Raw genomic sequence first — 54,308 nt, 5'->3', positions numbered from 1 at the left:
CGCGTGTTCGAGGAGCGCGTCGGTGCGCTCGGCCACTGTTTCTGGGGTGCCCGCGATGCAAAAGGCGTCTATCATCGCGTCGCTCACCTGGCCGCCCGCCTCGCGGAACGCCCCGGCTGAGATAGACTGCCCGATAGCGTCGGCCAGTTCCTGGTCGAGTCCGTGACGGGAAAGCACCGGGCCCGGCGCCCCCGCAGTGATGAACGCGACTGGCATCCGGGCGGCGTCGCGGGCCGCGGTCTCCTCCTCGGCGACCGAGACGCTGGCGTAGGCCGCCAGGTCGACGTCGCTCCGGTCGCGGTCGCCCGCGTCGACCCCTTTCCCCACCTGTTCTGCGGCCCATTCCAGGTCTTTCGGGTGGGCGCCGTTGTAGAGGACGCCGTCGGCCCGCTTGGCGCCCATCCGCGTCATGTGGGGGCCCTGGGCGCCGACGTACACCGGAATCTCGCCGACCTCGTAGTTCAGGCCGGCGTCGTGGGCCTCGAAGGTGCCGTCGTGGTCGACGCGCTCGCCCCGCCACAGTCGCCGGGCGACCTCGAACGTCTCCAGCACGCGCCGGAGCGGCCGGTCGTGGTCGAAGCCGAGGTTCCGCAGCGTCGAGGCGTCCCCCGGACCGACACCGAAGATCGCGCGGCCGTCGGACACCTCGTCCAGCGTCGCGACTCGCGAGGCCAGCGTCACCGGGTGGGTCTCGTAGGGGTTGGCGATGCCCGGCCCGACGGCGATGGAGTCGGTGGCCTGCGCCATCGAGGATAGCGCCACGAACTGGTCGCGGTTGTTGTAGTGGTGGGCGGCGAAGACCGCGTCGAAGCCGGCGGCCTCGGCGGCGACGGCGTCGGCGGTCAGCGCTGCGACTGGACGTTCGGGGGTGAGTTCGATGGCGTACATTGGTCAGGTAGTTTCTGATTCGTAGGTCCACTCGCGCAGCGCCTGGCGGACCAGGTCCTGGTCGGGGTCGCGGTAGAGGTCGTCGTGCCCGGCGTGGTCGCCGAACGCGAAGTCTCGCACGACGGCGACCGGGGTGCCGCCGTCGCCCTCGCCGGTCACGAGGTTGGCGGCGCCGGCGAGTTCGTCGACGACGGCCTGGACGGTGACGCCCATCTCCCGGCCGTCGCGGTCGTGCTCGCCGCGCCAGTCGCGAGCGGCGGGGATGCCGGCCCAGCCCAGCGCGACTGCGCGCTGGCCCTGGCGGAACGGACGACCAGAGGTGTCCGTGACGACGACGGCCGGTGCGTCGTCCCCGGGACCGCCGTCGCTCGCATCGTTCCCGCCGCTCCCGTCAGTGGCGACGCCGAGCGCGTCGGCGAGTCCCGCCCGGATTCGTTCGGCGCTCGCCGTGGGGTCCTCGGGGAGCAACAGCAGGTCGGCGTCGGGGACGTTCGAGCGGTCGATGCCGGCGTTGACCGTCGTGTGACCGAAGTGCGTGACGGCCAGCAGGAAGGGCGATTCCAGCACCAGTTCCTCGCTCTCCTCGAGGACGGCCTGGGCGAAGCGTGGGTCCTTCTCCTCGCCGGCGAGGTCGGCGATCTGGGCCGCGATCTCACGGGCGCGCTCGCCGGCCGGGAAGTCCGCCAGGTCGGCCTGGCGGCCCTCCGCCTTGGAGACGACGGTGCTGGCCACGCAGACGACGTCGTCGGGCCGCAGGTCGACCCGCTCGCCGATCAGCGCCGCCAGGTCGTCGCCAGGGCGGACCTCCGGCAATCCCTCGACCGCGAACAGCTCCATACGCCCCTTCCGGGATGCGGCGGGAAAAAGGGCCCCGGTAGGGGAAAGGGACGCCAGCGGTGGCAACGCCTGCCGACAGCGGTGACGGGGAGTCGTCGGTCCGGGCGAAAAACCGGCCGCCTACAGCTCGTGCACGGTCACGTCGATGGCGCCGTCCGCGACGTCGGCGGTCATCATCGTCGCCCTGGTCGCCGGCGACGCCCCCGTCGCGCTCCCCGGATTGAGGATCCGGACGCCGCGGTGGGTCCTGTCCGTCATCTCGTGGGTGTGCCCCGAGACGGCGATGGCGCCGTCGCTGCCGTGCTGGCGCGCCGCGTTCGCCACCCGGTCCTCGTAGCCCCGCGCCGACCCTGCGCCGTGGGTCGCGACGAACTCGACGCCACCCAGTTCGACCGACGCGACCGCAGGAAGACCCACCTGCGGGTCCGTGTTCCCCCGCACTGCGGTGAGTTCGCTCGCTAACTCCCGGACGTCGGCGATAGTGCTCTCCGCGTCGAAATCGCCGGCGTGGATGACGTGGTCCGCCTCATCGATCAGTTCGCGGAACTCCTCTGGAATGCGCTGGGCTCTGGAGGGGACGTGCGTGTCGCTGACGATGGCGACGTTCATGGGACTGTGTATCGGTCGTGTCGATAAAAGGGCCTGCACTCTTGGATGGATGTTCGGACAGCTGTCGATTACAGGAGGAGTGATCGGTACTGATCACGGACTTAGCGATCGGTGGGGTTCGAATTGCCGACGTGACTAAGGACAAAACCACCTCGAAAGCCCTCGGTACGCTCGACTCGCGCGGCTTGCTGCGTTCCTCGCTTCGCTCCGGTACTTGCTGCGCCGTGCTTCGTCGACCGCACCTCGCCCTTTCAGTCCGCCAGGAACAGCATCGCTCGCGCGATAAAACGCGCTCACGGGTCGCTTCGCTCCCCGTTCGCTCGTTCGGAGGCCCCTCCCTCCGGTCGGCGCCTCCCTGCGCTCGCGATTGGCTCCGCCACCCCTCCCCGGTCGCGCCTAGCGGCGCGACACGCGTCCTGACCGCCCCGCAACCGCGCGGCGGTCGGCCGGGAGCGCGTTTCATCGCGCGACCAGGGGAAGGGCAGGGCTGCAGTGCTGTGCTGAGCCTGGCGGACTGAAAGGGCGAGGCGGGGTGGGGGAAGCACGACCCCGCAAGCACTGCAACGCAGTGAAGCGCGCAGCGTGGGTCGCGCGACCCCAGCGCGCCGAGGGCTTTCTGGCTGTTGGCGGTCTCGTTTCTTCCACGCAAAACTCACCAAAATATCCGTTCAACTCACAGTTGTACGCACCGACAACGGGAGGACCAGACACCACTCTCGAATCACGTCCCGGAGATTCATGGACGAACGTCTCGAACCCGTCAATTATGACCGAGACGCCCGTCGTCACCGTCTTCCTCCGGAACGGCGGCGACGTCCTCCTGCTCCGGCGGAGCGACGCAGTCGGGTCCTACCCCGGGAAGTGGGGCGGCGTCGCCGGCCACGTCGCCGACGACGAGGGCCGAGACCGTTCCCCCGAGGCGGCCGCCCGCGCCGAGATAGCGGAGGAAACCGAACTCGACTCCGGGGACGTCACCCTCGTCCGCGCTGGCGACCCGTTCCCCGTCGACGACCCCGAGCGCGACGACCGCTGGCTCGTCCACCCGTTCCTGTTCGAGTGCGGCTCGCGGGCCGTCGAGCCGAACGAGGAGACGACCGAGTACGAGTGGGTCCCGCCGACGGCAATTCTCCGCCGAAAGACCGTCCCAGCGCTGTGGACATCCTACGACCGCGTCCGGCCGCGCGTCGCGACTGTGCGCGAGGACAGCGAACACGGGTCAGCCTGGCTCTCGATTCGGGCGCTCGAAGTCCTGCGCGACGAGGCGGCCCTGGCAGCGACTGCGCGATCCCCAGGCAAACACGAACGACGGGAGGCCAACGGCGACGACTGGAACGGGGTGGCCGAACTGGCCCGCCGGCTGCGCGACGCACGCCCGTCGATGGCCGTCGTCGCTAACCGCGTGAATCGTGCGATGGCCGCTGCGAGCGAGGGGGAGACGCGGTCCCCAGCAGCGGTCGAAGCCGCTGCGAGCGAAGGCATCGACCGGGCGCTGTCGGGCGACGACGCGGCCGCCGCGAACGCCGCCGAGCGACTTCCGGACCGCGTCGCGACGCTCTCTCGCTCGGGCACCGTCCTCGCGGCGATTCGGGAAGCCGAACCGGACGCCGTCCTCGTCGCCGAGTCGCGCCCGGGCCGCGAGGGCGTCGTCGTCGCCGAGGCACTGGCCGCCGACTGCGAGGTGACGCTCACGACGGACGCCGCGTTCCCCTTCGAACTCGACGCCTGGGACGCCGACGCGCTCGTCGTGGGCGCTGACCGGGTGCTCCCCGACGGTCGCGTCGTCAACAAGGTCGGCACCCGGGCGGCGGCGCTCGCCGCGCCCGACGACTGCCCCTGCTACGTCGTCGCCGCGAGCGACAAGGTGGCGACCGACGAGACGGTCGACCTGGAGGAACGGGACGCTACGGAGGTGTACGACGGCGACGCGACCGTTCGAGTGGCGAACCCCACGTTCGACGTGACGCCCGCCGGTGCGGTCGACGCGGTGATCACCGAGGACAGGGTGCTCGACGCCGAAGACGTCGCCCGGGTCGTGGAGGAACACCAGGTGCGAGCCGACTGGGACTGAGATCCCGGTCACCCCCGCGCTATTTCAGGGCGGCCGCTGAATCCCCGCGGAGACCGATGAACGGGAACGTCGACCGGGCCCGGACGATAGCGGGACTCGCGCTCGTGGGCGTGGGCATCGTCTCGACGCTGGGGATCGTCACCGCCGAAGCCCTGTATCCGGGCTACAGCACCGCCGAAGAGACCATCAGCGCGCTGGGGGCGTCGATCGGACCGGCGGGGCTCGTCCAGCCCTCCGCCACGATTTTCAACGGCGCCATGATCCTCTCGGGGCTGCTCACGCTGGTCGCCGCCTACGGGATCGACCGGGTGTACGACCACCGCTGGCTGACCGCCGTCGTGGCTCTCAGCGGGCTCGGCGTCGCCGGCGTCGGGATCTTCCCGGCGGATCAGCCGGCACCCCACTTCGTCGCCGCCTTCCTCGCCTTCGGCGCCGGCGGGCTGTCGGCCATCGCCGCCGCGGTCGTCGTTCGGCGGCCGTTCAGCTATCTCTCGGCCGGCCTGGGCGTCGTCTCGCTCGGCGGCCTCGTCCTGTTCGTCGCACTCGGCGGGTCGACCCCGCTCGGCATCGGCGGCCTCGAACGCTGGATCACCTATCCGACCCAGATCTGGGTGACCGCCTTCGGCGGGTACCTCCTGGGGACCGGCGATCACGAACCGTGACCGACCGGCGGGGTGACCGACCGGCTGGGTGACCGACCGGCCGGGTGATCGACCGGCAAGGCGAGCGACCGGCGGGGGACGATCCCGAGTATCGATCCGGTCGCGGCACAGCACTTAGGCACGCGCCGCCCCAACCGTCCACATGGACGCGCCCCACCAGCTACGGACGGCGGCCGACGAGCACGACGACGTGTCGATCACCCACCGCGAGTTCGAGGAGACGGCGGAACTCACGGTCGACTTCGGCGCCGACGCCCACGCCAGCGTCGACGTCGTCGGCGACACCGCCATCGTCGTGGCCGACGGTGAGCAGTACGAGTTCGAGGTGCCCGAGGAAGCCACGGAGGTCACGACGAACGACGGAATGCTGATCATCCGGTCCGACCGATAGGGCGAGAGTTCGGGCCGCGAGGCCCACCCCTCCTTCACAGCGCGCGTTCGCCCACGTCAGCGACGCGTCCCGACGGCACCGGTCTGACGACGCCGTAGTAGAGCCGGTAGGGGACGATGCCAGCGCCGATGCCAGCGAGCACCGCCGGTATGACGGCCGAGACGACCGCCGGCCCGGCGACGAGTCCGAGCGCGAGGACGGCGACACCGAAGGCGGCGACGACGACCACCGTCGTCCACCCGCCGACGACGCCGTGGTCGTCAGCCCACGCGAGCGCCACAGTCAGGAGCGCGGTGACGGCCGTGAGCCACCAGTACGGCAGCGCCCCTCGGCTCGCGTACAGCAGTCCCATCGCGACGCACAGCGCACCGAGACCGACGTCGACGACGACTGCCTTTCGTTCGGCGTCCATAGCCGCGTGCTCGGCCGGTCGGGCCATAATCGTGGCGTTCCACCACCAGAAAATAATTAAATGTAATTAGATTTTTCACGCACCCGCCAGTAGTGTTCGTCGAATGTCACCTCGTCGCCGCCCACCCATGGTATCGAACGGCTCCGCGACAGACCCGAACCCGCAGCGAGGTTCGAGGTGATCCCCCGTGGAGACCCATCGACGGTCGATAGTCAAGGCCGCGTCCTACCGACTGTTCGCCACCTCCGTGGTGTTCCTGATCGCCTTCGCGTACACGGGCCAGCTGGGGTCGTCCGCGAAGATCTGACTCTCCGCCGCGGTCGCGAAGACGGCGCTGTACTACGTCTGGGAGCGGGTGTGGAGCAACGTCCAGTGGGGACTGCAAGAACAGTAACGGACCGCAGTCCGTCGGAGAGACGGCGACGGCGACGGCGACGATCAAATCGCCAGTCTAGTCGTCGGCGTGGATCTCGTGGCCGCACTCGGGACAGGTGACCTCGTCGTGGCGCAACGCGGCGGAGTGTTCGCGGACGTCGCGCATGACCTCGGAGATGTGGTCCTCGGCGGCGAGTTCTTCCTCAACGCTCAGTTCGACGCCCTCGACCTCCAGCAGGAACTTCGCGACCTCCGTGGCCTCGTACATCACGTCGTCGAGTTCCTCGGCGGTGAAGAAGTCGCACATCGCGCCGTAGAGGAAGGTCGCGCCCGCTTTCCTGACTTTCTCCTCGAAGGCGGCCCGGGCCTGGTTGACCGCCTGGGGCGTGTAGGTGTCCGTCATGAACGGCACCAGTTCCGGGAGGTTCTCGCCGATCTTCGTCATCTCGACGCCCGTCTCGGTGCGGAAGTCCGCACAGAGCCGGGCCATCGCCCACTCGCGGGCGGTGATGTACGTGCGGTCCCGCAGGAACTCGTTGGCCCGGTCGTAGGTCCCGCCGTCGATCTTCTTGAACCGGTCGTACTTGCGGACGTCGTCAGGGACGTCCGCGGCGGGCTCCTCGACGCCGTCGGCGTCGCCCGGTTCCTGGCCCGCCTCGGCTTCGCTCGAATCGGCGTCCCCGGCCTCGTCGGTGGCGTCCGCCGTTTCCTGACCGTCGGCCGTCTCGCCGGCCCGCTCGCTCTCGACGAGTTCCTGGGCGGCCTGGACGGCGGCCGACTCGTCGACCCCGTCGTCCTCGGCCTGGTCGTCGTCGACCGGTAGCGGTTCGTCGCGACGGAAGCTGTCGCCGTCGCCGGGCGCCGGACCTGCGTCGTCGGTCTCGCCACCGGACGCGAGGTCTTCCGCGTCCTCGTCGCCAGACGCGCCGATGTCGTCCGCATCAGCGTCGTCCGCATCGGGAGTATCGTCGTGCGCGTCGGCGGTATCACCGTCCACGTCGGCGGCATCACCGTTCACGTCGGCACCGCCGTCCACGTCGTCGACGTCGCCATCGGTTTCAGCGACGTCGCCAGCGCCGTCAGCGTCGTCGAGCGACGCGCCTGTAGGCTCAGTTTCCACGTCCCCGTCCTCGGCCTCGCTCACGTCGCCGTCACTGGAGCGGGGCTCGCCTCCATCCACGTCCCCGTCGGCCTCGTTCACTCCGGCCTCGTCCACTCCGGCCTCGTCCACCTCGCTGTCGGCCGTCTCGGCCTCGTCGGTCGCGGTCTCCGCACTCTCGTCTTCGTCCACTCCGACCCCTTCCAGCTCGGTCTCGTCATCGTCGGTCGCGCTCTCGGAAATCTCGTCCTCGTCCACCTCGCTCTCGACGCTCTCTCCCTCGTCCATCTCGCTCTCGACGCTCTCGTCGCCGTCCGAGGCGCCGTCGTCGAGGACGCCAGGGCCCATCACGTCCTCGACGGCGGCCTCGACCTCCTGTGCCGGGTCGAGTTCGTCGGCGGCGTCGTCGGTTCCCTCGTCGGCGTCACCCGCCGGCGGGTCGCCGCCGGTTCCGTCGCTCGTGGTGTCACCGCTCGGGTCTGTCGAACGGTCCTCGACGTCGCCTTCGCCGTCGCCGTCCTCGTCCGGCGGTTCGCCTGCGTTCATGGGCGAACCTGGGGTACCAGGGGTGAAAAAGGCCTCGCCGCGGCAGGTGGCTTTTTTGCAGGTGCCCGCTAACAGCGGCGCATGCAAGTCCTACTCGGCGTCGGGGGCACCCCTCTCTCCTACCAGGCCCTCGACGAGACGATCGCGCGAGCGCAGGAGGCCGGCGACGAACTCACCGTGGCGGTGTTCGCGAGCGACGCGGCCGACGCGAGCCGAGACGAGATCGAAGAGCGCGTCCGCGAGACGCTGGCGGAGACGGACGTCCCGTCGACGGTTCGCCACGTCGAGGGCGACCCCGGCTCGGACCTGGTGACCATCGCCAACCGGGAGTCCTTCGACCGTATCGTCCTCGGGAGCGGGGAGCGCAGCCCGCTCGGCAAGATCCAGCTCGGCTCCGTCGCGGAGTTCGTCCTCCTGAACGCCCAGACACCGGTGACTCTCGTCCGATGAGCCCGGCATTCCCCGACGAGCCGGCCGACTCGTTCCCGCGACCACCCCGGTCGTTCGCGGACGGCGCCGGCCGGACGATCGACGTCGAGCGCGCGTCGGACGCCGACGCGGCGGACCTGCTCGCGATGTACCGCGAGTTCGACCCCGCCGACCGCGCCCAGGGCATCCCGCCGGTACAGGACGAGGCCATCGAGCAGTGGCTCGACACCATCCTCGCCGAGGACTGCGTCAACGTCGTCGCCCGCTACGACGGCGCCGCCGTCGGCCACGCGACGCTCGTCCCCGACGGCGACATCGGCTACGAACTCGCCATCTTCGTCCTCTCGGAGTACCAGGGCGCCGGTATCGGCACCGAGCTCGTCGAGACGTTGCTCGGCCTGGGCCAGGCCGAAGGCATCGAGAAGGTGTGGCTCACCGTCGAGCGCTGGAACGACCCCGCCATCGCGCTGTACAAGACCGTCGGCTTCGAGACGAGCGACGCCGAACGGTTCGAACTCGAGATGGGCATTCGGATCTGAATCTTTTCTGTAAGGTAAACCACGTGTGTGATCAGAACAAGCGAGGGGAGGGAGTCCTGTTCAGTCTCTCCGGGAGTTTACATTCGGCCCTCGAACTCGCGTTCGAGTAACTCGCCAGTGTCCTGATCGATCCGATAGCAGTAGCAGATCCAGTTCCCCGCCCACAGTTCGCCATCCTGGAGGTAAATGTCCATATAGGGTTTGTCTCCGCTACTTCCATCAGGAGCTTCCGGGATCCGCCAGCGTATCGTTCCGTCATTATTGATGGCGATCACGTTCCGGTTGCAGGTCTTTTCTGGAGGAATCTCTAACCGGACCACCGCACCTGATTCTATCTGGACGACACCGCCGATTTCGTCGTCGAAGACTAAACGAGTGCCATCGATCGTGAGTTCGTTTCCATCAGCAGAAACGGCATTCATACGTGGATTTCGAGGTCCTCACGAACCGTTCTGCGCCAGATTCCATAGTACTTGGTGTGTTGGGGCGTTTCACAGCAGGACCGTACCGTACACGGAGAGCACGGGCTGGCTTGTGTGCTCGACGACGTACAGCGCGACCCGCCCGGTGACCTCGTGCCCGGTTGGATCTAAACCATCTTTATCACCGGTCGGTATCCACGGAAAATATGGCTGGTCCCCAATCGCGGCTCCAGAAAGTCCGTTCGCGCTGGAAGTACATGGATAGTAACTACAAGACCGTCCTCGTCGTGTTCTGTGGGGCAGTTCTCCTCATGCTGCTCGCGATCGGGGCCAGTAGCACCCTCTATGGCTCCGAACCCAGCGAGCTAGCGGCGCCGAGCCTGACCACGCAGATGGACTGCACGGGCGACGGACCGTGCGTGTTCGACGTCGCCGTGAGTTCGACCGGCGATGCCGACGAGATCGTCGTCGCGTACGAGCCCGTGGGTGAAAACTCGTCGACGACGACTGTCCTCGGCAAGGGGGAGTCGACGACGGTCGAGTCCCGGTCGACGGTCGTCGTGTACACGCGCCACGACGACACCTCGCGGATCCATTCGACCTACCAGCCCACGGCGTCTCCAGCGAACGCCACGAACGACTCCGATCAGGACGTTCCACAGGCGAACGTCGTCTACGACCAGTCGGGGAACGACGCGGGTGACGGGACGAACGTGAGCGTGACGCTCGATGCCGTCGAAAACGGTGATACGGTCACCGTCACCGAGGATGGGAACGCAGAGACGCTCTCCACGGGAGAGACCCTGGACTTCACCGGTCTGCGAAGTCAAAGTGAAGTGACGGTCGGCGTAGAACACGACGGAGCGGTGGTCGTCGTCCAGAAGTACACTGTGCTGGTGTCGAATACGACGGATTGGTCGGGATAACCTGTCTGAGCGTCAGTACGCTCCTGAAACCAGACCAACCGGATGATAGGAGAGAGGATACGTCCGGAAACCGTGGTTAGCCGCCGCCCAGAACCAGCGTCGACAAAACGCTACACCGACAGCACGGGCTGGCTGGCGTACTCGATGACGTACAGCGCGGCCCGGCCGATGGCCTCGTCGGTCTCGTTGCTGCCCGGTTCGCGGGGCACCACGAGGAAGTCGGCCTCGATGGCCTCGGCGACGTCGAGGATAACGCTGCCGGGGGACTGGCGCAGGCTGGTCGGCGAGAACCCAGCGGCGGTGGAGGTGTCGAGGTTCCCGCCGACGCCGTCGGAGTCGAGGCGCCCCCGGACCATCTCGGTGAACTCGCGGTGGTCCTCGGCGACGGTGTCGGCGTCGACGGCGCCCTCGTCGATGGCCTTCACGAGGCGCTCGTCGAGGACGAACAGGAGGTGGACGTCGGCGTCGTAGGCGTCCGCGACGGTGATCGCGTACTCGATGGCGCGCTCGGACTGGTCGCTGCCGTCGACCGGCGCGAGTACGAGATCCACGTCCATTGGCAGTTGATCTGACGGGCGGGCCCAAATATCCATCCATTCCGTGCTGACACGAGCCGGGGGAGCGCCGGGGGAGTCGATGGGGAGAGCACATGGGAAAGTGCGCGGGGAGAGCGCGAGGAGAGCACACGGGAAAGTGCGCGGGGAGAGCGCGAGGAGAGCACACGGGGAGAGCACGGGGCTTTAACCCGCGAGCGGAGAAGCGTTGGCTATGCGAGAGTACGACGTCGCGCGGGTCTGGGGCATCCCGATCCGCGTCCACATCTCCCTGCTGGTCATCCTCCCGATCCTCGCGTACCTGATCGGGAGCGGCGAGCAGATCGGGCTGTACGCGGGGCTCATCGAATCGCTCACGGGCACGTCACTCGACGTGGCGGTCCTCCGGCAGGGGAACACGCCGTGGGTCATCGGCAGCGTCGCCGCCGTCGCCCTGTTCGTCAGCGTCCTGCTGCACGAACTGGGCCACGCGTGGGCGGCGATGCGCTACGACCTCGACGTCGAGTCGATCACGCTGTGGATCCTCGGCGGCCTGGCCAACCTCGGCTCGATCCCCAGGGAGTGGAAGAAGGAGTTCTGGATCGCCGTCGCGGGCCCGATAGTCAGCGTAGCCACCGGCGTCGTCTGCTACCTGGCGCTGTTCGCGGTGCCCGCCTCGGCCGACGTGACCACGTTCATCGTCGGCTGGCTGGCGGTGACGAACCTCACCCTCGCGGTGTTCAACATGCTCCCGGCGTTCCCGATGGACGGCGGGCGCGTCCTCCGCGCGCTGCTGGCGCGGAACCGACCCTACGTCGCGGCGACCAGGACGGCCGCTCGCGTCGGCTCCGCGTTCGCCATCCTCTTCGCGGTCTTCGGCATCCTCCCGCCGATCCAGCCGATGTTCCTCCTGCTGGCGCTGTTCATCTACGGCGCGGCCAACAGCGAGTCCCGGATGGTCGCGCTGTCGGACCTGCTCGATGGGCTCACCGTCGGCGAACTCGCCAGCGGGACCGAGGCCAGCATCGACGCCGGCGCGACCGTCGACGAACTCGTCTCGCGGATGTTCGCCGACCGGCGGACCCAGTTCGTCGTCACCGAGGACGGGACCCCCATCGGCGTGGTGTCGGCGGTCGACTTCAAGGCGCTCTCACCGGAGGAGCGGGCCACGACGACCATCGACGCGCTCGTCGAGCGCGACCTGCCGCGCTTCGACGCGGGGATGGCCGCCTTCGACGCGCTGGTCGAACTCGACGGGAACCGGACGACCGAGGCGCTCGTCGAGGACGCCGCTGGAACCCGGGTCATCACCCGTGCCGACTTCGCCGCCGCCATGGAGATGCGCCGGCTGGTCGGCACCCACGAGCCGTTCTGAGCCGGAGCATCTGCTGCGACGGTCCCTTCCAGCCCGCTTTCCAGACAGGACCACAGCCCCCTTCAGGCCGAGCCGCGTATTCGACCCCATGCCGGATCGAAACAGGAAGTTCCTGCTGGCGCAGCGTCCCGAAGGCAAGCCCGACGACGACACCTTCGAACTGGTCGAGGGCGACGTCCCCGAGCCGGGTCCCGGCGAAGTGCTCGTGCGAACCGTCTACCTCTCGGTCGACCCGTACATGCGCGGGCGGATGCGCGACGCCGAGTCCTACGCGGAGCCCTGGGATGTGGACGAACCGCTGAAGGGAGCCGTGGTCGGCGAAGTCGTCGAGTCCAACGGCGGCGGTTTCGAGGCGGGCGACGTCGTCACCGGCGACCTAGAGTGGGCCGACTACGCCACCGCGCCGGGGAGCGAACTCACGGCGGTCGACCCGGATCTGGCGCCCATCTCGACGGCGACGAGCGTCCTCGGGATGACGGGCCGGACGGCCTTCTTCGGCACACGGGAAGTGGCCCAGCCGACAGCCGGCGACACGTTCGTCGTCTCCGGGGCGGCAGGGGCCGTCGGCTCCGTGGCAGGCCAGATCGCGAAGATGGCCGGCGCCCGCGTCGTCGGCTTCACCGGCTCCGACGAGAAGGTCGAATTTCTGGAGGACGAACTCGGCTTCGACGCGGCGATCAATTACAAGGAGGCCGACGACTACGTGGCCGCGCTGGCGGAGGCCGCGCCCGACGGCGTCGACGCCTACTTCGACAACGTCGGCGGCCCGATCACCGACGCCGTCTTCCAGCACCTGAACCTGGACGCACGCGTCGCCGTCTGCGGCCAGATATCCCAGTACAACGCCGAAGAGATGCCGACCGGCCCGCGAAAACTCGGGCAGCTGATCGGCAAGCGCGCGACGGTCGAGGGCTTTCTCGTCTGGGACTTCCACGCGCGCTTCGAGCAGGCGAACCAGCAGCTCGCCGAGTGGGTCCAGTCCGGTGACCTCCAGTACCGTGAGACGGTCATCGAGGGCCTGGCAAACGCGCCCGACGCCTTCGTCGGGCTGTTCGAGGGCGAGAACGTCGGCAAACAGCTCGTGAAGGTCGGCGAGGAACCGGACGCGGCGTAGGAACGCTTCGTCGCGGACGGGGGCGCGGATGGGAGCGAGTTACTCGGGCTTCCGGACGATGTTTTCGAGGTCGGCGGGGTCCGCGTCGTCGTCGAGTTTGCGGACGTTGCCGGCGACGATGTCGGCGAGGCGCTCCCAGTGTTCCGGGCTGTGGCCCGCGTTGTGGGGCGTGATGGTGACGTTGCCGAAGCTCCACAGCGGGTGGTCCGCCGGGAGCGGTTCCGGGTCGGTGACGTCGAGGCCGGCACCGGCGATGGCGTTCGTGCGAATCGCCGAGACGAGCGCGTCGGTGTCGACGATGGCGCCGCGGCCGACGTTGACGAGGTAGGAGTGGGGCGGGAGCGTCTCGAACTCCGCCTCGCCGATCAGGCCCTCGGTCTCGTCGGTCAGCGGCGCGGCGACGACGAGGTGGTCCGTCCGGGACAGTGCCTCGTGGATGGCGTCCTCGTCGAAGCCGACCACCTCGTCGGTCGGGCCGCCCTTCTCGGGGGAGTAGCGGACGCCGATGGTGTTCACGTCGAACCCCTCGAGTCGCTGGACGACGGCCTGGCCGATGGCGCCGAGGCCGACGACCGTGACGACGCTGTCCTTCAGTTCGCCCGCCTGGAAGTGGCGCCACTCGCGCCGTTCCTGGCGCTCGGCGGCGACATGCATGTTGCGGGTGAATCCGAGGATGTAGGCCAGCACCTGCTCGGCGATGTTCGGCGCGTGGATGCCGGAGGCGTTCGTGACGGCGACGCCCCGCGAGGCGAGTTCGTCGAGCGGGAGGTGGTCGTAGCCGGCGGCGACGCCGGCGAACAGCTCCAGGCGCTCGGCCCGGTCGACCAGGGCGGGGTCGACGTCCGTCGACGAGATGACCCTGGCGCCGGCGGCGAACTCCCGCTCCTCTCTGGGGGTCCGGGCGACGTGGACGGTGTGGTCCGGCAGGCGTTCCCTGAGCGCGTCGGCGTAGTCGACGGCGGGCATGCCGTGCGTCCCTCTCCGGAGGACGAGGACGTCTGTGTCACTCATAGTATGGGAAGTACTCACGTACACAGAGCGGAGGGCGATACAAGACCGTTTGGCACGGGGAAAAGTGCGAGGGAGCGCCCCGTGAAACGCCGGTCGAACTCGGCTCAGGTGCGACGGCGGACGACCAGCCCGGCGACGGTCAGGCCGAGCCCGAGCAGGACGAGTCCGAGGTGCGTCTCGGCGAACCAGTACGGCGTTCCCGGGAACACCGAACGGAGGCCCACCATCGCCAGCGAGAGCCCGGGCACGTCGCCGCCCGGGTCGGTGACCGTGCCGCGTTCGTACCGGTCGGCACCCGCGCGTTCACCTTCGGGTAATCGCTCGGCCTCGTACGGGATGCCGCCGGTCTGGTGGCTCCAGACGACGGTGCCGTTGGGCGTCACTTCGAGGAGGCGAGCGTTCCGGGTGTCGGTGACCAGCGTGTTCCCGTTGTCCAGCCGGTCGGCGTCGCGGGGCCAGTTCAGCTCGACGCCCTCGGCCTCGGTGAGCGTCCACGCCGGTTCCCACTCCCCTGTCGACTCGTTCCGGTGGAGTTCGACGACGCGGTCGTTCTCGCTGTCGGCGACGAGGACCGCGCCGTCGTCCAGCCACTGCGGGTTGTGCTGGTCGTAGAGGACGCTCGGGTCGCCACAGCGGACGTCCCCGTCGCCGTCCGCGTCGACGAGCCTCGTCGGTCCCAGGCACGTGTCGTCGCTCCCGCCGTCGTCCTCGTTGATCACCTCGACGACCCCCTCGTCGCGCTCGATCAGGAGGACCTGGTTCGCGTTGCGGACCGAGACGAGGTAGTGACTCTCGTTAACGACGTCGACGTCGTTGACGTGGAGCCAGTCGCGTTGCGTGGGGTCCTCGGGCGCCTCGTAGAACGAACTCGCGTTCCACTGCCAGGTGACCTCGTCGCCGTCGACGGTGAAGATCCGCTCTCTGTCCATGTCGGTCAGGAGGAACTCGCCCGAATCCAGTTCCTCGACGTCGTGGATCTCGCTGTTGGTCTTCGTGCGCACGGGGAAGGCGTACTCCTCGACGACCGCGGGGCCTCCCGCCGCGTCGGGGTCGATGATCCGGAAGCCGGTCTTGGTACAGGGCGCGTCGTAGGGGCCACAGCCGTCCTGGTAGCCCGAGTGCATGAACCCGGCCAGGACGGTGCCGTCCTCGCGCATGGTCACGTCGAAGTAGCTGTCGGCGGTCTCTTCGGTCCAGGCCCGGTCGTCCCCTTCGAGGAGGGAGACGGATCCGCCGGCGTGGTAGCTGTCGTCGCCCTGCGATCCGACCAGCGTCTGGGGCGAGTCGACGCGTTGCGTCCCGATGTCCGGCGCGGTCGCGGCACCGACGGCGACCGTTCCGACGAGCAACACGGCGCCGAGAACGAGGAGAGCGGTGCCGCGCGCTTGGCGGTCCATACCGAAATCTTCCAGTCAGCGTGCGCAAATAGCTTTCGCGCCCGATCACGCCGCCGTCTGTTAATTTAAGGGGTCGCTATCGGCCACAAACAGCACCCCGTTCCGGCAGTGGGGACAGTTACAAGGGGTGGGGGGCCACACCAGTGACCAATGCAAGCCGGGCTGGCGGAGCTGTTCGTCCGGATCGTGGGCACCGATCCGGTGGTCCAGGGGCTGGCGGGCGGCGTCGTCATCGCGACGATGAACCTCGTCGGCGCGTCGCTCGTACTGGTCTGGCGCAACCCCTCCGAGCGGGCACTGGACGGGGCGCTGGGCTTCGCCGCCGGCGTGATGCTGGCCGCGGCGTTCACGAGCCTCATCATCCCCGGCATCGAGCAGTACTCCGGCGGCGACCCGCTCCCGACGCTGTTCGGCGTCGTCCTCGGGGTGCTCTTCCTCGACCGGGCCGACGGCCTCGTGCCCCACGCCCACTACCTGCTCACCGGAGAGCGACGGACCGACGCCGCGGACCCGAGCGAGACGGTCCCCGGGATCAACCCGGACAAGCTCGCCCCCGTGGTCCTGTTCGTCCTCGCGATCACGCTCCACAACATGCCCGAGGGACTGGCGGTCGGCGTCGGCTTCGGCGCCGCCGACGGGATGGAGGGGCTCGGCACCGCACTGGCGCTGATGGTCGCCATCGGTATCCAGAACATACCGGAGGGGCTGGCCGTCTCCGTCGCGGCGGTCAACGCCGGCCTCGACCGGAAGTCGTACGCACTGTTCGCGGGCGCTCGCGCGGGTGCAGTCGAGATTCCGCTGGCCGTGCTCGGCGCCGTCGCCGTCCAGCTAGTCCGACCCTTGCTTCCCTACGCGATGGGCTTTGCCGCCGGCGCGATGCTGTTCGTCATCAGCGACGAAATCGTCCCCGAGACCCACACCAGCGGCAACGAGCGGGTCGCCACACTCGGGACGATGGCCGGCGTCGTCGTCATGCTGTACCTGGACGTGTCGCTGGGGTAATCCGCGCTTCGTCCGTCGGTTCGTCCCGGCGAATTAATCACACCCTATGCCGACGACCCGTGGTGTTTTTCCGCGCGGCCGACATAGACTCCCCTATGGGCTTTGGTAGCTACGACGAATCCGAACAGAAGGACCAGAACGCGGACATCGACGAGGACGAGGCGGTCACCGTCCACGAGAACGACCACGACGGGGAGGTCACCTTCGAATCGGAGGCCAGCCAGGAGGAACTCATCGGCCGGCTGGACGAGATGAAGGACGACGGCGAAGACGAGGAGTAAGCTGCCTGGCTCTTTTCGACGCCCGAATCCCTGATAGCGATAGCGGCGGCCGCGCTGACCGCTCACGTCGCGCGAACGAGGAGTCCTGACGAACCGTCAGGGGTAGATCAGTATCGTCGCGGTCTCGCCCTCGAGGACGTCGACCTCCTCGCCGGATTCGGCGCGGTGTTCCTCGTGGACGGTGACGGCGTCGCCCGGGATGACCGCCACTTCGTCACCCAGGTCGACTTCTATCTCGCCGTCGAACTCCTGCTGGCGCTGGACCGTCTCCGGGTCCATCGCCTCCAGCGCGGCGACGACCTGGCCGGCCTGATCGCGGAACTCCGGCCCGATGACGGCGTGGTCGGGGTCGACCGCGACGGGGACCAGTTCGACCGTCGGCTCGCCAGCCTCGACGCGGACCGGCGCGTTGACGGCCTCGCTCAGGTCGTACGTGTCGACTGGCGACTCCGGCATCTCCTCAGGGTACACCTCGACGCGCTCGAGGTCCTCGTTCAGTGCGAGGCCCTCGTCGGACTTCCAGCCCCGGACCGTCGAGGCGACGTCGGCGATGATTGCCCCGACCGCCTCGGCCTCCTCGTCGAAGCCGGTGGTATCGATCTCCGGCCACGAACTCGCGTGGACGCTCCCCTCGGTGCCGGGCAGCGCGTCCCAGGCCTCCTCGGTGAGGAAGGGGGCGAACGGCGAGAGCATGGTGAGCGACGAGGTGAGCGCCGTGAACAGCGCCTGGCGCGCGGCGTCGCGCTCGCCGGGACGGCCCTCGTAGAGGCGGCCCTTGATCAGTTCCAGGTAGTCGTCGGCCAGGTCGTGCCAGACGAACTCCCGGAGTTCGCGCAGGGCGGCGTCGTAGCGGTACTCGTCCATGTGCTCCTCGACGTCCGCGGCGACGCGGGCACAGCGGGCGAGGATCCACTCGTCGACGTCGCGGTAGGCCGGGTCTTCCATCGGCTCGCGGTCGTCCTCGAAGTGGCCCGCCGCGAAGCGGGTGATGTTCCACACCTTGGTCTGGAACCGGGAGGCCGAGGTGGCCTCCTTGGGCTGGTACTGGACGTCGCTGCCGGGCTGGCCACCCAGTGCGAGGGCCTGCCGGATGGCGTCGGCGCCGTACTCGTCGATGGCGTCGTCCGGGTTGACGACGTTGCCCCGTGACTTGGACATCTTGTTCCCGTCCGGGCCGAACACCATCCCGTTGACGAGGATGTCGTCCCACGGGCGCTCGTCGGTGAGCGCCCCGGTCCGGAGTAGCGTGTAGAACGCCCACGTCCGGATGATGTCGTGGCCCTGCGGGCGGAGCGCGGTCGGTTCGAACTCGTCGAGGTCAATCTCCTCCGGCCAGCCGGAGACGTGCAGCGGCGTGATGGACGAATCCATCCACGTGTCCATCACGTCGGTCTCGCCGTGCCAGTCGCTGGCTCCACAGTCGGGACACTCGCCGATGGCGGGGTCCTCGTCGGTCGGGTCGACGGGCAGGTCCTCCTGCGTGGCGATGTGCCAGTGGTCGCACTCGCCGCAGCGCCAGGCCGGAATGGGCGTCGCGAAGACGCGCTGGCGGGAGATGACCCAGTCCCAGTCCATCCCCTCGGTCCACTCCTCCAGCCGGGCGTACATGTGCTCGGGGATCCACTCGACCTCCTGGGCTTTCTCGAGGATGAGGTCCTGGTCGACCTCGACGAACCACTGCTCCTTCGAGAGGATCTCGATGGGCGTGTCACAGCGCCAGCACTGGCCGACGTTCTGGGTCGTCGGCTCGCTGTCGTTCAGGTACCCCTCCTCGTCGAGGGCCTCGGCGACCTCGGTCTTGGCCTCCGAAATCGTGAGCCCCTCGAACTCGCCGGCCAGCTCGCCGAGGTGACCGTCCTCGGTGAAGACCGGGCGCAGATCCAGGTCGTGTTCGGCCCACCAGTCGACGTCCTGTTTGTCCCCGAAGGTACAGATCATCACCGCGCCGGTCCCGAAGTCGCCGTCGACGTCGTCGTCGGCGATGAGTTCGACCTCCTGGCCGAACAGTGGGACCTCGAAGGTGTCGCCCACGCGGTCCGCGTACCGCTCGTCGTCGGGGTCGACGGCCATCGAGACGCAGGCGGCCAGCAGTTCCGGTCGCGTCGTCGCGATCTCGATGTCGTCGTTGTCGACACCGGGGAAGGTGACGTAGTACAGCGTCCCGTCGACGCCCTCCTCGGTCTCGACCTCGGCGTCGGCGATGGCCGTCTCACACCGCGGGCACCAGTTGACCGGGTGCTCGTCGCGGTACACCATGTCGTCGTCGGCCATCTCGACGAACGAGCGCTGGGTCTTCCCCCAGTACTCCTCGTCCATCGTCCGGTACTCCGCCGACCAGTCGATGCCGAAGCCGAGATCCAGCATCGTCTCCTTCATCGAGTCGATCTGGTCCTCGGTGTGCTCGACGCAGAGCTGGCGGAACTCGTCGCGGGGGACGTCCGTCCGGTGGATGTCGTGGTTCTCCTCGACCTTGACCTCGGTCGGCAGGCCGTGACAGTCCCACCCCTGCGGGAAGAGGACGTCCTCGCCCTGCAGGCGGTGATAGCGCGCGGCGAAGTCGATGTACGCCCACCCCAGGGCGTGGCCGATGTGGAGGTTGCCGGTCGGGTACGGCGGCGGCGTGTCGATGACGTAGTCCGTCGCACCGGTGTCGACGTACTCGTAGACGTCCATCTCCTGCCACTCCTCGCGCCACTTCGACTCGACGCTGTCGGGCTCGTAGTTGTCTGCTAGATCGCTCATATGTAGGTGTGTCTGCTCGTTGTGGAATCGCGCCTGACTGGGTTACGGGGGATGGCAGTGAAAATACGCGCGGCTGCCAGCCTCGCTATCGTACTACCGACGTCATCAGGCCCATACCCGAACCTTGGCGGTCGTTCGTATAAATTTTCGCTTCCCGACCGCGTTCGGAGAACTGTGACGGCCACACCGGTCTTCGATACGCTGTCTCATTGGCGCTCACGAGCCGGTGCACGGACGGCGCTTGATTGCTCGTCGTTCGTCGCGCTGCGGCGACGTTCGGTCCACGCCAGCGTCGCCGCCGCAACGAGAACTGGCCCGCTCAGCGCCGTGAGGAAGAACCCGAGGTCCGGGACAAAATGGACACCGGACGCGTTGACCGCCTGAAGGAGTCGGAGCGGCGGAACGACGACGCTCGCGACGCCGATTCCCGCCACAAGGATCAGCCGGAACCGTGCCAGTCGCCCGCTCGCACGAAGCACGAATACCGCGAGCAGCGGCACCAGGAGAACCGCGCGGGCCGGCTGAAACCCGGCGAGTTCCCACGGACCGACCTGTTCGAGTGTCCCCCCGGCCTGCGTCAGCCACGGGAGATAGACGCCGGCGGCGAGCAACACGCACCCGAGGAGACCGATCTGTGTCGACCGAGATGTTCTCGGGACGTCCATTCGTCGACTCCACGACGGGGACGACCGATATACGCACCGGTCCTCGGGAACCGGTCCCTTCCGACGGCCGTCGAGGTCGTCGTCGATTCTGCCGGTCGCGATTACCCGGTTACTACGTCGCCCCCCGGGCCCATTTTTGCACAGTTAATAAGATAGTATTTAACCAGGCAGTGTGCAAACCTCCCCCACGCGGTGGACGAACCGGTAGGGGAGGTCGTCCACCAGACATCGAGACACCAGACCCATGACACAGCGATCTGATCACGAGAGGGGAGCATCGAACGACAGGGGGCCGTCGCGCCGGACGTTTCTCAAGACGGCGACGGCGGGTGCGGTAGCGACCGCGATAGGAACCGCCTCGCTGGCTGGCCAGGCGAGTGCCGCACACGGCGGCGGCGGATTCCACGTCGAGGACGGGTTCGCCGACACGTCGTGGCTCGACGACGGCGCGGAGGTGATCGTCGTCGAAGAGGCCACGAGGGAGGCCGTCGAGGCGGCGTTCCAGGCCTCGGGCCCGCGCGTCGTCGCCTTCGCGACCAGCGGCACGATCGACCTGGGCGGGGAGCCCCTGGAGATATCGAACGACCAGTGCTGGGTCGCCGGCCAGACCGCGCCGTCACCCGGTATCACGTTCGTCAACGGCCAGCTACAGGTCGCCGCGAACGACTGCGTGGTACAGCACATACGGACGCGCATCGGGCCCGGCGACGGCGGCATCCAGAGCAACGACTCGCTGAACACCGCCGACGGGAGTTCGAACAACGTCGTCGACCACGTGACGGCGACGTGGGGCACCGACGAGTGCATGTCAGTCGGCTACGACTCCGACCGGACGACCTTCTCGAACAACCTGATCGCCGAAGGGCTGTGGAACCCCTACGGCGACGAATCGGACCACAATTACGGGACGCTTGTGGGCGACGGCGCCGACCGCGTCGCGCTCCTCGGGAACGTCTGGGCGAAGGTCCGGGGGCGAGTCCCCAGACTCAAGAGCGATACGCGCAGCGTCGTCGTCAACAACCTCGCGTACTTCTTCGACGAGGCGGCCAACGCCGACGACTCGGCCGAGACCAGCTTCGTCGGGAACGTCTACGCGGGCACGGCCGACACGGGGGATCCGGTGCTGGACGGCGGGTCGGCGTTCGTCTCGGACAACGTCGCCACCGACCCGTCGCTCGATTCGGACCAGCCGTTCGCGGAGACGGACGAACTCGGCTCGCGGCCGCTGTGGCCGAGCGGACTCTCCGCGATGTCCTCGGGCGAGGTCGAGTCACACAACCTCGCCAACGCCGGCGCGCGACCGGCCGACCGCACCGAACACGACAGGCGGATTTTCGAGGAGATCAGCAATCGCGCCGGCAACGACTCGCTGGACTCGCCGTACGACTTCTGGGTCGCCACGCCGGACGATCTCGGTGGGTACCCACAGCTTCCGGAGAACACCCACTCTCTGAACCCGCCCAGTAACGGGCTGCGGGAGTGGCTGGCCGAGTGGGCGGCGGCAGTCGAGACCGGCAGCGGGAACCCAGGGAGCGGTGGCGACGGGAGCGGCGACGGCGGTGGAGACGACGGCAGCAGTGATGACGGGAGCGGCGACGGCGGTGGAGACGACGACGGCGGAACCGGCGGCACTGGCGACACACCCATCGGCGAGGGAACCTACCGGATCACGAGCGCCAACAGCGGGAAGTTCCTGGAGGTCGCGAACGCCGACACCAGCGACGGCGCCAACGTCCGACAGTACGGCAACACCGACCACCCCTGCCAGGAGTGGGACGTGACCGACAACGGGGACGGAACCTGCACGCTCACCAACGCCCACAGCGGGAAACTGCTGGAAGTCGCCAACGCCGACACCAGCGACGGCGCCAACGTCCGACAGTACGCCGACACAGGTCACGCCTGCCAGCACTGGGCGATCGTGGACAACGGCGACGGCACCTACCACCTGGAGAACGCCCACAGCGGGAACGTCGCAGACGTCGAGGGCGCCTCGACCGCCGACGGTGCCAACGTCTTCCAGTGGCCCTACCACGGCGGCGACAACCAGCGCTGGTCGTTCGAGGAGGTCTGAACGAGAGGAGAGGGTCGGATTCGAGTCGCCCCGAACCACAACCCCTACCTCCCCGCTCCGAGAGCCCCCTCGTATGCAACTGGGCGTCATCGGACTCGGGCGGATGGGTCGCATCGTCGTGGACCGAACGCTGGATGCGGGCCACGACGTGGTGGCCTTCGACATCTCTGAGGAGGCCGTCGCGGACGCGGCCGACGCCGGCGCGGAACCGGCCGACTCGATTTCGGACCTCGCGAGCAAGCTCGGCGAGGAGAAGCGCATCTGGCTGATGGTCCCCGCCGGGGACCCCATCGACGCGGCGCTGGACGAACTGGACGGCATCGTCGACGAGGACGACGTCGTCGTCGACGGCGGCAACTCCAACTTCCACGACACGCTGCGGCGGGCCGAGCGCACCGACGCGGCCTACGTCGACTGCGGGACGTCGGGCGGGCCCGCCAGCGCCGAGGAGGGCTTTTCACTGATGGTCGGCGGCCCGGAGTGGGCCTACGAGGCGATGGTCCCCGTCTTCGACGCCGTCGCCACCGGCCCGGCGGGCCACGACCGCATGGGCCCCACCGGGTCGGGCCACTACGTCAAGATGGTCCACAACGGCGTCGAGTACGCGCTGATGCAGGCCTACGGCGAGGGGTTCGAACTGCTCGCCAACGGCCGCTTCGACCTCGATCTGGAGTCCGTCGCGCGCACCTGGAACAACGGCGCCGTCATCCGCTCGTGGCTGCTCGAACTCTGCGAGGAGGCGTTCCGCGAGGAGGGCTCGGATCTCGGCGACGTCGCCGACCGGATCGAGGGCGGGTCGACCGGCACCTGGACCGTCCAGGAAGCGCTGGAACAGGAGGTGCCGGTCCCTCTGATCTACCAGGCGCTTTCCGAGCGATTTAGCTCTCGGTCGACCGACGGCGACGATCCGGGGCGGTTCTCGCGACGGCTCGCTAACAGACTTCGCTACGGGTTCGGCCGGCACGAGGTCCCGCGGCGCGAGTAGCAGACGGCGAGCGGCGCGAGCCGTTTCTTCACCCGAGCGGAGCGAGGGCGCCTTTTTCACCCATGTTTTTGCCGCGAGCGGTGCGCGGAGCGCACCCGAGCGGGAAAAAGATGGGGAAGAGTGAGAGAGCAGACGGCGGGCGGGTCGGTCAGCCGATGCCGATCATCGTCACGCCGGCGATGGCCAGTGCCGCCGCGCCGAGGCGGACGCCCAGCGCGTCCTCGCCGAGGAAGACGCCGCCGAGCACGACGGCGAAGACGGCCGACGAGTTGATCACTGGCGAGGCGAGACTCGCCGGCAGCGTCGTGAACGCGAGTATCACCAGGTGTTCCGCGACGGCGAGCAGGAGCCCGAGTGCGAGGAACTTCGCCGCGTCGTCCCGGGCGCCGTCGGGGACGTGACGGACCGCCAGGGGTGCGAGCGCGAGGGCGACGCCCACGAACAGCGCGAGATTCACGCTCGCCGGCGGGACGCCGAGTTCCTGGGTCAGTGCGCGCTTGCCGACGTCGGTGACCCCGAACGCTGCCGCGCTCAGGAGTGCGAGCTGGGCGGGCCGCGAGTGGGCGGCGCGGACCAGCGGCTCGACGAGCGCGCCGCGCTCGTAGTTGGCGACGTAGACGGCGGCAGTCGCGACGACGATGCCGGCCGTCTGGAGCGGGGTCAGGTGCTGTCCGAAGACGGCGACCTCGATGGGGACGACGAAGACGGGCACCAGTTTGCTGATCGGGGCGACGTAGGAGACGTCGCCCAGCGCGATGGCCCTGAACGACGCCAGGACGGCAATCGCGGACCCCACCACGACGAACGCGAGGACCGCGGCTCCCGTCCAGCCGTCGTCAGCCGGCAGGTAGCTGCCGTCGACCGACAGGATGGCTATCGGGACGTACCAGAGGAGCGAGCACCCGTACGTGAGCGAGACGTACACCGGCGCGGGGTACGACGAGAAGTAGCGCTTGATGGCGAACAGGTAGAATCCCAGCATGATCGCCGACGCCCCGGCGTACACCAGTCCGACGTCCCCTTCGTACACGAGTTGTGAACGGATGATTCTCGCCGCCTCGCATGAGCGTTGCGGCCGGGGTGCCGGTCGTCGGGATGCGGACCGGGCGCCGCGTCGCTGCGAGAGCGGCACTGCTTGAAAACAGTTTTAACCGCATGCTCCAAACGCTCGGGTATGGTAGATCCAGTGAGTGTCGCCGTCGCGGCCGCCCTCACGTTCCTCGTCGTCGTCGTCCACTACTCGTCGGGGACGGGCTGGGAGCCCACCGAGGACATCTCCCAGGACGTGCTCGAAAAGCGGGCTGCCACCGTTCCGGAGACCGACTTCCCGGAGCCGTACAACCGCTCGATCGGCGGCGGTGCGCCCGCAGGGGCCATCCCCGCCGGCGGCGCGGAAGGGGAACTCGCAGAGGGTGAGGAGGCGGAGGAAGAAGAAGACGAGGGCTTCGACCCCGAGTCCATCCCGGAAGACGAGGTCGAGTACTACGACATCGAGTTCGCCAAGGAGGGCGAGACGATCGAGGTCGCCAACAACGAGACCATCCTCGACGCCGGCGAGGACGAGGGCTGGGACCTCCCCTACGCCTGCCGCGAGGGCCAGTGCGTCTCCTGTGCGGGCCAGATCCAGGACGGGAACGCCAGCGACTACATCCGCCACATCAACAACGAGGCGCTGTTCGACGACGACATGGAAGACGGCTACTGCCTGACCTGCGTCGCCTGTCCGACCGACGAGTTCACGATCGAGACGGGCGAGCAGCCCTAGGGCGGCGATTCGACTCGTTTCTCACGGTTCGCTCGGTACTCGTAAGCCGGCCTGGCTTCGCTGACGGCGTTCTCACCGCACGATCAGGCTGGGAGCATCGCTTCACGCGCCCAACGGAGCGGCAGCGGTCGCTCGCCGGCGAAGAACCGACCTCGATCGCCCAGGGGGGTCAGTCGTGGGTGATCGAGGGGGGGCGCAGTCTCGTGCCAGTCACCAGCGGAGCGGACCGGCATCTAAAGGCTAGACGAACGGGATATAATTCCTCCCCCGTCAGTATCAACATTGAACACGGCTGACGGATGAAGTGGGCTCGAAGAGAATGTCCCGGCTCGATACCAGGGGGGCCAGGGGGATGGGGTATCGATGCGGGAGTCCCATGCCAGTACCGGACTCGTACTGGCGAATCGAGTGAAGGACGCGGCGGTCAAAACGGTTTGGTAACCCCTGTGACAGTCACTGGTCCTGGCGTTGTCAGATGAGAGAACGCACTGGTCGTCTCCGTCGCTCGGGACCTCCCCGGGTCGGGGGACGACCGCGGCCAGGCAGGGGAGCGACTGGCCGGTTCCGCGGTCTCGCAGCGTGCGAACAGTGTTCCGAAGGCATTTCGGTGCCGCTGCCAATCCACAGACAGACCAGCATCTACGAACGAAGGCATCCCGGTAGACGTACGGCAGCGCTTCGATCGGACGGTGGCGTTCGTCGCCGTTCTCGACCTGGTACGGCGGCGCAAGGACGGGGACCAGCTCCCGGAGACCGTGGAACTGCTCGAGTTGAACCAGGCCAAGCTTCGGGCGGCACTCGAACAGTTCCCGTCGCTCGAACCGACGACGGCGGGCATCGATCCGGTCGACATCGTCGAGGAGGAGCTCAACGAACAGGAGGTACTGCGGTCGAACAACGGCCTCGCGGAGGAGCTGTCGCTGGTCCGAGACTACCTCGAAGAGCGGAACGAACCGATCACGCTGGAAGCGCGACCGGACGACATCTGAGTGACCGCGGCTGGGCCATCTGCCAGACGATATCCGACCTTCTCTCGGAAACTTCGGCCGCTACCCTCGAGTAGACGCCGTATACCGGCGAGTAGCCGCTGCGCTTCGCTGCCGCACTCGCCGCATAACAAACGCCGGGTCGGCCAATCTACCCGCCAGGCGCCCACACTGGCGCACTTCGAGGTGGTCACAACGCATGTCCAGACTGTTCACACGCGATATCCGCGACCGGCCGACGGTGGGAACTACGGACGGACAGACCCGGGGTGAGGCCCCGTGAGCCATCGAACAGGGGTGGTCGGTCTGGTGCTGACTGCGGTACTGGTGCTGTCGCTCCCGGCGAGCGCCGTCGGCACCGTCGGTGCGCAGACCGCCGGCAACGACGCGCCGATGCCGGTGCTCGACGCGCCCGAGACCATCGAACGCGGTCAGCTCTACGAACTCGACGGGGGCGGCTCGACCGGCGAGATCGCGGCGTACCGCTGGGACTACAACCCGAACGCGCCCACCGAGTACCAGCGCTCCTCGACCGAATCGACCATCTACGCGCGCGACCGGACCGGCGACGGACAGGACCAGTTCACCGTCAGGCTCGGCGTCGTCGACGACGAGGGGAACGTCGCGTGGGACGAGGAGACGATCACCGTCACCGAGTCGGAGCCGCCAAACGCGTCCATCGCCTCGAGCGACGACTTCACCGTCGAGCGCGAGCAGTGGGAGCGAACGGACGGGGGCTCCTGGTTCAACTCGACGAGTACGGACAACCAGGGGATCCGCAGTTGCAAGTGGACGTTCGAGTACGGGCCGACGGTCGAACGGCACTCCGGCGACGGCCTGGGCTGGGGCGCCGGGAGCACCGAGTGCCGGAAGAACTTCTCCTACGCCGTCCCCGGGACGTACGACGTCACGCTCACCGTCGAGGACTGGGCGGGCAACAGCGACGAGACGACGCGCACGGTCGAGGTCGTCCCGAAGGAACCGGTCACCGACGACCCGCAGCCGAACGCGGAGCTCTCGGGTCCCGACCAGGTCGAGTGGGGTGCGACGTACTGGCTGAACGCCTCGAACTCCACCTCCGAGGCCGACGTCCGCTACTACATCGCCGAGACCAACCCGGACGTCTGGAAGGACGACGAACGCAACCTCGGCCACCAGACCTACTACGGGTCGGTCTACGACGGCCAGTTCGACACCATCGACGTCGCGGTGGGCGTCCTGACCGTCGATGACCAGGTCGACTGGGCCTGGAAGACAATCGATATCATCGAACCCGAGAAGCCCGACGCCGCCATCTCGGGGCCCGACGCCGTGGCGACCGGCGACTGGGGCACCTTCGACGCCTCGAACAGCACCGACAACGACCGCATCCGGGCGTACAACTGGACGATCAGGAACGAGAGCGGTGCGGTCGTCGACCGGGGAGTCCGCGCCGGGAGCGAGTACAGCTACCACTTCGAGGAACCCGGCGAGTACACCGTCACCGTGAGCGTCGGCGACTGGGTGAACATCGACCGCGACGAACCCGCCCACTACGGCGTCGCCTCGCAGACCGTGACCGTCAGCGAGGACGGTACCGTCGACGGCGGGGACTCCGGCGACGAAGCGGAGACCGAGGTACCCGACGAAACCGAGTCGCCGGAAGAGACAGACGCTCCAGACGACGCTGATCCGCCGGAAAACCCCGATCCACCAGAGAACTCGGATCCGCCCGAAGAGGACGACGGTTCGTCCGGCGACGACGACGCGTCGGACGACACCAGTAGCAGTCCATCGGCGCCCTCCGGCGACGGTGGCGGCGATGGTGGCAGCGGCGGGGGTGCGCCGCCCAGTGACGCCGACGAATCGGACGCGACGGTCGACGTCGAGCGAATCAACGCGAGCACGAGCGTCGTGGACGTCAGCGGGGCGCCCGACGGCGCCGCGGTGGACGTCGACCTCGACGCGAACGCCAGCGGCGACGCGGTCGCCTACGAGGGACTCGTCGTCCACACCGACGGGAACGACTCGGTCTCGCTGACGGTGCGGGCCCACGCCGACGAGCCAGACAGCGTCACGGCCGACGACGTCGCCGGGTTCGACGCGCTCTCGTCCCTCACCGTCGACGGGACCGAGTCCCTCGACGGGGACGAGGCGGCGGTGCGGTTCCGCGTCGCGAAGGACCGCCTCGACGCCGCGGACGCCGACCCCGAGCACGTGACGCTGTGGCGCGACGTCGACGGCGGGTCGGACGCCGTCGAGACGACGGTGGTGAACGAGACGGACGACACCTACGTCTATCGCGCCGAAGCCAGCGCCGCCCCGGTGTACACCGTCGGCGTCGAGCGCCCGGTGGTGACCGTCACCGACCTCGCCGTCACGGACGACGAACCCATGGCGGGTGACACCGTCGACGTGACGGCGACGGTCGCAAACACCGGCGAAGTCGCCGGGACGACGAACGTCTCGCTCGCGGTGGACGGGGAGACGGTCGACGGCGAGTCACGGACCGTCGAGGTAGGTCCCCGAAGCTCGGAGACGGTGACGTTCTCGGTGCCGGTCGAGGCGGCCGGTGAACAGACCCTGACCGCCGGCGACGCCAGCACGACGCTCTCCGTCGCGGCCCAGGCGCCGGCCACGGAGACAGCCGAATCGACCACTGGGGCGACGAGTGAGACCGACGACGGCGAGACGCCCGGGACCAGCTTCGGGGGCGTGACCGGCGCGGGGGCCGTCCTCGTCCTCGTCGGAATCGCCGGGGCCGCGCTGCTGGCGTACCGACAGTAAAGGCGCCGGGGCGTCAGGTTCCGCGCCGTCCACCGACTTCGCGACCACAGAGCGCGCGAAGTACGTCCACTACTGATCGCTTAATAGCACTTTGCTTCTGACATACCTATCGACAGTTCACCCATCGCGTACGTGGATCTCATATAAACGTTAAATTCCGTCTCAGGGGGGCATTTGTCCGTATGCAAGACACGACGCGGAGACGGTTGCTCGGCGCGACGGGCGCCGCGATGACCTGCGGACTGGCGGGCTGTACCGGCATCCTGGGCGGCGCCGGCGGGTCCGGCGGTGAGGAGTACGAAGTCGGCTACAGCGACTCGCAGACGACGGTCGATTCGGGGACGTTCCCCACGGAAGAGAAGCTGTATATCTACTGCGTCCAGTCGGGGTGGATGAACTGGCCCTCCGTGATGTCGGCGTTCCAGGAGAAGTACGGCGTCCAGCTCAACGACGACGACCGGTCCTCCGGCGAGGCCCTCCAGGACGCCCGGTCGCACGCCCAGAAGCCGACGCATTCGGCGTTCAACGGCGGCTACAGCTACAACGTCCAGGCCATGAACGACGGGCTCACCCAGGCGTACAAGCCCGCGAACTGGGACGAGGTGCCGGAGGGCGCCAAGACCGCGAACGGCCACGTCACCGGGACGCGGAAGGTGACGACCGCGCTGACCTACCGCACGGACGTCTACGAGGAGCGCGGCCTCGACGAGCCAGAGACCTGGGAGGACCTGCTCCACCCCGACATCATGCAGGACCTGGCGCTCCAGACGCCCCAGGCCGCCGTCGGCCTCGCCGCGGCGCTCTCTATCAACAACGCCCGTGGCGGGAGCCTCGACGACGTCCAGCCGGTGATCGACTACTACAACGAGATCCTGGACGGCGGCGCGGAGTTCACCGACAACTTCCTGGCCCAGTTCACGCGCGGCGAGTACGCCTCGTTCATCCGGTACGACTACTCCGGGCTGGACCTGAAGTACAACAACGAGGACGTCGCCGAGGAGAACGTCGGCGTCGCGCTCCTAGGCGGCGAGAACGGTAACGAGGGGGCGTTCAACGCGCTGTACGGCTACGCCCTGTTGAAGAATGCGCCGAACCCGGAGGCGGCGAAGCTGTTCATGGACTACGTGCTCTCCATCGAGGGCCAGCAGCACTTCCTCGACGCCTACGCCCGCCCCATCCGGGCCCCGGAGATGGACATGCCGGACGAGTTCCCCGACCAGAGCCGCTACGACGAGACGGAGTTCACGGTCGACCAGGCGGAACTCAACGAGAAGCAGTCGGCCATCATCGAGGAGATCACGCGCGGTGCCAGCCTGTAACCGATGGCGACGGGTGCAGACTCTGTGGAGGGCGGCGCCTCTGGCGCCGGGCGGGCGACGCTCCCCTCGCTCGTGTCGCCCCTGACCGAGCGACAGCGCGAGCGGCGCCGGATCGTCGCGCTCTGTCTGCCGTTCCTGGCGCTGTTGCTGTTTTCGGGCGTCGTCCCGCTGACGGAGATGGCCCGGATCAGCGTCTCGGAGAAACGCCTCGTCACCGAGGGGTTCACACCGGAGTACTACCGCCGACTGGTGACCGACCCGTACTACCGGACCATCGCCGTCAACACGCTCTGGTTCGCGCTGGCGACGACGGTCGCGTCCATCGCCGTCGCCGTGCCGGTCGCCCACGCACTGGAAAAGTACGACCTGCCGGCGAAGTCGGCCATCCTCACCGTCCTCTCGTTCCCGAACAGCCTGCCGGGCATCGTCGCGGCGTTCATGATCATCGTCCTCTTCGGCAACACGGGGCTGATCACGAACGTCCTCGCGGCGTTCTCGGGGCGGTCCCCGATCGATCTGGCGACGGCGACCAGCGTCGTCGGCCTGTTCTTCGCGTACCTCTACTCAATGATCCCGCGCGCACTGCTCCTCTTGCGGGGCACGTACGCGGAGGTGAACACCGACGCCGAGGAAGCCGCCCGGAGCCTCGGCGCGTCGCCGCTCGCGACGTTCCGGTACGTGACGCTCCCGCAGATCAAGCCTGGGCTGGTCGGCGCGTTCGTCCTCGTGTTCCGGACGGCGCTGGCCATCTTCGGCACCATCCTGATCCTGAAGAGCCTCCTCGTCTGGACCCTCCAGATCGACCGCGAGATCGCACAGGGATTCAATATCGCCCAGGCCTCGGCGATGGCGACGGTGTGGTTCGCGTTCGTCCTCGCGTTCACGTTCCTGACGCTGCGGTACACGAGCGCGGAGGTGAGCATCTGATGGGCGCCAGCGCGGAGCGACCGAGTCTCTCGGCGCGCTACGGTCGCCAGTTCGTGACGCTCGTGCTGGCCGCGACAGTGACCTTCCTCGCGCTCCCGGTCGTCCTCACGTTCGTCAGTTCCTTCGCGGCGGAGTGGGTCGGCCCGCTCCCGAGCGGGTTCCTCACCCTGGACCACTGGAACGACGTCGTTGTCGGCACCGGGGTGGGTGCCGACGTCTCCGTCGGGTCGTCGCTGGCCTACAGCGCGGGCCTCGCGCTGGCCGGCGTCCTCATCAACCTGATCGTCGGCGTCCCCATCGCCTACGCCGTCGCCCGGTACGAGTTCCTCGGCCGCGACTGGGTGAACGTCCTCGCCATCCTCCCGCTCGCGCCCGGCATCATCCTCGGCATCGCCTTCCTCCGGACCTACCCCGACCTGTCGACGTCCGGCGTCGCGCTCGTCGTCGGCTACTCGCTGCTGAAGGCGCCCTACATGGTGATGGCCGTCCAGTCGAGTTTCCAGTCGATGGACCTCCAGCGGCTGGAGGAGAGCGCGCGCTCGCTGGGTGCCTCCTGGCCCCGAACGTTCCTCACCGTCATCGTCCCGAACGCGAAGGCCGGCATCGTCGCCGGGTCGATCATCTCGTGGACGCTGGCCGCGGCGGAGTTCAACTTCTCCTACATCGTCTACTCGCGGGGGACCCCGCCGCTCTCTATCTTCCTGTTCAACAACATCACGAACGCGTCGTTCCTGAACGCCGCCGCCGCAGTGTCGGTGTTCTTCCTGCTCGTCGCGCTCGTGACCATCGCCCTGCAGATCGTCGGCAACCGCGGCGCCATACGGAGGATCTGACACATGTCCGAAGTCGCACTCGACCACGTCACGAAACGCTTCGACTCGACCACCGCTGTCGACGACGTCTCGCTCACCATCGCGGACGGCGAAGTGCTCGGCGTCGTCGGCCCATCGGGGTGTGGCAAGACGACCACGCTGCGACTCGTCGCCGGATTCGAGACGGCGACCGACGGCGCGATACGATACGACGGCGACGACGTCACGCACGCCCCGCCCGAGAACCGCAACGTCGGCCTGGTCTTCCAGTCCTACGCCCTGTTCGACAACATGAGCGTCCTCGGCAACGTCACGTTCGGGCCGAAGATGCACGGCGTCGGGAAGACGGAACGCCGTGAGCGCGCGTTCGAACTGCTCGAACTGCTCGACATCGCGGAACTGGCCGACCGCGACCCGCGGACCCTCTCCGGGGGCCAGCAACAGCGGGTCGGCCTCGCTCGCGCGCTCGCCATCGAGCCGCGGATCCTCCTGCTCGACGAGCCGATGACCGGCCTCGACGCGAAGCTGAAACAGAGCCTCCGGACCGAACTGGGGGAACTGCTCGACGACCTCGGGGTGACGACGCTGTACGTGACCCACGACCAGGAGCAGGCCATGGCGATGTGCGACCGCATCGCCGTGATGAACGACGGCGTCGTCGAGCAGGTCGGCTCCCCCGCCGACGTCTACGAGTCGCCCGCCAACGAGTTCGTCGCCAACTTCGTGGGGACGTCGAACGTCCTCTCCGGGTCGGTCCGGGGCGGCCGCGTGGACTTCGGCTTCGCCGCGATCGAGGCGCCCGACCTCCCGGCGCGGGAGGACGCGAACCTCGCGGTCCGCCCGGCGGACTTCACGGTTGGGTCGGGCCCGATATCCGGCGAGGTGCGGAACGTGTTCTACCTCGGCGGGACGGTCCAGGCCGTCGCGGCGCTCGACGGCGGTCCCGAGGTCACGGTTGCGCTCGACGGGGACGGGAGCGGTATCTCGAAGGGCGACCGCCTCGATCTGGGCCTCGACGCCAGCGACCTCCACCTGGTGAACGAATAGCGGCTGATCAGCGGCCGACCGCGCGGTCCGGTCCAGAGACCGCCCGCGCTCCACTTTCGCTCCGCGGCGGTCCCTCTTGTCGGTCGATGCCGTAGCCGGGACCGACATGGCTCGCCGCAGCAGCGCCGACCTGCCGCTCCACAGCGGGTCGGCCCCGTCGTGGCTCTTCGACCGGATGGTCGACCTGGCCGAGGTCGTCGCAGAGGCCGTCGTCGATGAGTACGGCCAGGACGAACTCGTCCGGCGACTCTCGGACCCCTACTGGTTCCAGGCGCTGGGGTGCGTCCTCGGGTTCGACTGGCACTCCTCCGGCGTCACGACCACGACGATGGGTGCGCTGAAGGAAGCGCTGGACGGCCACGAACACGGCGTCACCGTCGTCGGCGGGAAGGGCGCGACCTCGCTGAAGACCCCCGACGAAATCGACGCCAGTTCGGTCGACCTCTCGACGGGCACGCGCGAGGAGCTGAAGCGGACCTCCCGGCTGAGCGCCGCCGTGGACAACGGCTGCGTGCAGGATTCCTACGACATCTACCACCACACGATGGCCGTCTCGGAGTTGGGCGCCTGGTGCGTCGTCCAGCAGGGGATGGGCGAGGACATGGCCCGGCGTTACCACTGGCGCTCCGACGACGTCGACAGCTTCGTCGAGGAGCCCCAGGCGGCCATCTGCTCCGACGAGAAACGGGCCGACCCGCTGGACCTGACGGCCGACGCGTCCGACGAGATCCGCGAGATCTCCGTCGACCTCGTGCAGGACGACCCGGCGCATCTCAAGCGCGAACTCCAGGGCCAGCGCTCGTTAGGTGATTTCACGGGCGACGGTGGAACGGCGGGACCAGCCAGTGACGCGACCGGCGACGACGGCGGCCTGCGCGAGAAACTGGCCGCCGACCCCGACCTGACGATGCCGAGCCACCACGAACTCAGCAAGGCCGACCTCTCGATGGACGCCGTCGACCAGCTCCAGCGCGCCTACGAGGTCCAGCCCAGCGACTACGAGGAGCTCGTCGACCTGGAGGGCGTCGGTCCCGGATCGCTCCGGGCGCTGGCGCTCATCGGCGAACTCGTCTACGACGCCGAGAGCTCCCGGGAGGACCCGGCGAAGTACGCCTACGCCCACGGCGGCAAGGACGCGACGCCCCATCCCGTCGAGCGCGAGCGCTACGACCAGTCCGTGGAGTTCATGCGCTCGATGCTCGAAGGCTCGGAACTCGACCGCGAGACGAAACAGAGTTCGCTAGAGCGACTGGCCGAGTTGCAGCGCGGATAGGACCGGAAGCGGTACGATTACTTTCACGGCGGAAAAGCGTCGAACATGGTCCCCGGTAGTGACGTCGACGTCCCGGCCGAGGCCGCGAGCGTCGCACGGCGATACGAACGCATCGAGCGACCGATCAGCTGGACCGTCGCGCTCCTAGTCGGCACAGTCGCCGCGGTCGCCCTGCTCACGCTCCCACTAGTCCGGGGATTGCTCGTCGCGGCTGCCGTTCTCGTCGCCGTGCGGGTGCCGCTGTTCCGGAGCGATGGGACCGCCCGCCTGGTCACGGACACCGATGCCGCAGCCGTCCGGGCTGACTTCGAGAGCCCCTGTCCACCGCTGCTCGCGTTCCAGTGGGGTATCGCTGACGCCGTTCGCCCGACGGCGGACGGTGCGGAATACGAGCTGACGTACCTGTTCGGAACGCGTTCGGTGACGATGGAAACCACCGTCCACACACCGTCGTCCGACGGCGGGCTGACCGACCACGCCGACGAGAGGGACGGCGGGGAAGTGACCGACGAACTCGAACTGGTCGTCACTGCCGCCGGGCAACCGTGGGCCACGTACGCCGTGTCGATGGAGGACCGGGGCGACGAGACCGTCGTCGACGTGTCCTGGCAGTCGGAGCGCCGATTCGACCTCCGGCACCTCCCGCCGTGGCTCGTCGGGAACCGCTACCGACCGGCGGCGCTGGCGGCCCAGGGGTACACCGTCGTCGAACGGGACGCGACGCTGTCGCTGTGACCCCCGAGGCCGGCCCCGTGCGGGAAGCCAACGCTTTTCGCCGCCGTGGCCCACTCCGCCCACATGGACGCCGACGACATCGAGACGCTCATCGAGGAGGAGATCCCCGACGCCGAGGCCACCGTGACCACGCCGCGTGACCCTGACGACGACAAGCACTTCGCCGTCGACGTCGTCTCGCCGGCCTTCGCAGGCGAGACGCTGGTCGACCAGCACCAGCTCGTCCACGACGCGCTGGGCGAGCACCTCACCAGGGACATCCACGCCATCGAGCTGACGACGCGGACGCCGGACGAGGCGTGACTGCCGAGACCCACGACTCGGTCGTTGCTCGCTAAACTATCCACACGGGGTGGGGCTGAAAGGGGCCGAGCGGTCGTGGAGTGAGAACCCGTAAGCACTGAGCGGAGCGAAGCGCGCAGCGGGTTCGCAGCCCACGAGCGCGAGGGGGCTTTCGAGGTGTTCTCGGCTGCGCTCGCAGTCTCCTCTACTGAAGGAGGCCTTTTCGATCGCCGGTACCCATTTACCGCAGCCCGCACTACACGACGCCATGACCTTCGAACCCGAGCAGGAGCGCTCGCCCGAGGAAGTCGCGGAGACAGTCGAGGACACCATCGCGAACGAGGACGTCGCGCTGTTCATGAAGGGCACCGAGTTGATGCCCCAGTGCGGCTACTCGCGCAAGGCACTCGGCCTGATCAAGCAACACCACGAAGACGTCGCGACGGTGAACGTGCTGGAGGCGACCGACGCCTATCGGGAGGCGCTCTCGGAGTACAGCGGCCGGGAGACCATTCCGCAGACGTTCGTCGACGGCGAGTTCGTCGGCGGGAGCGACATCCTCGAACAGCTCGACGAGCAGGGCGACCTCGAAGAGACGCTGGAGGCGTAGGTTTCGAAACGGACGCGGACCGCTCTCTCACTCACCCGACTGCCGGGACGCTGCCCCGCACACTTATCCGCCGCCACAGACGAGGGTCCGGCATGCCTCTCGGGAACCGTCTCAAGAACAGCTTCGTCGCGGGATTGCTGCTCGTCGCGCCGCTCGTCGTCACGCTGCTGGTCGGGCGCATCGTCGTGGGATGGACGCTGGGAATCGTCGATCCGCTCGTCCAGTGGACCGGGCTCGCGGCGTACGTCGCCAACGACCAGTTGCTCGCCCAGATCCTCGCCGTCGTCCTCGTCCTCGTGACGATCACCGTCCTCGGCGCGCTGGCGCAGTGGACGGTCGGCCAGCGAGTCTTCGGTGGCGTCGGCCGGGTGGTGAACTTCATCCCGCTGGTCGACACCGTCTACTCCAGCGTTCGCCAGGTCGCCTCGTCGCTGGTCGACCGGGACAGCCGGTACGAGAGCGTCGTCCTGGTGGAGTACCCGCGCGAGGGGGTGTACTCCATCGGCCTGGTGACCGCCGAGAGCCCGCGGGCCGTCGAGGCCGTCGCCGGCGAGGAGGCGTACAACGTCTTCCTGCCAAACAGCCCGAACCCGACCGGCGGGCGCCTGCTCGTGGTACCCGCCGACCAGATCCACGAGATAGAGATGAGCGTCCAGCAGGGGATGCGACAGATCGTCACGACGGGGATGGGTTCGAACGGCGACTCCGCCAGCCAGCAGCCCTCCGGGGAGTTCGTGGCCGAGGCCCGAGGGGACTAACTGGGAGAAGACGGCGAGAGGCTACGGATCCAGGTCGAAGTCGGCGTCGAGCGCGAGGCCGTCGAGCAGGTACTCCGCGCCGGTCCGGGTCGTCGCCAGCGGGACGTCGTGGACGTCACAGATCCGCAGCAGGGCAGAGATGTCCGGTTCGTGGGGCTGGGCGGTCAGGGGGTCGCGCAGGAAGACGATGCCGTCGAGGGCGTCGTCGGCCACTTCGGCGCCGATCTGGGTGTCGCCGCCGAGCGGCCCCGACTGCTTGCGCTCGACGTCGAGGTCGGTCTCTTCGGTGATTCGTTTGCCCGTCGTCCCGGTGCCGACGAGGTCGAACGTCGCCAGCAGGTCCTCGTACTCCCGGACGAGGTCGATGATGTCGGGCTTCTTCTCGTCGTGGGCGATGAGCGCGACGCGCGTCATAGCAGAGAGTGGATCCGCGAAGTGGTTAGGTGTACTGGGCCGGTGAGACCGGAATGAAGGCTACTGGACAGCGCGTTACTCCACGGTCACGTCGATCGATCCGTCGCTGGCGACGACGACCTCGTGGTCCTCGACGGAGAAGGTGATCTGCTCGTCCTCGCCGTCGAGAACCGCTGCCAGGGCCGACACGTCGACGTAGGTAGACAGGTCGTCGACGTCGTCGGCGTCGACGGCACCCGTGGCGACCACGGCGTCGGTGATTACGTCGTCCGCGGGTTCCGGCGAGATCCACTCGTCGTCCCCGAGGTCGGACTCGTGGCGGATCATGTACGGGGTCCCATCGTTCGAACTCATATCCTCTCATAGTCGGCTACAGTACATAACTGGGAGAGACGTGTTTCAGGATCTGAAACGACCCTCCGGGACGGTGACTGACCCCGACGGACCCGACCCGGGCGCTGTGGAGTGGCGTGGCTGTCGCTGGCCAGAGAGCGTGGAAAGTGGGGCCGGTCGCGAACGGCGCGTCCGGCCCGCAGGTGACCAGACTGACGAATCCGGACAGTCGACCGCGCTCACGACGGAAACTGTCCCGGGATGGCATCACCTCCGAGAGTGATGCATCTTCGTGGTACTCGTTCGCATACATTAGTTCTTTCGCCGACAGGCTTCCCGGTGCCGTGCCGTCGGTGCCACGGGGATGGCAGTGGGGAGTCGGCCGCGGTCGTCAGTCCAGGTTCTCGCCCTGGTAGGAACCGTCGTACGTACCGTCGTGGGCGGCGTCGGCGAGGACGAACTGCGCGATGCGGGCGCCCCGTTCCAGTTCTATCGTGTGGTGGACCTCCAGGAGCCCCTCGCCACGGCCCTCGTAGCCCGCGTCCCAGACGGCGGTGTCGAGCGTACAGGAGTTGCGCAGCAGCGACGACCGCGGGAGGACGAAGCCGACGTGGTCGTCGGGAACGACGACGCGTTCCCCGTACTCGACGACGTAACCGCCCGGGTCGAGCGTGTAGACGCCGTCCTCGTTCGGTTCCAGTTCCGCCCGGTCACCGACGCGTTTCCCGTCGCGGCCGATGCGTCCCGGCGATACCTGTTCGTAGACGGCACCGAGCGTGAGATCGACGCCGTTTGGCTGTGGCTGGTCGTCGTGCAGGTCGCCGAGGACGTCGGCGACGAACGCGCCGCTCCTGAACATACCTCCCCTGAACGCGGGGCCCCAATAGGCGTTGTCCACTTCGTCCGGCGACTCGATCTACCCACCAGAATTCACCATTACTGAACAGAGTGCCGGGCGTGACCGGATCGCACGACCCGTCGGCCGTCGGGGGGTTCCCCTTCGTGTTTCGACGACGGCGAAATCGGGGATAGACGAACGTCAGGGCAGAACTCGCGCGAATACGCGGGATTTATACCCGCGGGTACTCCAATTATGAACGTTATGGGACAGACGCTCACGGAAAAAATTCTTGACGATCACCTCGTCGAAGGCGAGCTGACGCCTGGTGAGGAGATCGGAATCGAGATCGATCAGGTCCTGACGCAGGACACCACCGGCACGCTCGTCTGGCTCCAGTTCGAGGCGCTCGACCTGGACGAAGTGCAGACGGAACTGGCCGCCCAGTACTGTGACCACCAGACGTTCCAGTTCGACTTCAAGAACACGGACGACCACCGGTTCCTCCGGTCGGCCGCCGGCACGTTCGGCGCACACTTCTCCCGGCCCGGCAACGGTATCTGCCACAACGTCCACAAGGAGAACTTCGCCGCCCCCGGCAAGACGATGCTCGGCTCGGACTCACATACCCCCACCCCCGGTGGCCTGGGCGAACTCGCCATCGGCGCGGGCGGCCTCGACATCGCCGTCGCGATGGGCGGTGGCGCCTACTACGTCGAGATGCCCGAGGTCGTCAACGTCCGACTCGAGGGCGAGCTGCCCGCGTGGGCGACCGCCAAGGACGTCATCCTCGAACTGCTCCGTCGCCTCTCCGTCAAGGGCGGCGTCGGCAAGGTGCTCGAGTACACCGGCCCGGGCGTCGAGAGCCTGACCGTCCCGGAGCGGACGACGATCACCAACATGGGGACGGAACTCGGTGCGACCTCCTCGATCTTCCCGACTGACGATCAGACGAGAGACTACCTCTCGCGACTCGGCCGCGAGGACGAGTACGTCGACGTCCAGCCCGACGAGGACGCCGACTACGCCGACGAGATCGTCGTCGACCTGTCCGACCTCGAACCGCTCATCGCCCAGCCGTCGATGCCCGACAACGTCGTCCCCGTCCGCGAGGTCGAGGGCGTCGACGTCGACCAGGTCATCATCGGCTCCTGTACCAACGGCGCCTACGAGGACATGCTGCCCGCGGCCAAGATGCTCGAAGGGCGCAACACGGACAAGACGACGGACATGATCGTCCAGCCCGGTTCCAAGCAGGCCTCCGAGATGCTGGCCCGCGAGGGCTGGACGGCCGAACTGATGGCCGCCGGCGTCAACTTCTCCGAGGCGACCTGCGGTGCGTGTATCGGTATCGGTCACGTGCCCGCCTCCGATTCGGTCTCGCTGCGGACCTTCAACCGCAACTTCGAGGGCCGTTCCGGCATCGAGGACGACAACGTCTACCTCTGCTCGCCGGAGGTGGCCACCGCGGCCGCCATCAAGGGCGAGATCGTCGACCCCCGCGACCTCGCGGAGGAACTCGGCGACCTCGAGGACCCGGGCATCGAGCTCCCCGACGAGTACATCGGCAGCTCCGAGTCCGACCTCATTCCGCCGGAGGAGGCCGTCGACGACGACCTCATCAAGGGCCCCAACATCGGCGACGTGCCGCTGAAAGAGCCGCTGGGAAGCGAGATCGACGGTGAGGCCCTCCTCAAGATGGAGGACAACATCACCACCGACCACATCATCCCGGCGACGGCGGACATCCTCAAGTTCCGCTCGAACATCGACAAGCTGAGTGACTTCACGCTCAGCCGCGTCGACGACACGTTCGCCCAGCGCGCCCGGAACAACGACGGCGGTCTGCTGGTCGCCGGCGAGAACTACGGCCAGGGCTCCTCGCGCGAACACGCGGCCCTGTGCCCGATGTACCTGGGCATCGACGCCGTCCTCGCCCAGTCCTTCGCCCGCATCCACAAGGCGAACCTGTTCAACTTCGGTATCGTCCCCCTCGAAATCGACGAGGAGACCTACGAGCAGATCGAGCAGGGCGACGACATCGAGATCGTCACCGACGTCGCCGAGGCCATCGCCTCCGGCCAGGAGGAGTTCACCATCCGCGTGAACGACGACTGGGAGGCGACCGCGATCCTCGACGCCTCCGAGCGGGAACGCCGCTTCCTCGCCGACGGTGGCAAGCTGACCCACACGAAGCAACAGCACGACAGCGGGAGTGGTGCGACGCCTGCTGACGACTAGGCTGGTACGAGCGGAGCGAGTACCAGCTTAAAGCCGAGCGGGGAGGCAACGACCCGCGAGGCTCGCAGTCTCGGAAATTTCGGTTCCGTCTTTTTCGCCCACGACGTACGAGAGTCACAGCGCCGTCGCCCAGTATACCACTAACCAATCGGCGAAAACTAGATGCCGCAAAACGGAGTCTTAAGCCCCCTCGTGGCAGTTTCTCGGTCATCGATGTCGACGAGAACGGTGCGCGGGACAGTTTCGGGAATGGCAAAGCGAGCGAATCCAGCGTTCGCGGGGGCGATCGTCCTCGTTCCGCTGGCGGCGCTGGGATACGCGCTGACCGTGGCGACGGTGCAGCAACACACCTACGTCCACGTGATGGCGGGGTTGCTCTGGACGGGCATCGACGTCTTCATGGGGGCGGTGCTGGGGCCAGTTGTCGGCGGGCTGGACGACGAACAGAGTTCGGCCGTGTTCCAGCGATTGACGCCCAAGATGGCGTTCCTGCTCCCGATGCTGGCGCTGGTCACCATCGCGGCGGGGATCGCGCTCGCTCAGCGGCTGGGACTCTTCCCCGACGCAGCGCCGTGGTTGGCGCTCTTTACTTTCTTCAACCTCGTCCCGGCGCTGCTCCTGATCGCCTACAGATTGAACGCCTGGCGGGACTGGCGCTGGCAGGTCCCCTTCGCCGTCGCGACGGTGGGAAGTCTGGCGTGGGTCGGGCTGACGTTCGATCTGATCCTCTCGGGCAGCGTCGGGTTCCCGATGCCGGCCATCTCCGTCGCGCTGATCCTCGTGACGCTCCTCTCGGTGCAGGGCTTCGGGTTCCTGCTCCCCGGCGAGGTTCGGATGTACGTGGAGATGACCTCGGAATCGCCGGACCACTCAATCATCGCCGCCATCGGGAAGCAGAACGCGATGCTCGGCGGGGTGCAGGGGTTCCTCCAGCTGCTGCTCATCGCCGATATGGTCTACCTCCGCTTCGGTGGCTTCTGACCGGCAGCAGAGGGACGAAAGCGGCCACATCGCGAACGCCGTCGCTCACCGGTGTGAAAAACGGGGAAAGGGTGGGTGGGGATGGTGGGGGGATGTGGGGTGGCACCCGAAACGGGTGCACCTAAGAGTTGGGTCCTGAGATAAAAGAGCCTTGTGACCACCTGTCTGCGGACTAATACGCCCAGACCGCCGTCACTGACGACGCTGGGCGCCATCCCTTTGTAGGAGCGACGCCTATCCCACTTCGTGACAACCGTCGCCCCGGACGACCGCGACCCGGCCGCTGTCCGAGCGGTCGACCGCGACGACCTGCTGACGATCCACCGGATCGAGAAAGCCGCCTTCCCCCAGCCGTGGCCCTTCTCGGCGTTCGAGCGCTACCTCGACGAACCCGGTTTCCTGGTGGCCGAGCGCGAGGATCCGGACGCCGGCGGTGACCGGGCCGTCGTCGGCTACGTCGTCGCCGACACCGTCCCCAACCACGGGTCACCGCTGGGCCACGTCAAGGACATCGCCGTCGACCCCGACCACCGCGACGAGGGCGTCGGGTCGACGCTCCTCCAGCGGGCCATCGACGTCCTCGACGAGGCCGACGCCGGGTCGATCAAGCTGGAGGTCCGGGCGACCAACGACCGCGCCATCTCGCTGTACCGCGAGTTCGACTTCCACCACCGGCGGACGATTCCGAACTACTACGGCAACGGCGAGGACGCCCTCGTGATGGTTCGGTCGGAGTAACTGTTCGATCCGGGTAACGTTTCGATTCTGCGTTCACCGGAGCGACGGATTCGTGAAGTGACCGACCGTCTCCAGTTCCTCCCACTCGCCAGCAAGCGTCTCCCGCAGGACCTCGTGGTGTTCCTCGTCGATGTCGTACTCCTCCGCATCACCGGCATCGTCCGCCGCTTCGAGGTCCTCGGCCTCCATGTACAGGTAGAGGTACGTTGACTCATCCAGCGTCTGGATGAACGCCGTCTCCGTGTAGACCCCCTCGTGCTGGAGCGTCTCGACGACCTCGGACTCGCGGTCGGCGAGTTCCGTGAACCAGTCTCGAAGCCGGTCTTCCTGGCCGGGCCCGACGCGGGCCCGGGCGAGGATCACTTCTGGCATAGCCGTGATTCTGCTGACTGACTGATAAGCGTAACTCGGGTGGTGTGGTCGCTGATTGCAGTGATGACGGAAACGAGCAGGAGTAAACTTCTCTCTTGCACGCCAATGGCCGACGGAACGACCGCAAACAGGAGAAAGCCCTCGGCGCGCTCGTGGTTCCGCGACTCGCTGCGCGCCTCACTTCGTTCGGTGCTTGCGTCGTCGGGGAACCGACGACCACGCCTCGCCCTTTCATTCCACCAGGTGACCGCGCCGCAGCCCTGCCCTTCCCCTGGTCACGAGGGTCTCGCCGTCGCTCGACCACTCGCTCCCGGCCGGGCGGTCCCGGAGCGGTCAGGAAGCGTGTCGCTCGCCGGACGGCGAGCGACCGGGGAGGTGTGGGAAGTCAACCGGGAGCGCGGGCCGAACAGCGGGCGAGCCGAGCGCAGCGAGCGTCGCCGGACGAGCGAGCGGGGAACGGCGTGACCCGCGAGCAGTGAGGCCGCGCGAGCAACGCTGTCCTGGCGGATAAAAGGGCGAGGCGCGGTCGGGCGTTCTCCGTGGGCCCTATCCGAGCGAGCGAGGATATCCTACAGAGAACGCCCGAGCGGGCCGAGGGCTTTCTACCGGCTTTGGCCCCTGCAACCGGAACGGCCCGCCGTAGAGGCCCCCATGCGGACGGAGTTGTTGTTACGCTGTCCTCACAGTGTTTATCACCAGTGCACGTGGCCGTCGAACCATGGACGAGGACGGAACCGTCGCTGCTGCCGACGCTGGCCTCCGCGTTCTTCTCGGCTATCCGGGTGCGAACGCCACAGACCTCACCGTCGACGGCGATACAGTCAACCTCGCACCGGACCTGCGCGACGCGGGCGACGACTGGCTCTTTTACTGGAACGTCTCTATCGAGAGCGACGAGAACCGCATAGTGACCGTGTCGTTCCCGGAGAAAGTCGTTGGCCCATGGGGCCCCGCCGTAAGTCAGGATTGCGCGCAGTGGTCGTGGCTCGGTGCCGACGCGACGGTCGACCGAACTGCCTTTCGCTACGAATTCGGTCCGGGAGAGCGGACGTTCTTCGCGTTTTCGCTTCCCTACGTCCGGCAGGACTTCGAACGGTTCTGGAGCGCCGTCGATAGTCAAGGCCAGATCGAGCGGTCTACGTTGACGACGACGGAACGGGGCAGGACTGTTCCAGTCCTTCGGATCGGTGATCCGGGGTCGGATACTCACGCAGTAATAACCTGTCGCCACCACGCCTGTGAGTCGCCGGCGTCGCTCGTACTCGAAGGGATCCTGTCGAAACTAGCTGACCGCCCGCCGAAGTCGTGGTGTGCCCACGTCGTCCCGTTCGTCGACCTCGACGGCGTCCAGCGCGGCGACCAGGGGAAGCAGCGGTTGCCCCACGACCACAACCGGGACTACGCGGAGTCCAACGGCGTCACCGACGAAATTGACCCACTCTACTCGACGACGAGCGCCATCAAACGATACGTGCGCAGTCTCGGCGGGACGATTCCACTCGGACTGGATCTCCATTCGCCGTTCAAGTGGGGGTCTCCTCACGATCGGGTGTTCTTTGCTGGCGCCCCCGCTGGGGCCACCGATGCGGACCGGCGTTTCGCACGCGTTCTGGACGATGAGTCCGACGACCGAGCGAATTCGCTGTGCTTTCGCGTGGCGGGGGGATTCGCGGAACCCGGTGGTCGAGGTGGCGGTACGACCTTCACCGGGTTTCTCGACCGGCAGGGCGCGACTGTCTCGCGTGCGCTCGAAGTTCCGTACTTCGGGACCCAGGAGAATCAGACCACGCCCGAGCGCTGTTGGGGACTGGGTAGTGCGGTTGGGCAGGCAGTTGAGAGATTCATAGACGACGAAACCAACGATTGAAACGCATATCAGGCACGACACACACGATACGATCATGGGCTATGCCTGTCCCGTGTGCGAGGACCCACAGTCCGACGCGGGTCACCTCGCCAACCACCTGGCGTTCACGGCAATCACCACCGGCGGCGACCACGAGGAGTGGCTCGACGAGCACGTCCCCGGGTGGGGACAGCTCGGGGAGGCGGAACTGGCCGAGGAAGTCGCCGACCACGCCGAAGAGACGGAGTTCCCGCAGGTGTTCGAGGAGAGCGGGCTGGAGGATTCACACGACCACCCGCACGGTCACGGCGGACACCAGCACGGCGGCGGTGCACAGGGCCTCGACGACCACGGCCTCGACCCGTCGGCGGCCCGGTCGCGGGGCGCCGGCGACCTGGACGAGGAGGCACAGAAGATCATGGCGGAGGCCCGCGAACTCACCGAGGAGATACGGGACGGGGACGAGGACGCGGTGGACGAAGGGACGTCGGACGATGGCGGTTCGAGCGACGACGAGAGCGACGAGGCCGACGAGAGCGGTGAGAACGCCGAAGCGGACGCCGAGGGCGAATCCGAAGGCGAAACCGAGTAGTTCCGCGACGGCCAACCCCGCGGTATGCACACAGTCGGGTGGTTTCTGCCGGAGAGCGAGCAGGAAGCGAGCGAGCGCTACGAGGCACTGGCGTCGACCGCACAGCTGGTGGTCCGCGAGTCGACGCGGGCGATGGAGTTCGGTCGCGAGGAGTACGACGAGCGCGTGACCGGCGACGTCGTCGGGACCGCCCGTGACGTCCTGTTCGCGGAGCAACTCCAGGTCACGGTCGGCACCAGAGAGGAGTTCGAGGAGCACCGGGCGGACAGCGACGGCGAGTACCAGGTGTTCGGCTCCGAGAACGTCGACAACGTCGCCTGGCACGCGCCCGGCTTCGCCGACGGCGTCGCCGCGACGTTCCACGGCGAGGAGGAGGCGGCCGTCGGGACGCTCCGCCGGCAGGCGATGGGGCACGTCTACGAGGACGTGGTGTAGGTGCGCCGCGTCACCCGCAACCTGGTCCTCGCCATCCTCGCCGTGCTCGTCGTCCTGCTGGCGCTCGGCGCGCTCCCCGGCCTGCTCAAGAGCGGTGACCCGTACTACCTCACCGCGACGCCGGTGGGGGAGGCGGCCAGCGGGACGAACGGGAGCAGTGCGAACGGAACCGTGACGAACGCGAGCATCGCCAACGGGAGTGCCGTCGACGGGGCGAATCTCTCCGAACGGGCCTACCCATACACGACGGCGGCGCTGGACAACGCCACCGACGGCGAGCCGGGGCAGTCGCAACCGTACTGGCGCGGCCCGGTCGGGTTCAAGGAGGCCTTCACCCACTCGCCGTTCGACGAGGTGAACGCCCTCCGGGGCCAGCACCCGAACGCGACGGTGGGGGAAGGTGTCAGAGTGGCCCGGAACGGCACGCTTTACCGCGTCGCGGTGACACAGTGAGGTGATGACCGACCGCGCCTCGACCCACGAGTGGCCCGTCCTCGAGAGCGAAACCGAGTACGAGACCGGGTGGTACGACGGGGGGTACGACCTGGTCGGCCAGCCCGACGGCTCGGAGAAGAAGTACTACTGGGCCGAACTCCCCGACGCCGTCGTGGTCGTGGCTCGCACCGGCGACGACCTCGTTTTCGTCGACCAGTACCGCCCGGCCATCCGCGAGCAGTGCCTCGAACTACCCGCCGGCATCGTCGAGGACGGCGAGTCCTACAGCGAGGCCGGCGCTCGCGAGTTGCGCGAGGAGACCGGCTTCGACCCCGCCGGCGTCTCCCTGCTGGAGGAGTTCTGGTGTGCCACGGGCGTCCTGCGCCATCGCCGCGGCATCGTCTTCGCCGAGGGACTGGAACCCGTCGAGCGCGAACTCGACGACAACGAGTTCCTCACCGTCCGGACCGTCCCCGTCGAAGAAGCCCTCGACGTCGCCCGCCGCGAACCCGCCAACGACGCCACTATCGAGGGCATCCTGCTGGCGCAGGCGGAGGGGCTGCTGTGACGGAGGAGCCGACGGCGGAACCGCCGGACGAAACGCCGACGGCGGCCTCCAGGGAACCCGCCGAGGGCACGTGGAACAGATCCGACCCCGAGTGGCCGGTCCGCGAGTCTGTTATCGCCTGGGAGACGCCGTTCTTCGAAGCGGGCTACGACGTGGTCGAGCGACCCGACGGGGAGGAAGCCAACTACTACTGGCTGAACCCCAGCAACGCCGTCATTATCATCGCCCGCACGGACGACGACGAACTCGTCCTCGTCGACCAGTACCGACCACGGTTCCGCATGCAGACGATAGGGCTTCCGGCCGGCGGCATCGACGAGGGCGAGGACCCGGCCGACGCGGCCCGTCGAGAGTTACGCGAGGAGACGGGCTACCGCGCCGGCGAGCTCTCCTTCGTCGAGTCGTACGTCCCCTCGGGGTGGACGCGCTACGTCCGCCACGTGTTCCTCGCCACGGACCTGACGGAGGGCGAGCCAGACCCGGACGAGGGCGAGGTCATCGAGACGCTGACCGCGCCCGTCGACGAGGTGCTCGACGTCGTGCGCTCGCGCGAGGGACCGGTCAACGGCCTGGCGCTGACGCCGCTGTTGCTCGCCAGGGAGGACGAGCTGCTGTAATCCGGTGACAGCTATCCGGTGGCACCCCCACTAGTCCGGCACTCGGGTTAACCCCGTTCTCGGACAAGGGACGGTAATGAGAAAACCGAGTGACGGCGAGGCGACGAGCCCGGCTATCGAGCGGCACAGAGCGGTGTTCGCTCATCCCCGCCGCCTGTCGGCGGTTCGGTGTCTCGCGAGAACGGACGACGAACTTCACCTCGCCGACCTGGCCCGTGACGTCGCCAGGCGCGAGGCGGAGACGGATAGAGGACCGGCGGACGAGGACGAGGACGAGGACGAGGACGCGGACGCGATCGACCGGATCTACGTCGACCTCTACCACGTCCACCTCCCGAAGCTGGCGGAGGTGGGGGTCGTCTCGTTCGACCCCGAGTCGAGAGTCGTCTCGGCGGCGGTCGACGCGAGGAGCGTCCAGGACTGGGTCGCGACGGACGACCCCCGGGCCGTGCTGGACGCCGTGGCGGAGACGGCCGAGTAGAGCCGGCACGAGGGGGCAGCGCGGACGGACTGCCTCTCGTAGCCCGGAAGCGGCGGCGATTCTCGCCCCCGGGCACCGGAAAACAGATACCGCCACCGCAGGGACCTCAGTTCGTGGAAGCTCGACCACTCCTCGCGGTGATACTCGTCGTCGCCGCAGGCGTCGGCGTCTCCGTCCTGTTGTTTCCCGCGCTCTCCGGGCCCCCTGACCCACCCACAGTATCGACTGCCGACACACCGGCCATCGACCAGTCCGTACCGGATCCGTACAGAGGCACGAAGGCCGAACCTGCCGTCGTGTTCCAGGTGAGCGGTGGGGGTGACGGATTGCCGATCCGGATCTGGAACGACGGCCCGACGAACCGGACCGTGTCGCTGGAACTCCATCACAACGAGAGCGGCTCGGCCGTCGTCTCTCACAGGGAGACACTCCGACCGAACGGAACCGTCCTGCTGGAGTTCCACTCGCCCGGATTTCTCCTCGAAGTCACGGACGAAGCGACGGGCACGGTCGGGACGTACGCGGTGACGGCCGACCAGTTCGACTGTAACGAGCGGTTCGCGACGGTCCGGGTCGCCGGAAACGGGAGCGTCGACGCCAGGAGTATCGCGAAGACGATGGGGTGTCCGGAGTGGGGAGCGGTCGTCCCGGCCAGCCACGATGCCCGGCCAGTTCCGCTAGGCGTTTAGGGCTCGACGGCCCACTATCGCCAACGATGGACGGCGAAATCGGCACCGAGGAGTTGCGGGCGATACTGGACGACGTCGAGGAGAACGGCGAGCAGGGCAACGGCGATGGCGGCGACGAGAGCGTCCGCGTCGTCGACATCCGCTCGCCGGGCGCGTACTCCCGTGGCCACATCCCCGGGAGCGAGAACGTCCCGCTCCAGCGACTCGTCGACGACATCGAGCAGTTCGAGGGCGACGACCGGGTCGTGACTGTCTGTCCCCAGGGGAAATCCAGCGTCCAGGCGGCGCGGCTGATCACCTCCTACGAGGGGTTCGACGGGCGGGCCGAGAGCTTCGCACCGGGGCTGTCGAACTGGGACGGCCCCATCGAGAAGGGTGGCGACTCGGTCGAACAGGGCGAGGACGACGAAGGGCCGCAGGCGCCGTTCTAGAATCGCGGTGCGACCGGGCGTGGGTGCGAAACGCCAGAAACGCGAGGCTACGGCGCGTGGCGCTACGTTAATCGGTCGTTCAGAGAGCGAACGGGCGGATTATCGTCGTTCAGACCGCACTAGCGGCACATAACTCGGTCGTTACAATGTCGGGTCGGTGACCTACACGTCCAAACGGGACGGAAACGATGGGAGCTGACACCGACGACTCACTCGAGATAGGCGTACTGTGTAGCGACGCGATCCCAAGGTGGCAACGTCGGGCGCTCGACCGGGCGATCGCAGAGACGAGTGCCGAGATAACCCACCTCGTGATGAAGGAACCGGAGGTCCGCGGGTGTCGAACGGTCCCCTACTACCGACGGGCGCTACGTCGCGTCCGCAACTACCCCCTGTGGTCGCTCGTCGGGGTCGGCCGCTCGCTCACCCCGACGCCGGAGCACGAGCGATTCGATCCGATCAGCGACGTCGAGGGCGTGTCGACGGCCGAGCGGGTCTACTGCCGGCCGGAACCCGCCGACGACTTCGGGGTCGAACTCCCCGCGCCCGTCGTGGACGAACTGGCCGCGGCAGTCGACGTCGTCGTTCGCTGTCACGGGTTCGGGATCCTGAAAGGGGATATCCTCCAGGCCCCCCGACACGGCGTCCTCAGCTACCACTTCGGCGACATCAACGAGTACCGGGGTCGGATGGGGCGGGGGTTCTGGGAGTTCATCCACGGGGACGACGCGACGGGCGTCACGCTCCAGCAGATCACCGAGACGATCGACGGTGGCGGGGTCGTCGTTCTCGAACACGTGGACATCGACGACCTGTACACCTGGCAGGCGATCAAGCGGCGCGGATACGTCGTCGCGGAGGGGATGCTCGTGACGGCGGTCAAGAGGCTCACCGACCCGACGTTCACCCCCAGTCAGCCCGACGAAGGGGACTACTACACCCTCCCGACAGGCACGGCTGTCGGCAGGTATCTCGTCACTAACACCGCCGGTCGGATCCAGCGGTGGGTGCGAGAACAGTCCTCTCCCGGCGAGAGCAGGGCCTAACCCGCGGCCTCATCCGGAGCGGACGCTCGGGGAGTAAGTGAGTGGTGGCTCGGTGAAAGTCCATCGTCACACGGGGCTCGGTGGGGGTAACTGCTCGTCATCGCCACCGCCTGAGTCTTCGACGGTGAGTGCCAAAAGGGCAGCCATTTCGGGGGCGTCCGGCAGAACGAGTTCGACGGGGCCGGGATCCGAACGGTCTTTTACGCGGTAGGCGCAACGAAACGTACGGTTTCGACACTCCACCGACGCGACACGGCGCCACGCGGCGCCCCCGTCGGCACGAAGTTCCACCACTGCCAATGAGTTCTCAGCACGGCGACGAGAGCGGACTGGCGGCGATTCCCTGGCGGTCCAGCGCGCTGTACGTCGTCCTCGCCAGTTCACTGATGGGCGTCATGGGCGTGTCGCTGATCACACCCGTCCTGCCCGACCTGCGGGCGGTGTTCACCATCACCGACGCGCAGGTCGGCCTGGTCATCACGGCGTACACGCTGCCGGGCGTCGTCCTGACCCCCTTCATCGGCCTGGTCGCCGACCGGGTCGGCCGACGGCGGGTCATCATCCCGCTCCTGGTCCTGTTCGGTGTCGCCGGCGCCGGCATCTCGTTCGCGGGGAGTTTTACGGAGGTACTCGTCCTGCGCTTCGTCCAGGGCATCGGGGCGAGCGCGCTGGTGACGCTGGCCGTCACGCTCATCGGCGATTTCTACGACGGTGCCCAGCGCGACGCCGTCATGGGGTTCAACGGGAGCATGCTGGGTACCGGCGCGGCCCTCTACCCGCTGATCGGCGGGGCGCTGGCCGGAATCCGCTGGAACGCGCCGTTCCTCTTCTTCGGCGTCGGCGTCCTCGTCGGCGTCTTCGCCGCGCTCACGCTGGACGAACCCGAGGGCCAGCAGTCGACCGGCACGGCGGAGTACCTCTCCCGGATGCGCCAGGCCATTCTCCTCCCGGAGGCGCTGGCCATCTTCGCCGCCATCTTCGTCATCTTCTTCGTCTTCTACGGCGCCGTCCAGACCGCGCTTCCGCTGTTGCTGAGCGACGAGTTCGGCCTCGGCGCCGGCCGCATCGGCGTCGTCCTGGCGATGGTCGCCGCGGCGAGCGCCGGGGTCTCCTCGCAGTACGGCCGGATCTCCCAGTGGCGGAGCGCGCCCGAACTGGTCGCGCTCGGCTTCGTCGCCTACGGGACGAGCCTCTTCGGCATCTGGCTCGCACCCTCGCCGCTGTTCATCGGCGCCGCACTCCTGCTGTTCGGCGTCGGTTTCGGCATCGTCATGCCCTCCATCGACACGGCCATCGTGACGCTGGTCTCGGGGCGCCTCCGGGCGGGCATGATGGGCATGCGAACCAGCATGCTCCGACTCGGCCAGACGCTCGGCCCGGTGTCGTTCACGTTCCTCGCCGAGGCCGGGTTCGCGACGACGACGGCGGGCTACCGGGTCCTCCTGGTCGCCTCGGGTGCAGTGGTCCTGGCCGCCGGCGTCGCCGGGTACCTGCTCCTCCGGCACTGAATCACCGGATCGGCAGTGTATTTGGCGGGCAGTCCCTAGGCGAGGCAGATGACAGTCCGCCACGACGGACTCACCGTCGACTGGCTCGGGTACGCGACGCTCCGCCTCGAAGGTGAGGAGACGGTCGTCTACGTCGACCCGGGCCGGTACGGCGTCCTCACGGGCGAGTGGGAGCCCGACACCGACGGCATCGGCCACCCGCCGAGTCAGGACTACCGCGCAGAGGACGGCGACGTCGTCTGTGTCACCCACGTCCACCACTACGACCCCGACGGCATCGAGCGCGTCGCCGGCGACGACGCCACCGTGGTGGCGTTCGAGGACATCGACGGCCAGGCCGCCGACCGCGACCTGCCGCCCCTCGACGAGTTGCCCTACGAGATTCGCCGCGTCGGGACGAAGGATAGCCTGGAGACCGACGCCGGCGTCCGCGTCTGGTCCGTCCCGGCGTACAACGAGCCCGACGGCCCCAATACGCGCCCCGATGGCACTCCCTACCACCCCGAGGGCTTCGGCTGCGGCTTCGTCCTCGACGTGGAGGGAACGCGCGTCCTCTACCCCGGCGACACCGACGTGTTGCCGGGCCACCGATCGATCGACGTCTCGCTATTCTGCCCACCCATCGGCCAGCGCTTCACGATGGACCGCCACGAGGCCGCCCAGCTGGCCGCCACCATCGACCCCGACCTCGTACTCCCCATCCACTACAACACGTTCTCGACCCAGGAGATCGACTCGCGCGCGTTCGCCGCCGACGTCGCCGAAGCTGGCGTCCCCGTCGTGCTCGACGAGCACTGAGAGTCACGGAACAGAACCGACGAGACCCGGTCACTCGCGCGTCAGGACCAGGACGCCGAGGCCGACCAGCAACAGGCTCGCGCCGACCCAGTGGGGGTTGAACGCCTGCGTGCCGTGGACCACGTCGTGGACGCCGAGGATGAAGTGGTCGACGACGCCGTCGAAGACGTTGAACGCGCCCGCACCGACCAGCAGGGCGCCAGTGGCACGCACCGGCGAGTGCGGCTCGGCAGAGTGGTTGAGCGCGCGCCACGCCAGCGCCGCACCGACGCCCATCACGCCGACCATCGCGAGCGAGAACAGGCCGTCGTACACCAGGTTGGTCCGGAGGCCGGCCAGCGTCTCGGGGGTAACCAGCGAGGAGACCAGGTGGTGCCACTGGAGGACCAGATGGAAGAGGAGCACGTCGACGAGGGCGCCGAGGCCGAAGCCGAGGACGCCGGCGCCGACCAGCAGCGAGCGCGAGCGGGTGGAAGCGGCGGACACGTCCCTTCGTTAGGCCGCGAGCGCGAAAAGCGTCAGGTCCGGCGCTTTACCCCTCCAGGGCGGCCTCGCCGGCCCGGAGTGCGTCCGCGAAGGCCGACGTCTCGCGAACCGCCGCCACCGGCGCCGGCGGATCCGGATCCGCGGGTCGCTCGCGCAACTGGCGGTGCCACCACGCGACGTCGTGCCAGTCGTCGAGTTTGTACCCCGCGGCGGGGAACCGTCCGACGCGGTCGAACCCCATCGACTCGTGGAGCCCCACGCTGGCCGGGTTCGGCAGCGTCGTCACGGCGTAGGCGTCGCAGTAGCCCTGGCGGGCGAGCACGTCCAGGAGCGCGGTGTACAGGCCCCGACCGACACCCGAGCGGTGGGCGTCCTCGGCCACGTATATCGTCAGTTCGACCGCCCAGTCGTAGGCCGGCCGCGACCGCAGCGACGAGGCCGTCGCGTACCCGACCACGACGTCACCCTCCTCGTAGACGAGCCACGGGTATCGGTCTGCCTCGCCGATATCGGCGGCCAGTTCCGCCTCGTCGGGTGGATCCGTCGCGAACGTGATCGCGGCCCCGGTCACGTACGGGGCGTAGATGTCCCGGATCGTTCCGGCGTCGTCCGCCGTCGCGACGCGGATTCCGTCCGTCATCGACTCACCCGACGGTGCGAGGGCCCAAAACGGTCGCGGCTCCGGATTCGACGACGCGAGGGGTGTCTTAGCAACCGCCTAACGGGGGCAGGCCCTCCCGTTCAATCGACCCTTTCGGCGGAGTCGGCGGCCCATACCTTTGGCGGAACTGGGCGTGGTTCCCGTATGCTCGAACGAAGCGAGCGCGATGCCCTCCACCCGTTCGTCGACGAGACGGTCCTCCGCCGCATCGACGACGCGTCGGCAACCGTCGATTCACCCTACGCCGACCTCGAGACGCTCGCGCGGAAGGTCGAATCGGTGTCCGAGTTCCTCGTCGACGTCGCTCTCGAGCGGGAGCTGACCGACTACGGGACCGTCGCCAGGGAGTGCGGCGTCCACTCCTCTCGCCTGGAGCGAGTGCTGGTCGTGCTCGGCGTCCACGAAGCCGCCAGCGACCGGCCGCTACTCCCCGCGGTCGTCACGCGGGCCGACCGGGAGATACCGGGCGAGGCGTACTTCCGACTGGTCGAACTGGTGCCGGACCACGCCGACGACGTCCCTGCGGACCCGGAGACCAGGGAGTGGATCTGGGGAACGCACCGCGCGGCGGTGTACCGGCGATGGGCCGGACAGTCGCGACGGGACGCCGGCCCCGTCGCGAACGGGCGGCGCGGACACGCGAGCGACTGACCGCCGGGTTACCCGTCGTTGCGAATTGCAGTCACACGTCCACGCCGTAGAGCCACTTCGTGCCGAAGAAGACGAACCAGAACATCCAGATACAGAACACCGTCAGCCAGGCGCCGTACTGGACGATGGGCCCGGGAGCGACCACGTAGGCGACGAGGAGGACGGCGACCGCACTGACGACGGCGGCGACGTCCCAGCGATCGATAGCGGGCCGGTCGGCCATGGTGAGCGCGTATGGCGCACGACCAGTTTACTCTTCCCGTCCCAGCGCGGGGACGAGCGACTCCTCGACGAGGTCTACGGGGTCGACGCGGCGGTACCGGACGCGGGCTTCGACGGCGAACCAGCCGACCACCAGGAACGCGCCGGCGGCGTTTGCCACCATGTCGGCGACACTGAACTGCCGGTAGGGGACCGCCGCCTGGGCGAACTCGATCAGGACGCCGAAGGCGACGGTGGCCACGAGGACGGCGACGGCTCTCCGG

Annotated in this window: 61 protein-coding genes (2 of these 61 only partly in view); 41 read left to right on the top strand and 20 right to left on the bottom strand. The window is 68.0% G+C overall.

All coding sequences use genetic code 11. The annotated features are described in order from the left end of the window. The 3 genes from BM337_RS20215 to BM337_RS20205 all read right to left on the bottom strand — a co-directional run. Positions 1-888, bottom strand: partial view of a 5,10-methylenetetrahydromethanopterin reductase gene (locus BM337_RS20215; protein ID WP_089819423.1) — the 5' portion only. It extends 81 nt beyond the left edge of the window; only the first 888 of its 969 coding nucleotides appear in the window; the start codon lies at positions 886-888; its stop codon lies beyond the left edge, outside the window. Between the two features lie 3 nt (positions 889-891). Then, positions 892-1,725 (bottom strand): coenzyme F420-0:L-glutamate ligase, encoded by an 834-nt coding sequence (locus BM337_RS20210; protein ID WP_089819421.1) that lies wholly within the window; start codon positions 1,723-1,725, stop codon positions 892-894. Between the two features lie 120 nt (positions 1,726-1,845). Next, a complete protein-coding gene (locus BM337_RS20205; protein ID WP_089819419.1) occupies positions 1,846-2,334 on the bottom strand; it encodes a metallophosphoesterase family protein in 489 nt (162 codons plus the stop codon). A gap of 766 nt (positions 2,335-3,100) precedes the next feature. Here BM337_RS20205 and BM337_RS20200 point away from each other — a divergent pair. The 3 genes from BM337_RS20200 to BM337_RS20190 all read left to right on the top strand — a co-directional run bounded on the left by BM337_RS20200 (position 3,101) and on the right by BM337_RS20190 (position 5,455). Beyond that, positions 3,101-4,402: an eIF2B alpha/beta/delta subunit family protein gene (locus tag BM337_RS20200; RefSeq protein ID WP_089819417.1), complete on the top strand. Its 1,302-nt coding sequence runs from the start codon at positions 3,101-3,103 to the stop codon at positions 4,400-4,402. Between the two features lie 56 nt (positions 4,403-4,458). Beyond that, complete coding sequence (locus tag BM337_RS20195; protein WP_089819415.1) at positions 4,459-5,064, top strand: DUF998 domain-containing protein; 606 nt, start codon at positions 4,459-4,461, stop codon at positions 5,062-5,064. 142 nt (positions 5,065-5,206) lie between these two features. Further along, on the top strand, positions 5,207-5,455 hold the full coding sequence (locus tag BM337_RS20190) for a DUF7127 family protein (RefSeq protein WP_089819413.1): 249 nt from the start codon (positions 5,207-5,209) through the stop codon (positions 5,453-5,455). A gap of 34 nt (positions 5,456-5,489) precedes the next feature. Here the strand turns inward: BM337_RS20190 and BM337_RS20185 are convergent, their stop codons facing one another. Further along, positions 5,490-5,867 carry a hypothetical protein gene (locus BM337_RS20185; RefSeq protein ID WP_089819411.1) on the bottom strand — a complete coding sequence of 126 codons (378 nt, stop codon included), beginning with the start codon at positions 5,865-5,867 and terminating at the stop codon, positions 5,490-5,492. Between the two features lie 187 nt (positions 5,868-6,054). Here BM337_RS20185 and BM337_RS21685 point away from each other — a divergent pair, with 187 nt between their 5' ends. Further along, a complete protein-coding gene (locus BM337_RS21685; RefSeq protein WP_245778716.1) occupies positions 6,055-6,174 on the top strand; it encodes a DUF2061 domain-containing protein in 120 nt (39 codons plus the stop codon). Positions 6,175-6,318: 144 nt separating this feature from the next. On the opposite strand, the gene BM337_RS20175 is transcribed toward BM337_RS21685, so the two are convergent. After that, positions 6,319-7,239 (bottom strand): DUF5806 family protein, encoded by a 921-nt coding sequence (locus tag BM337_RS20175; RefSeq protein WP_449271699.1) that lies wholly within the window; start codon positions 7,237-7,239, stop codon positions 6,319-6,321. A 729-nt stretch (positions 7,240-7,968) separates the two neighbouring features. On the opposite strand from BM337_RS20175, the gene BM337_RS20170 reads away from it, so the two are divergent. Both BM337_RS20170 and BM337_RS20165 read left to right on the top strand, forming a co-directional pair. Further along, positions 7,969-8,337 carry a universal stress protein gene (locus tag BM337_RS20170; RefSeq protein WP_089819409.1) on the top strand — a complete coding sequence of 123 codons (369 nt, stop codon included), beginning with the start codon at positions 7,969-7,971 and terminating at the stop codon, positions 8,335-8,337. Next, positions 8,334-8,855: a GNAT family N-acetyltransferase gene (locus BM337_RS20165; protein ID WP_089819407.1), complete on the top strand. Its 522-nt coding sequence runs from the start codon at positions 8,334-8,336 to the stop codon at positions 8,853-8,855. Before BM337_RS20170 ends, BM337_RS20165 begins: the two co-directional genes overlap by 4 nt. A gap of 77 nt (positions 8,856-8,932) precedes the next feature. On the opposite strand, the gene BM337_RS20835 is transcribed toward BM337_RS20165, so the two are convergent. Next, the gene (locus BM337_RS20835; protein WP_143117772.1) at positions 8,933-9,277 is read right to left on the bottom strand and encodes a DUF7957 family protein; all 345 of its coding nucleotides are present in this window, start codon (positions 9,275-9,277) and stop codon (positions 8,933-8,935) included. 206 nt (positions 9,278-9,483) lie between these two features. Here BM337_RS20835 and BM337_RS20160 point away from each other — a divergent pair, with 206 nt between their 5' ends. Continuing rightward, a complete protein-coding gene (locus BM337_RS20160) occupies positions 9,484-10,203 on the top strand; it encodes a hypothetical protein (RefSeq protein ID WP_089819405.1) in 720 nt (239 codons plus the stop codon). A gap of 110 nt (positions 10,204-10,313) precedes the next feature. Here the strand turns inward: BM337_RS20160 and BM337_RS20155 are convergent, their stop codons facing one another. Then, a complete protein-coding gene (locus BM337_RS20155; RefSeq protein WP_089819403.1) occupies positions 10,314-10,760 on the bottom strand; it encodes a universal stress protein in 447 nt (148 codons plus the stop codon). 211 nt (positions 10,761-10,971) lie between these two features. On the opposite strand from BM337_RS20155, the gene BM337_RS20150 reads away from it, so the two are divergent. After that, on the top strand, positions 10,972-12,111 hold the full coding sequence (locus tag BM337_RS20150; protein WP_089819401.1) for a site-2 protease family protein: 1,140 nt from the start codon (positions 10,972-10,974) through the stop codon (positions 12,109-12,111). 88 nt (positions 12,112-12,199) lie between these two features. Continuing rightward, positions 12,200-13,225, top strand: a complete 1,026-nt coding sequence (locus BM337_RS20145) for an NADP-dependent oxidoreductase (RefSeq protein ID WP_089819400.1) — start codon at positions 12,200-12,202, stop codon at positions 13,223-13,225. 39 nt (positions 13,226-13,264) lie between these two features. Here the strand turns inward: BM337_RS20145 and BM337_RS20140 are convergent, their stop codons facing one another. Next, positions 13,265-14,236 (bottom strand): D-2-hydroxyacid dehydrogenase, encoded by a 972-nt coding sequence (locus BM337_RS20140; protein WP_089819398.1) that lies wholly within the window; start codon positions 14,234-14,236, stop codon positions 13,265-13,267. 104 nt (positions 14,237-14,340) lie between these two features. Continuing rightward, on the bottom strand, positions 14,341-15,633 hold the full coding sequence (locus BM337_RS20135) for an arylsulfotransferase family protein (RefSeq protein WP_089819397.1): 1,293 nt from the start codon (positions 15,631-15,633) through the stop codon (positions 14,341-14,343). A 150-nt stretch (positions 15,634-15,783) separates the two neighbouring features. On the opposite strand from BM337_RS20135, the gene BM337_RS20130 reads away from it, so the two are divergent. Further along, on the top strand, positions 15,784-16,635 hold the full coding sequence (locus BM337_RS20130) for a ZIP family metal transporter (protein ID WP_089819395.1): 852 nt from the start codon (positions 15,784-15,786) through the stop codon (positions 16,633-16,635). A 95-nt stretch (positions 16,636-16,730) separates the two neighbouring features. Then, positions 16,731-16,916: a DUF5786 family protein gene (locus BM337_RS20125; RefSeq protein ID WP_089819393.1), complete on the top strand. Its 186-nt coding sequence runs from the start codon at positions 16,731-16,733 to the stop codon at positions 16,914-16,916. A 96-nt stretch (positions 16,917-17,012) separates the two neighbouring features. Here the strand turns inward: BM337_RS20125 and BM337_RS20120 are convergent, their stop codons facing one another. Beyond that, on the bottom strand, positions 17,013-19,658 hold the full coding sequence (locus tag BM337_RS20120) for a valine--tRNA ligase (protein WP_089819391.1): 2,646 nt from the start codon (positions 19,656-19,658) through the stop codon (positions 17,013-17,015). Positions 19,659-19,864: 206 nt separating this feature from the next. After that, the gene (locus BM337_RS20115; protein ID WP_089819389.1) at positions 19,865-20,323 is read right to left on the bottom strand and encodes a hypothetical protein; all 459 of its coding nucleotides are present in this window, start codon (positions 20,321-20,323) and stop codon (positions 19,865-19,867) included. A gap of 244 nt (positions 20,324-20,567) precedes the next feature. Between BM337_RS20115 and BM337_RS20110 the strand changes: the two genes are divergently transcribed. Both BM337_RS20110 and BM337_RS20105 read left to right on the top strand, forming a co-directional pair. After that, positions 20,568-22,397 carry an RICIN domain-containing protein gene (locus BM337_RS20110; protein WP_089819387.1) on the top strand — a complete coding sequence of 610 codons (1,830 nt, stop codon included), beginning with the start codon at positions 20,568-20,570 and terminating at the stop codon, positions 22,395-22,397. 73 nt (positions 22,398-22,470) lie between these two features. Beyond that, a complete protein-coding gene (locus BM337_RS20105; protein ID WP_089819385.1) occupies positions 22,471-23,382 on the top strand; it encodes an NADP-dependent phosphogluconate dehydrogenase in 912 nt (303 codons plus the stop codon). 148 nt (positions 23,383-23,530) lie between these two features. Here the strand turns inward: BM337_RS20105 and BM337_RS20100 are convergent, their stop codons facing one another. Next, positions 23,531-24,412, bottom strand: coding sequence for an EamA family transporter (locus tag BM337_RS20100; RefSeq protein ID WP_089819383.1), 882 nt, complete (start codon positions 24,410-24,412; stop codon positions 23,531-23,533). 144 nt (positions 24,413-24,556) lie between these two features. Here BM337_RS20100 and BM337_RS20095 point away from each other — a divergent pair, with 144 nt between their 5' ends. From BM337_RS20095 to BM337_RS20040, 12 genes are all read left to right on the top strand, one after another. Then, positions 24,557-25,147 (top strand): 2Fe-2S iron-sulfur cluster-binding protein, encoded by a 591-nt coding sequence (locus BM337_RS20095; RefSeq protein WP_089819381.1) that lies wholly within the window; start codon positions 24,557-24,559, stop codon positions 25,145-25,147. Between the two features lie 689 nt (positions 25,148-25,836). Beyond that, positions 25,837-26,136, top strand: a complete 300-nt coding sequence (locus BM337_RS20090) for a hypothetical protein (RefSeq protein ID WP_089819379.1) — start codon at positions 25,837-25,839, stop codon at positions 26,134-26,136. 276 nt (positions 26,137-26,412) lie between these two features. Next, a complete protein-coding gene (locus tag BM337_RS20085; RefSeq protein ID WP_143117771.1) occupies positions 26,413-28,899 on the top strand; it encodes a PKD domain-containing protein in 2,487 nt (828 codons plus the stop codon). A 182-nt stretch (positions 28,900-29,081) separates the two neighbouring features. Then, positions 29,082-30,218 (top strand): extracellular solute-binding protein, encoded by a 1,137-nt coding sequence (locus tag BM337_RS20080; RefSeq protein ID WP_089819375.1) that lies wholly within the window; start codon positions 29,082-29,084, stop codon positions 30,216-30,218. 3 nt (positions 30,219-30,221) lie between these two features. Continuing rightward, the gene (locus BM337_RS20075; protein ID WP_089819373.1) at positions 30,222-31,145 is read left to right on the top strand and encodes an ABC transporter permease; all 924 of its coding nucleotides are present in this window, start codon (positions 30,222-30,224) and stop codon (positions 31,143-31,145) included. Continuing rightward, positions 31,145-31,978 (top strand): ABC transporter permease, encoded by an 834-nt coding sequence (locus BM337_RS20070; RefSeq protein ID WP_089819371.1) that lies wholly within the window; start codon positions 31,145-31,147, stop codon positions 31,976-31,978. Before BM337_RS20075 ends, BM337_RS20070 begins: the two co-directional genes overlap by 1 nt. Positions 31,979-31,981: 3 nt before the next feature. Beyond that, entirely contained in the window at positions 31,982-33,004 is a 1,023-nt protein-coding gene (locus tag BM337_RS20065; RefSeq protein WP_089819369.1) for an ABC transporter ATP-binding protein, read from the top strand. A gap of 106 nt (positions 33,005-33,110) precedes the next feature. Further along, complete coding sequence (locus BM337_RS20060) at positions 33,111-34,277, top strand: DUF763 domain-containing protein (RefSeq protein WP_089819366.1); 1,167 nt, start codon at positions 33,111-33,113, stop codon at positions 34,275-34,277. A 45-nt stretch (positions 34,278-34,322) separates the two neighbouring features. Continuing rightward, the gene (locus BM337_RS20055; RefSeq protein ID WP_089819364.1) at positions 34,323-35,012 is read left to right on the top strand and encodes a hypothetical protein; all 690 of its coding nucleotides are present in this window, start codon (positions 34,323-34,325) and stop codon (positions 35,010-35,012) included. A gap of 63 nt (positions 35,013-35,075) precedes the next feature. Further along, positions 35,076-35,315, top strand: coding sequence for a BolA/IbaG family iron-sulfur metabolism protein (locus BM337_RS20050; RefSeq protein ID WP_089819362.1), 240 nt, complete (start codon positions 35,076-35,078; stop codon positions 35,313-35,315). A gap of 247 nt (positions 35,316-35,562) precedes the next feature. Beyond that, on the top strand, positions 35,563-35,904 hold the full coding sequence (locus BM337_RS20045) for a glutaredoxin family protein (protein ID WP_089819361.1): 342 nt from the start codon (positions 35,563-35,565) through the stop codon (positions 35,902-35,904). A gap of 92 nt (positions 35,905-35,996) precedes the next feature. Next, positions 35,997-36,662, top strand: a complete 666-nt coding sequence (locus tag BM337_RS20040; protein ID WP_089819359.1) for a DUF502 domain-containing protein — start codon at positions 35,997-35,999, stop codon at positions 36,660-36,662. A gap of 21 nt (positions 36,663-36,683) precedes the next feature. Here the strand turns inward: BM337_RS20040 and BM337_RS20035 are convergent, their stop codons facing one another. The 3 genes from BM337_RS20035 to BM337_RS20025 all read right to left on the bottom strand — a co-directional run bounded on the left by BM337_RS20035 (position 36,684) and on the right by BM337_RS20025 (position 38,268). Then, complete coding sequence (locus tag BM337_RS20035) at positions 36,684-37,076, bottom strand: methylglyoxal synthase (RefSeq protein ID WP_089819357.1); 393 nt, start codon at positions 37,074-37,076, stop codon at positions 36,684-36,686. Between the two features lie 75 nt (positions 37,077-37,151). After that, entirely contained in the window at positions 37,152-37,430 is a 279-nt protein-coding gene (locus BM337_RS20030) for a HalOD1 output domain-containing protein (protein ID WP_089819355.1), read from the bottom strand. Between the two features lie 370 nt (positions 37,431-37,800). Further along, entirely contained in the window at positions 37,801-38,268 is a 468-nt protein-coding gene (locus BM337_RS20025) for a deoxyuridine 5'-triphosphate nucleotidohydrolase (RefSeq protein WP_089819353.1), read from the bottom strand. A gap of 243 nt (positions 38,269-38,511) precedes the next feature. Here BM337_RS20025 and BM337_RS20020 point away from each other — a divergent pair, with 243 nt between their 5' ends. From BM337_RS20020 to rimI, 3 genes are all read left to right on the top strand, one after another. Continuing rightward, the gene (locus BM337_RS20020; protein ID WP_089819351.1) at positions 38,512-40,488 is read left to right on the top strand and encodes an aconitate hydratase; all 1,977 of its coding nucleotides are present in this window, start codon (positions 38,512-38,514) and stop codon (positions 40,486-40,488) included. A 249-nt stretch (positions 40,489-40,737) separates the two neighbouring features. Beyond that, entirely contained in the window at positions 40,738-41,469 is a 732-nt protein-coding gene (locus tag BM337_RS20015; RefSeq protein WP_089819349.1) for a hypothetical protein, read from the top strand. A gap of 246 nt (positions 41,470-41,715) precedes the next feature. Next, entirely contained in the window at positions 41,716-42,207 is a 492-nt protein-coding gene (rimI, locus tag BM337_RS20010) for a ribosomal protein S18-alanine N-acetyltransferase (RefSeq protein ID WP_089819347.1), read from the top strand. Between the two features lie 33 nt (positions 42,208-42,240). Here rimI and BM337_RS20005 read toward each other — a convergent pair whose 3' ends face one another. After that, positions 42,241-42,579, bottom strand: a complete 339-nt coding sequence (locus tag BM337_RS20005) for a DUF6176 family protein (protein ID WP_089819344.1) — start codon at positions 42,577-42,579, stop codon at positions 42,241-42,243. Between the two features lie 718 nt (positions 42,580-43,297). Between BM337_RS20005 and BM337_RS20000 the strand changes: the two genes are divergently transcribed. The 12 genes from BM337_RS20000 to BM337_RS19945 all read left to right on the top strand — a co-directional run bounded on the left by BM337_RS20000 (position 43,298) and on the right by BM337_RS19945 (position 52,025). Beyond that, positions 43,298-44,446, top strand: a complete 1,149-nt coding sequence (locus tag BM337_RS20000) for a M14 family metallopeptidase (RefSeq protein WP_089819342.1) — start codon at positions 43,298-43,300, stop codon at positions 44,444-44,446. Between the two features lie 34 nt (positions 44,447-44,480). Then, on the top strand, positions 44,481-45,017 hold the full coding sequence (locus tag BM337_RS19995) for a DUF5810 domain-containing protein (RefSeq protein WP_089819340.1): 537 nt from the start codon (positions 44,481-44,483) through the stop codon (positions 45,015-45,017). Between the two features lie 24 nt (positions 45,018-45,041). Further along, positions 45,042-45,452 carry a DUF5809 family protein gene (locus BM337_RS19990; RefSeq protein WP_089819338.1) on the top strand — a complete coding sequence of 137 codons (411 nt, stop codon included), beginning with the start codon at positions 45,042-45,044 and terminating at the stop codon, positions 45,450-45,452. After that, positions 45,453-45,905, top strand: coding sequence for a hypothetical protein (locus BM337_RS19985; RefSeq protein ID WP_089819336.1), 453 nt, complete (start codon positions 45,453-45,455; stop codon positions 45,903-45,905). 4 nt (positions 45,906-45,909) lie between these two features. After that, positions 45,910-46,455 (top strand): NUDIX hydrolase, encoded by a 546-nt coding sequence (locus BM337_RS19980; protein ID WP_089819334.1) that lies wholly within the window; start codon positions 45,910-45,912, stop codon positions 46,453-46,455. Next, positions 46,452-47,072, top strand: coding sequence for an NUDIX hydrolase (locus BM337_RS19975; protein ID WP_089819332.1), 621 nt, complete (start codon positions 46,452-46,454; stop codon positions 47,070-47,072). Before BM337_RS19980 ends, BM337_RS19975 begins: the two co-directional genes overlap by 4 nt. Before the next feature lie 76 nt (positions 47,073-47,148). After that, positions 47,149-47,553, top strand: coding sequence for a DUF7344 domain-containing protein (locus tag BM337_RS19970; RefSeq protein WP_089819330.1), 405 nt, complete (start codon positions 47,149-47,151; stop codon positions 47,551-47,553). Positions 47,554-47,666: 113 nt separating this feature from the next. After that, positions 47,667-48,242 carry a hypothetical protein gene (locus BM337_RS19965; protein ID WP_089819328.1) on the top strand — a complete coding sequence of 192 codons (576 nt, stop codon included), beginning with the start codon at positions 47,667-47,669 and terminating at the stop codon, positions 48,240-48,242. 26 nt (positions 48,243-48,268) lie between these two features. After that, on the top strand, positions 48,269-48,673 hold the full coding sequence (locus BM337_RS19960) for a rhodanese-like domain-containing protein (protein ID WP_089819326.1): 405 nt from the start codon (positions 48,269-48,271) through the stop codon (positions 48,671-48,673). A gap of 188 nt (positions 48,674-48,861) precedes the next feature. Continuing rightward, positions 48,862-49,719, top strand: a complete 858-nt coding sequence (locus BM337_RS19955) for a formyltransferase family protein (protein ID WP_089819324.1) — start codon at positions 48,862-48,864, stop codon at positions 49,717-49,719. Between the two features lie 299 nt (positions 49,720-50,018). Further along, positions 50,019-51,227, top strand: a complete 1,209-nt coding sequence (locus BM337_RS19950) for an MFS transporter (RefSeq protein WP_089819322.1) — start codon at positions 50,019-50,021, stop codon at positions 51,225-51,227. Between the two features lie 48 nt (positions 51,228-51,275). Then, positions 51,276-52,025, top strand: a complete 750-nt coding sequence (locus BM337_RS19945; protein WP_089819320.1) for an MBL fold metallo-hydrolase — start codon at positions 51,276-51,278, stop codon at positions 52,023-52,025. Positions 52,026-52,055: 30 nt separating this feature from the next. Here BM337_RS19945 and BM337_RS19940 read toward each other — a convergent pair whose 3' ends face one another. After that, positions 52,056-52,511 carry a DUF2243 domain-containing protein gene (locus BM337_RS19940; RefSeq protein ID WP_089819318.1) on the bottom strand — a complete coding sequence of 152 codons (456 nt, stop codon included), beginning with the start codon at positions 52,509-52,511 and terminating at the stop codon, positions 52,056-52,058. 46 nt (positions 52,512-52,557) lie between these two features. Beyond that, positions 52,558-53,151, bottom strand: a complete 594-nt coding sequence (locus BM337_RS19935; protein WP_089819316.1) for a GNAT family N-acetyltransferase — start codon at positions 53,149-53,151, stop codon at positions 52,558-52,560. A gap of 165 nt (positions 53,152-53,316) precedes the next feature. On the opposite strand from BM337_RS19935, the gene BM337_RS19930 reads away from it, so the two are divergent. Further along, a complete protein-coding gene (locus BM337_RS19930) occupies positions 53,317-53,823 on the top strand; it encodes a hypothetical protein (protein WP_089819314.1) in 507 nt (168 codons plus the stop codon). A gap of 31 nt (positions 53,824-53,854) precedes the next feature. Here the strand turns inward: BM337_RS19930 and BM337_RS19925 are convergent, their stop codons facing one another. Beyond that, a complete protein-coding gene (locus BM337_RS19925; RefSeq protein ID WP_089819312.1) occupies positions 53,855-54,046 on the bottom strand; it encodes a hypothetical protein in 192 nt (63 codons plus the stop codon). 27 nt (positions 54,047-54,073) lie between these two features. Further along, a protein-coding gene (locus BM337_RS19920; RefSeq protein ID WP_089819310.1) for a VanZ family protein crosses the window boundary here: on the bottom strand, positions 54,074-54,308 show its 3' portion. It continues 221 nt past the right edge of the window; only the last 235 of its 456 coding nucleotides appear in the window; the start codon falls outside the window, past its right edge; it ends in the stop codon at positions 54,074-54,076.

The sequence above is a fragment of the Halomicrobium zhouii genome, assembly GCF_900114435.1.
Taxonomy (GTDB): domain Archaea; phylum Halobacteriota; class Halobacteria; order Halobacteriales; family Haloarculaceae; genus Halomicrobium; species Halomicrobium zhouii.
Note: the sequence above shows the minus strand (reverse complement) of the source record. Positions and strands in the feature narration are given on the sequence as shown.

What these genes read in the sequence shown, in the direction of transcription:
- BM337_RS20210 (WP_089819421.1), bottom strand. Translation starts at nt 1,725, where the DNA reads ATGGAGCTGTTCGCGGTCGAGGGATTGCCGGAGGTCCGCCCTGGCGAC.
- BM337_RS20205 (WP_089819419.1), bottom strand. Translation starts at nt 2,334, where the DNA reads ATGAACGTCGCCATCGTCAGCGACACGCACGTCCCCTCCAGAGCCCAG.
- BM337_RS20200 (WP_089819417.1), top strand. Translation starts at nt 3,101, where the DNA reads ATGACCGAGACGCCCGTCGTCACCGTCTTCCTCCGGAACGGCGGCGAC.
- BM337_RS20195 (WP_089819415.1), top strand. Translation starts at nt 4,459, where the DNA reads ATGAACGGGAACGTCGACCGGGCCCGGACGATAGCGGGACTCGCGCTC.
- BM337_RS20190 (WP_089819413.1), top strand. Translation starts at nt 5,207, where the DNA reads ATGGACGCGCCCCACCAGCTACGGACGGCGGCCGACGAGCACGACGAC.
- BM337_RS20185 (WP_089819411.1), bottom strand. Translation starts at nt 5,867, where the DNA reads ATGGACGCCGAACGAAAGGCAGTCGTCGTCGACGTCGGTCTCGGTGCG.
- BM337_RS20170 (WP_089819409.1), top strand. Translation starts at nt 7,969, where the DNA reads ATGCAAGTCCTACTCGGCGTCGGGGGCACCCCTCTCTCCTACCAGGCC.
- BM337_RS20165 (WP_089819407.1), top strand. Translation starts at nt 8,334, where the DNA reads ATGAGCCCGGCATTCCCCGACGAGCCGGCCGACTCGTTCCCGCGACCA.
- BM337_RS20835 (WP_143117772.1), bottom strand. Translation starts at nt 9,277, where the DNA reads ATGAATGCCGTTTCTGCTGATGGAAACGAACTCACGATCGATGGCACT.
- BM337_RS20160 (WP_089819405.1), top strand. Translation starts at nt 9,484, where the DNA reads ATGGCTGGTCCCCAATCGCGGCTCCAGAAAGTCCGTTCGCGCTGGAAG.
- BM337_RS20155 (WP_089819403.1), bottom strand. Translation starts at nt 10,760, where the DNA reads ATGGACGTGGATCTCGTACTCGCGCCGGTCGACGGCAGCGACCAGTCC.
- BM337_RS20150 (WP_089819401.1), top strand. Translation starts at nt 10,972, where the DNA reads ATGCGAGAGTACGACGTCGCGCGGGTCTGGGGCATCCCGATCCGCGTC.
- BM337_RS20145 (WP_089819400.1), top strand. Translation starts at nt 12,200, where the DNA reads ATGCCGGATCGAAACAGGAAGTTCCTGCTGGCGCAGCGTCCCGAAGGC.
- BM337_RS20140 (WP_089819398.1), bottom strand. Translation starts at nt 14,236, where the DNA reads ATGAGTGACACAGACGTCCTCGTCCTCCGGAGAGGGACGCACGGCATG.
- BM337_RS20135 (WP_089819397.1), bottom strand. Translation starts at nt 15,633, where the DNA reads ATGGACCGCCAAGCGCGCGGCACCGCTCTCCTCGTTCTCGGCGCCGTG.
- BM337_RS20130 (WP_089819395.1), top strand. Translation starts at nt 15,784, where the DNA reads ATGCAAGCCGGGCTGGCGGAGCTGTTCGTCCGGATCGTGGGCACCGAT.
- BM337_RS20125 (WP_089819393.1), top strand. Translation starts at nt 16,731, where the DNA reads ATGGGCTTTGGTAGCTACGACGAATCCGAACAGAAGGACCAGAACGCG.
- BM337_RS20120 (WP_089819391.1), bottom strand. Translation starts at nt 19,658, where the DNA reads ATGAGCGATCTAGCAGACAACTACGAGCCCGACAGCGTCGAGTCGAAG.
- BM337_RS20115 (WP_089819389.1), bottom strand. Translation starts at nt 20,323, where the DNA reads ATGGACGTCCCGAGAACATCTCGGTCGACACAGATCGGTCTCCTCGGG.
- BM337_RS20110 (WP_089819387.1), top strand. Translation starts at nt 20,568, where the DNA reads ATGACACAGCGATCTGATCACGAGAGGGGAGCATCGAACGACAGGGGG.
- BM337_RS20105 (WP_089819385.1), top strand. Translation starts at nt 22,471, where the DNA reads ATGCAACTGGGCGTCATCGGACTCGGGCGGATGGGTCGCATCGTCGTG.
- BM337_RS20095 (WP_089819381.1), top strand. Translation starts at nt 24,557, where the DNA reads ATGGTAGATCCAGTGAGTGTCGCCGTCGCGGCCGCCCTCACGTTCCTC.
- BM337_RS20080 (WP_089819375.1), top strand. Translation starts at nt 29,082, where the DNA reads ATGCAAGACACGACGCGGAGACGGTTGCTCGGCGCGACGGGCGCCGCG.
- BM337_RS20075 (WP_089819373.1), top strand. Translation starts at nt 30,222, where the DNA reads ATGGCGACGGGTGCAGACTCTGTGGAGGGCGGCGCCTCTGGCGCCGGG.
- BM337_RS20070 (WP_089819371.1), top strand. Translation starts at nt 31,145, where the DNA reads ATGGGCGCCAGCGCGGAGCGACCGAGTCTCTCGGCGCGCTACGGTCGC.
- BM337_RS20065 (WP_089819369.1), top strand. Translation starts at nt 31,982, where the DNA reads ATGTCCGAAGTCGCACTCGACCACGTCACGAAACGCTTCGACTCGACC.
- BM337_RS20060 (WP_089819366.1), top strand. Translation starts at nt 33,111, where the DNA reads ATGGCTCGCCGCAGCAGCGCCGACCTGCCGCTCCACAGCGGGTCGGCC.
- BM337_RS20055 (WP_089819364.1), top strand. Translation starts at nt 34,323, where the DNA reads ATGGTCCCCGGTAGTGACGTCGACGTCCCGGCCGAGGCCGCGAGCGTC.
- BM337_RS20050 (WP_089819362.1), top strand. Translation starts at nt 35,076, where the DNA reads ATGGACGCCGACGACATCGAGACGCTCATCGAGGAGGAGATCCCCGAC.
- BM337_RS20045 (WP_089819361.1), top strand. Translation starts at nt 35,563, where the DNA reads ATGACCTTCGAACCCGAGCAGGAGCGCTCGCCCGAGGAAGTCGCGGAG.
- BM337_RS20040 (WP_089819359.1), top strand. Translation starts at nt 35,997, where the DNA reads ATGCCTCTCGGGAACCGTCTCAAGAACAGCTTCGTCGCGGGATTGCTG.
- BM337_RS20035 (WP_089819357.1), bottom strand. Translation starts at nt 37,076, where the DNA reads ATGACGCGCGTCGCGCTCATCGCCCACGACGAGAAGAAGCCCGACATC.
- BM337_RS20030 (WP_089819355.1), bottom strand. Translation starts at nt 37,430, where the DNA reads ATGAGTTCGAACGATGGGACCCCGTACATGATCCGCCACGAGTCCGAC.
- BM337_RS20025 (WP_089819353.1), bottom strand. Translation starts at nt 38,268, where the DNA reads ATGTTCAGGAGCGGCGCGTTCGTCGCCGACGTCCTCGGCGACCTGCAC.
- BM337_RS20020 (WP_089819351.1), top strand. Translation starts at nt 38,512, where the DNA reads ATGGGACAGACGCTCACGGAAAAAATTCTTGACGATCACCTCGTCGAA.
- BM337_RS20015 (WP_089819349.1), top strand. Translation starts at nt 40,738, where the DNA reads ATGGCAAAGCGAGCGAATCCAGCGTTCGCGGGGGCGATCGTCCTCGTT.
- BM337_RS20005 (WP_089819344.1), bottom strand. Translation starts at nt 42,579, where the DNA reads ATGCCAGAAGTGATCCTCGCCCGGGCCCGCGTCGGGCCCGGCCAGGAA.
- BM337_RS20000 (WP_089819342.1), top strand. Translation starts at nt 43,298, where the DNA reads ATGGACGAGGACGGAACCGTCGCTGCTGCCGACGCTGGCCTCCGCGTT.
- BM337_RS19995 (WP_089819340.1), top strand. Translation starts at nt 44,481, where the DNA reads ATGGGCTATGCCTGTCCCGTGTGCGAGGACCCACAGTCCGACGCGGGT.
- BM337_RS19990 (WP_089819338.1), top strand. Translation starts at nt 45,042, where the DNA reads ATGCACACAGTCGGGTGGTTTCTGCCGGAGAGCGAGCAGGAAGCGAGC.
- BM337_RS19980 (WP_089819334.1), top strand. Translation starts at nt 45,910, where the DNA reads ATGACCGACCGCGCCTCGACCCACGAGTGGCCCGTCCTCGAGAGCGAA.
- BM337_RS19970 (WP_089819330.1), top strand. Translation starts at nt 47,149, where the DNA reads ATGAGAAAACCGAGTGACGGCGAGGCGACGAGCCCGGCTATCGAGCGG.
- BM337_RS19960 (WP_089819326.1), top strand. Translation starts at nt 48,269, where the DNA reads ATGGACGGCGAAATCGGCACCGAGGAGTTGCGGGCGATACTGGACGAC.
- BM337_RS19955 (WP_089819324.1), top strand. Translation starts at nt 48,862, where the DNA reads ATGGGAGCTGACACCGACGACTCACTCGAGATAGGCGTACTGTGTAGC.
- BM337_RS19950 (WP_089819322.1), top strand. Translation starts at nt 50,019, where the DNA reads ATGAGTTCTCAGCACGGCGACGAGAGCGGACTGGCGGCGATTCCCTGG.
- BM337_RS19945 (WP_089819320.1), top strand. Translation starts at nt 51,276, where the DNA reads ATGACAGTCCGCCACGACGGACTCACCGTCGACTGGCTCGGGTACGCG.
- BM337_RS19935 (WP_089819316.1), bottom strand. Translation starts at nt 53,151, where the DNA reads ATGACGGACGGAATCCGCGTCGCGACGGCGGACGACGCCGGAACGATC.
- BM337_RS19930 (WP_089819314.1), top strand. Translation starts at nt 53,317, where the DNA reads ATGCTCGAACGAAGCGAGCGCGATGCCCTCCACCCGTTCGTCGACGAG.
- BM337_RS19925 (WP_089819312.1), bottom strand. Translation starts at nt 54,046, where the DNA reads ATGGCCGACCGGCCCGCTATCGATCGCTGGGACGTCGCCGCCGTCGTC.